The organism is Burkholderia sp. 3C, from assembly GCF_054589155.1.
The window spans coordinates 126,083-168,061 of record NZ_BAAILN010000138.1; the positions used below are offsets into that span (position 1 = coordinate 126,083).

General features: G+C 68.2%; 36 protein-coding genes. 25 read left to right on the forward strand and 11 right to left on the reverse strand.

What is annotated here, in order from left to right; translation table 11 throughout:
* On the reverse strand, positions 1-1,263 hold a 1,263-nt coding region (locus ACYP33_RS29605), incomplete at its 3' end, for a cytochrome c (protein WP_459624881.1).
* 19 nt (positions 1,264-1,282) lie between these two features.
* Positions 1,283-2,065: a c-type cytochrome gene (locus ACYP33_RS29610; protein WP_459624882.1), complete on the reverse strand. Its 783-nt coding sequence runs from the start codon at positions 2,063-2,065 to the stop codon at positions 1,283-1,285.
* Positions 2,066-2,581: 516 nt separating this feature from the next.
* Between ACYP33_RS29610 and ACYP33_RS29615 the strand changes: the two genes are divergently transcribed.
* Positions 2,582-3,520 (forward strand): CopD family protein, encoded by a 939-nt coding sequence (locus tag ACYP33_RS29615; RefSeq protein WP_459624954.1) that lies wholly within the window; start codon positions 2,582-2,584, stop codon positions 3,518-3,520.
* 140 nt (positions 3,521-3,660) lie between these two features.
* Here the strand turns inward: ACYP33_RS29615 and dgoD are convergent, their stop codons facing one another.
* Complete coding sequence (gene dgoD, locus ACYP33_RS29620; RefSeq protein ID WP_414443025.1) at positions 3,661-4,809, reverse strand: galactonate dehydratase; 1,149 nt, start codon at positions 4,807-4,809, stop codon at positions 3,661-3,663.
* 144 nt (positions 4,810-4,953) lie between these two features.
* Between dgoD and ACYP33_RS29625 the strand changes: the two genes are divergently transcribed.
* On the forward strand, positions 4,954-5,634 hold the full coding sequence (locus ACYP33_RS29625) for a FadR/GntR family transcriptional regulator (RefSeq protein ID WP_414443024.1): 681 nt from the start codon (positions 4,954-4,956) through the stop codon (positions 5,632-5,634).
* Positions 5,635-5,664: 30 nt separating this feature from the next.
* Here the strand turns inward: ACYP33_RS29625 and ACYP33_RS29630 are convergent, their stop codons facing one another.
* The 3 genes from ACYP33_RS29630 to ACYP33_RS29640 are packed head-to-tail and all read right to left on the reverse strand — an operon-like array spanning position 5,665 to position 9,971.
* Positions 5,665-7,242: an efflux transporter outer membrane subunit gene (locus ACYP33_RS29630; protein WP_459624883.1), complete on the reverse strand. Its 1,578-nt coding sequence runs from the start codon at positions 7,240-7,242 to the stop codon at positions 5,665-5,667.
* Positions 7,243-7,255: 13 nt separating this feature from the next.
* A complete protein-coding gene (locus tag ACYP33_RS29635) occupies positions 7,256-8,866 on the reverse strand; it encodes a DHA2 family efflux MFS transporter permease subunit (RefSeq protein ID WP_459624884.1) in 1,611 nt (536 codons plus the stop codon).
* Complete coding sequence (locus ACYP33_RS29640) at positions 8,859-9,971, reverse strand: HlyD family secretion protein (RefSeq protein ID WP_459624885.1); 1,113 nt, start codon at positions 9,969-9,971, stop codon at positions 8,859-8,861. The genes ACYP33_RS29635 and ACYP33_RS29640 overlap by 8 nt, the downstream gene beginning before the upstream one ends.
* A 91-nt stretch (positions 9,972-10,062) precedes the next feature.
* On the opposite strand from ACYP33_RS29640, the gene ACYP33_RS29645 reads away from it, so the two are divergent.
* Together ACYP33_RS29645 and ACYP33_RS29650 are read left to right on the forward strand one after the other, a co-directional pair.
* Positions 10,063-10,983, forward strand: coding sequence for a CerR family C-terminal domain-containing protein (locus tag ACYP33_RS29645; protein WP_459624886.1), 921 nt, complete (start codon positions 10,063-10,065; stop codon positions 10,981-10,983).
* A 269-nt stretch (positions 10,984-11,252) separates the two neighbouring features.
* Positions 11,253-12,932 (forward strand): purple acid phosphatase family protein, encoded by a 1,680-nt coding sequence (locus tag ACYP33_RS29650; protein WP_414443020.1) that lies wholly within the window; start codon positions 11,253-11,255, stop codon positions 12,930-12,932.
* 84 nt (positions 12,933-13,016) lie between these two features.
* On the opposite strand, the gene ACYP33_RS29655 is transcribed toward ACYP33_RS29650, so the two are convergent.
* The 3 genes from ACYP33_RS29655 to ACYP33_RS29665 all read right to left on the reverse strand — a co-directional run bounded on the left by ACYP33_RS29655 (position 13,017) and on the right by ACYP33_RS29665 (position 18,419).
* Positions 13,017-16,151 carry a transglycosylase domain-containing protein gene (locus ACYP33_RS29655; RefSeq protein ID WP_459624887.1) on the reverse strand — a complete coding sequence of 1,045 codons (3,135 nt, stop codon included), beginning with the start codon at positions 16,149-16,151 and terminating at the stop codon, positions 13,017-13,019.
* Between the two features lie 284 nt (positions 16,152-16,435).
* Positions 16,436-17,416, reverse strand: coding sequence for a hypothetical protein (locus tag ACYP33_RS29660; protein ID WP_414451037.1), 981 nt, complete (start codon positions 17,414-17,416; stop codon positions 16,436-16,438).
* Positions 17,417-17,543: 127 nt separating this feature from the next.
* Entirely contained in the window at positions 17,544-18,419 is an 876-nt protein-coding gene (locus ACYP33_RS29665; RefSeq protein WP_459624888.1) for a LysR family transcriptional regulator, read from the reverse strand.
* Between the two features lie 110 nt (positions 18,420-18,529).
* Here ACYP33_RS29665 and ACYP33_RS29670 point away from each other — a divergent pair, with 110 nt between their 5' ends.
* Positions 18,530-20,179: an MFS transporter gene (locus ACYP33_RS29670; protein ID WP_459624889.1), complete on the forward strand. Its 1,650-nt coding sequence runs from the start codon at positions 18,530-18,532 to the stop codon at positions 20,177-20,179.
* Position 20,180: 1 nt separating this feature from the next.
* Here the strand turns inward: ACYP33_RS29670 and ACYP33_RS29675 are convergent, their stop codons facing one another.
* Entirely contained in the window at positions 20,181-21,203 is a 1,023-nt protein-coding gene (locus tag ACYP33_RS29675; protein ID WP_459624890.1) for a fatty acid desaturase, read from the reverse strand.
* Positions 21,204-21,394: 191 nt separating this feature from the next.
* Here ACYP33_RS29675 and ACYP33_RS29680 point away from each other — a divergent pair, with 191 nt between their 5' ends.
* The 6 genes from ACYP33_RS29680 (at position 21,395) to ACYP33_RS29705 (ending at position 28,206) form a co-directional block, all read left to right on the forward strand.
* Entirely contained in the window at positions 21,395-22,219 is an 825-nt protein-coding gene (locus ACYP33_RS29680) for a phosphate/phosphite/phosphonate ABC transporter substrate-binding protein (protein ID WP_459624891.1), read from the forward strand.
* A gap of 451 nt (positions 22,220-22,670) precedes the next feature.
* Entirely contained in the window at positions 22,671-23,708 is a 1,038-nt protein-coding gene (locus ACYP33_RS29685; RefSeq protein WP_459624892.1) for an ABC transporter substrate-binding protein, read from the forward strand.
* Positions 23,709-23,763: 55 nt separating this feature from the next.
* On the forward strand, positions 23,764-24,753 hold the full coding sequence (locus ACYP33_RS29690) for a quinone oxidoreductase family protein (RefSeq protein ID WP_459624893.1): 990 nt from the start codon (positions 23,764-23,766) through the stop codon (positions 24,751-24,753).
* A 108-nt stretch (positions 24,754-24,861) separates the two neighbouring features.
* On the forward strand, positions 24,862-26,157 hold the full coding sequence (gene tcuC / locus ACYP33_RS29695) for an MFS transporter (RefSeq protein WP_414451044.1): 1,296 nt from the start codon (positions 24,862-24,864) through the stop codon (positions 26,155-26,157).
* Positions 26,158-26,177: 20 nt separating this feature from the next.
* The gene (locus tag ACYP33_RS29700) at positions 26,178-26,855 is read left to right on the forward strand and encodes a response regulator (protein ID WP_414443010.1); all 678 of its coding nucleotides are present in this window, start codon (positions 26,178-26,180) and stop codon (positions 26,853-26,855) included.
* Positions 26,848-28,206 (forward strand): sensor histidine kinase, encoded by a 1,359-nt coding sequence (locus tag ACYP33_RS29705; protein ID WP_414443009.1) that lies wholly within the window; start codon positions 26,848-26,850, stop codon positions 28,204-28,206. The genes ACYP33_RS29700 and ACYP33_RS29705 overlap by 8 nt, the downstream gene beginning before the upstream one ends.
* 90 nt (positions 28,207-28,296) lie before the next feature.
* Here ACYP33_RS29705 and ACYP33_RS29710 read toward each other — a convergent pair whose 3' ends face one another.
* Positions 28,297-29,022, reverse strand: a complete 726-nt coding sequence (locus ACYP33_RS29710) for an NAD-dependent epimerase/dehydratase family protein (protein ID WP_459624894.1) — start codon at positions 29,020-29,022, stop codon at positions 28,297-28,299.
* 227 nt (positions 29,023-29,249) lie between these two features.
* Here ACYP33_RS29710 and ACYP33_RS29715 point away from each other — a divergent pair, with 227 nt between their 5' ends.
* From ACYP33_RS29715 to ACYP33_RS29780, 14 genes are all read left to right on the forward strand, one after another.
* On the forward strand, positions 29,250-30,404 hold the full coding sequence (locus ACYP33_RS29715; RefSeq protein WP_459624895.1) for a methionine aminotransferase: 1,155 nt from the start codon (positions 29,250-29,252) through the stop codon (positions 30,402-30,404).
* A gap of 319 nt (positions 30,405-30,723) precedes the next feature.
* Entirely contained in the window at positions 30,724-31,776 is a 1,053-nt protein-coding gene (locus ACYP33_RS29720) for a methyl-accepting chemotaxis protein (protein ID WP_459624896.1), read from the forward strand.
* 280 nt (positions 31,777-32,056) lie between these two features.
* Positions 32,057-32,614, forward strand: a complete 558-nt coding sequence (locus ACYP33_RS29725; protein ID WP_459624897.1) for a PAAR domain-containing protein — start codon at positions 32,057-32,059, stop codon at positions 32,612-32,614.
* Position 32,615: 1 nt separating this feature from the next.
* On the forward strand, positions 32,616-33,386 hold the full coding sequence (locus ACYP33_RS29730; protein ID WP_459624898.1) for a peptidoglycan recognition protein family protein: 771 nt from the start codon (positions 32,616-32,618) through the stop codon (positions 33,384-33,386).
* A gap of 140 nt (positions 33,387-33,526) precedes the next feature.
* Complete coding sequence (locus ACYP33_RS29735; protein ID WP_459624899.1) at positions 33,527-33,700, forward strand: hypothetical protein; 174 nt, start codon at positions 33,527-33,529, stop codon at positions 33,698-33,700.
* A 197-nt stretch (positions 33,701-33,897) separates the two neighbouring features.
* A complete protein-coding gene (fliE, locus tag ACYP33_RS29740) occupies positions 33,898-34,227 on the forward strand; it encodes a flagellar hook-basal body complex protein FliE (RefSeq protein ID WP_459624900.1) in 330 nt (109 codons plus the stop codon).
* Positions 34,228-34,241: 14 nt separating this feature from the next.
* Positions 34,242-35,894 (forward strand): flagellar basal-body MS-ring/collar protein FliF, encoded by a 1,653-nt coding sequence (gene fliF, locus ACYP33_RS29745; RefSeq protein ID WP_459624901.1) that lies wholly within the window; start codon positions 34,242-34,244, stop codon positions 35,892-35,894.
* Positions 35,878-36,984, forward strand: coding sequence for a FliG C-terminal domain-containing protein (locus ACYP33_RS29750; protein WP_459624902.1), 1,107 nt, complete (start codon positions 35,878-35,880; stop codon positions 36,982-36,984). Before fliF ends, ACYP33_RS29750 begins: the two co-directional genes overlap by 17 nt.
* Complete coding sequence (locus tag ACYP33_RS29755; protein WP_459624903.1) at positions 36,984-37,946, forward strand: FliH/SctL family protein; 963 nt, start codon at positions 36,984-36,986, stop codon at positions 37,944-37,946. Before ACYP33_RS29750 ends, ACYP33_RS29755 begins: the two co-directional genes overlap by 1 nt.
* Complete coding sequence (locus ACYP33_RS29760) at positions 37,943-39,259, forward strand: FliI/YscN family ATPase (protein ID WP_459624904.1); 1,317 nt, start codon at positions 37,943-37,945, stop codon at positions 39,257-39,259. Before ACYP33_RS29755 ends, ACYP33_RS29760 begins: the two co-directional genes overlap by 4 nt.
* On the forward strand, positions 39,256-39,723 hold the full coding sequence (locus ACYP33_RS29765) for a hypothetical protein (RefSeq protein WP_459624905.1): 468 nt from the start codon (positions 39,256-39,258) through the stop codon (positions 39,721-39,723). Before ACYP33_RS29760 ends, ACYP33_RS29765 begins: the two co-directional genes overlap by 4 nt.
* 11 nt (positions 39,724-39,734) lie before the next feature.
* Entirely contained in the window at positions 39,735-41,096 is a 1,362-nt protein-coding gene (gene fliD / locus ACYP33_RS29770) for a flagellar filament capping protein FliD (protein WP_459624906.1), read from the forward strand.
* Positions 41,096-41,482, forward strand: coding sequence for a flagellar export chaperone FliS (fliS, locus tag ACYP33_RS29775; RefSeq protein WP_459624907.1), 387 nt, complete (start codon positions 41,096-41,098; stop codon positions 41,480-41,482). Before fliD ends, fliS begins: the two co-directional genes overlap by 1 nt.
* A 4-nt stretch (positions 41,483-41,486) precedes the next feature.
* Positions 41,487-41,816 (forward strand): hypothetical protein, encoded by a 330-nt coding sequence (locus ACYP33_RS29780; RefSeq protein WP_459624908.1) that lies wholly within the window; start codon positions 41,487-41,489, stop codon positions 41,814-41,816.
* Positions 41,817-41,979 lie beyond the last annotated feature (163 nt).

Sequence of the window (41,979 nt, forward strand, 5' to 3'; positions counted from 1 at the left end):
AATCGGCGAACCTTTGTTGCCCCAGGCCGATCGGATATACGACACGACGGCGGCAACCTCTTGATTCGAAAGGGCTTGTGCGAACGGAGGCATCCCGTAAGGACGCGGATTCCGGAACGTGCTGGGCGGGTATCCGCCGTTCAGCACCATCCGGATCGGGTTCACTGCAGACTCCATCATAATCGAATGGTTCTGCGCGAGCGGCGGATAGGCCGGCGGCTTGCCCTGTCCGACCGGTCCGTGGCACGTCGCGCAGTTGTCCGCGTAGATCTTTCGGCCCTGTTCGAGCAACTGATTGCCGAACTGCTGCGAGGGTTCGTATTGCAGGTTGGTCGGCGCGTCGCCCTTCTGCGGAATCGACTTCAGATACACCGACATCGCACGCGCATCGTCGTCGCTCAGGTATTGCAGGCTGTTGTGCACCACGTCCGCCATCGGCCCGAACACCGCGCCGCGATTCGATACGCCGGCCTGCAGCAGATCGGTCAGCTCCTGCACGTGCCAGTCGCCCAGGCCGAACTCGGTGTCGTTGGTCAGCGACGGCGCGTACCAGTTCTGCATCGGGATCAGGCCGCCGGCGAACGCCGACGAGCTGCGCGGCGCGCCCATCAGGTTGATCGAGGTGTGGCACATGCTGCAATGCCCGAGCCCTTCCACCAGGTAGGCGCCACGGTTCCATTCGACCGACTTGGCCGGATCGGGCTTGAAATCGCCTTCCTTGAAGAACAGCGTGCGCCAGCCGATCAGCAGGTTGCGGTTGTTGAACGGAAATTTCAGCTCGTGGGCGCGGCTTGCCGCGTGGATCGGTGGGACCGAGCGCAGGTAGGCGTAGATCGCGTCGGAATCGGCGCGCGTCACCTTGGTGTAGCTCGTGAACGGGAAGCCGGGGTAGAGCAGGCTGCCGTCCTTCGAGCGGCCGGCGTGCATCGCCCGATAGAAGTCGTCGGCGCTCCATGTGCCGATGCCGTATTGGTTGTCGGGCGTGATGTTCGGCGTGTAGAGCGTGCCGAACGGGGTCGGCATCGGCAGGCCGCCGCCGAACGGCTGGCCGCCACGCACCGTGTGGCAGGCCACGCAGTCGCCGATCCGGGAAAGATATTCGCCCTTCTTCACGAGCGCCGCGTTGCCGGCGGTGGCGGCCGGCGGCGCGGCGTGGGCGAGTTCGCTGGACCAGCGCGCGACGCCGGGCCAGAGGGCGGTGCCGAGCGTCGCGGCCGCGACCAGCAGGAGGGCGGAGCAGGCATACAGGGACTGGCGTTTCATGGCGTCTGTCTCCTGGTTCTTATTGCGGTTCGCTGCCGCAGGCGAGCGGCAGCTTCGACGATCCGGCCGGCGCGGGCACCGGGTTGGCCGGCGCCGGTTGCGCGGCGAGCCAGGCGGTCACGGCGGTCACGTCCTCGTCGGTCAGGTGCGCGGCGATCTCGCGCATGCAGTCGGGCGCCTTGGCGCGTCGGTTGCCGGAGCGCCACGCGCCGATCTGCGCGCTCAGGTAATCGCTGTGCAGGCCGACCAGGCCCGGAATGGCCGGCTGCATGCCGGTCAGTTGCGCGCCGTGGCAGGCGATGCAGGCGGGGATCTTGCGGGCCGGATCGCCGCGCGTGGCGAGCGCCTGCCCGCGCGCGACCACATCGGCGGACACGTTCGGCTGCGTGGGCGGCGGGTAAGGTGGATGCTCGTTCGAGAAGTGGGCGGCGATCTCGTGCAGATAGTCGTCGCCGAGATACGTGAGCAGGTAATTCATCGGCGGATACTTGCGCCGCCCGTCACGGAAATTCATCAACTGGTTGTACAGATACTCGGCGGGCTTGCCGGCCAGGCGCGGGAAGTAGTCGTTGACGGTGCCCTGGCCGTGCACGCCGTGGCAGGCGGTGCAGCCGCGCACGCGTTCGGCCATCGTGTCGGGCGCCTTGAGCGGCGCGGGCGAGGCGTTCGATGCGGCCCCGGAGGCGGGGGCGGGCGTTGCGGGAGCCTGGGCCTGCGAGGCCACCGGCAAGCATGCGGCGCCGATCGCCAGCGCGGCGAGCAGGGGGCGGAATACACGTATTGAAGACACGCGAGGCTCCAATTTTTTATTCGTCGGGGACCTGGCCGGCTCATGTCGGCTCGGGCTTTGACTACACGTGTTTCGGCAGCCCTGGTTGTCTCCTGGCGGCTGCGCTGCGAAGTTTGGCATCGGCGCCTGGCCGCCATGCACCGCGAGACAGGCCTCGATACCGCGCATTCAATGCGCATCGGCCGCCGCGAAACCACGGCGACCCATGCGGGAATCCTACGCTTTTTGATGAACCCGCGTGCCTCTATTGCGTCGAAGGCCGTACACTCGCTGCTCGCGCATGGCCGAGGCGCCCTATCGGCGTTTTATGTCGTTTTGAGCCGTACTGCAAGATCGTTTCCACTCCGAAATACCGACGAAACCCCCACCTCACTTGCCGATGTCCTCGATCTCCTCGATGTCCCCGCTGCTCCCGTTGCCTCCGTTGCGTTTTGCGTCAGACGATTGCCGTCTCGCGGCGTCGGTATTTTCCCTCGCAGCCGGCCCGTTGCCGCAGCGCGCCATGACGGCGCGAGGCGGCGCGCGATGATGCCGAAAATCGACAGCCTCTGGCTCGGCCAGGTCGCGATGGCCTCGCTCGCGCAGATCGCGTTCGCGGTGGCGGTCGGCTCGCTGCTGTTCGGCGCATGGCTCGCCGCGGAAGGCGCGAGCGTCAAGCTGTCGCCCGCGCATCTGGCCTGGCGGCGCGCGCGCGGTTCGTTGACGGCCGCCGCGCTGGTGTTCGTGCTGGCGGAGGCGGGCTGGATCGTCTACGAGGCGGCGTCGATGAGCGGCGCCGGGCTGGGCGGCGCGTTCGGTGCGCTCGGCACGGTGTTGCAGATGACGCACGTCGGCCACGCCTGGGGCCTGCTGTTCGGCGGCGCGCTGGCGCTGCTGGTGCTGGCCTTGCTGCGGCCCGGCGGCGCGGCGGGCGATGCGCTGCCGTGGCTCGCAATCCTGGTGGTGGAGGCCGGCAATGCCTCGATCGGCCATGCGGCGGACGCGGGCGCGTTCTCGCCGGCGGTCGGCGTGCAGATGCTGCATCTGCTTGCCACGGCGGTGTGGGGCGGCATCGTGCTGGCGGGCGGCCTGGTGGTGGTGCCGGCGCTCGGCGCATCGATCGCGCGCGGCGTGCTGATTCGCGTGGCGCAGCGCGTGTCGCGGCTGTCGATGGTGTCGGTGGTGCTGGTGCTGGCGACCGGCGCGTTCAACGGCTATCGCGGCACGGGCGGCGACCTGAACGTGCTGGACGCGAGCACCTGGGGCCACGTGCTGCTGCTGAAGCTGGCGCTGGTGGCGCTCGCGCTGGTGCTGGGCGGCCTGAACCGCTTCTCGGCGTTGCCGCGCCTGCGCCGCACGGCGGCCACCGAGGATGCGCGCACGTTCGCCAACGTGCTGAATCTGGAGTCGATCGCGATGATCGGGGTGTTCGTGGCGGCGGCCGTGCTCGCATTCAGCGTGCCCGGCGCGGCGGCGATCGTTCAGTAAGGACTGCAAAACCGGCGCAGGCGCGCGCCGGTTTCAGCGGGCCGATGCGCGCCGGTTTGCGGCGGCGCATCGGTACCGGATCGGCGGCGCGAACCGGCGCCGATCCGTGGGGGCGTAGACAACCCCGGCAATTCAGCCGATCACCACTCCGCCACGCTGCCGTCCGCGTGACGCCACACCGGATTGCGCCAGCGGTGGCCGACCTTCGCCATCTCGCGCACCTTCTCCTCGTTGACTTCGATGCCCAGGCCCGGCCCTTGCGGGATCGACACGAAGCCGTCCTCGTAGCGAAACACTTCAGGATTGCGAATGTAATCGAGCAGGTCGTTGCCCTGGTTGTAGTGAATGCCGAGGCTCTGTTCCTGGATGAACGCGTTGTAGCTGACCGCGTCGATCTGCAGGCAGGCGGCCAGCGCGATCGGGCCGAGCGGGCAATGCAGCGCCAGCGCCACGTCGTAGGCCTCGGCCAGCGACGCGATCTTGCGGCATTCGGTGATGCCGCCCGCGTGCGACGCATCGGGCTGGATGATGTCCACGTAGCCGCCCGCGATCACATGCTTGAAATCCCAGCGCGAATAGAGCCGCTCGCCCAGCGCGATCGGCGTGTCCGTCTGGTTGACGATGTCGCGCAGCGCCTCGGCGTTTTCCGACAGCACCGGCTCCTCGATGAACATCAGGCGGTAAGGATCGAGTTCCTTGGCGAGCACCTTGGCCATCGGCTTGTGCACGCGGCCATGGAAATCCACGCCGATCCCCACGTGCGGCCCCACCGCCTCGCGCACGGCCGCCACGTTGGCGATCACCTTCTCGACCTTGTCGTAGGTGTCGACGATCTGCAATTCTTCCGAGCCGTTCATCTTGACGGCCTTGAAGCCGCGATCGACTACTGCCTTGGCGTTGCTGGCCACGTCGCTCGGGCGGTCGCCGCCGATCCACGAATAGACCTTGATGCGGTCGCGCACCTGGCCGCCGAGCAGCGCGTGCACGGGAGCGTTGTGGTACTTGCCCTTGATGTCCCAGAGCGCCTGGTCGACGCCCGCGATCGCGCTCATCGTGACGGGGCCGCCGCGATAGAATCCGGCGCGATACATGACCTGCCAGTGATCCTCGATCAGCAGCGGATCGCGGCCGACCAGGTAATCGGACAGCTCCTGCACCGCCGCCTCGACCGTGTGTGCGCGCCCCTCGACGATCGGCTCGCCCCAGCCGACGATGCCCTCGTCGGTCTCGATCTTTAGGAACAGCCAGCGCGGCGGGACGACGAACGTTTCGAGGCGGGTGATCTTCATGGGGTGTCTCCGTGAGATGGACGCGTCAGGGCAGCGTCGATGGCGATGATCCTACATGATGTCGCCAAAAAGTAGTATTAATAGCACTATTGCGCACATAGTGATGCGGCCCCGCTATTCGGGGCCGCGCCGACCGGGAGAAACGTGATTCAACGCGATCTGCATGGAAAAACCGCCTTCACGCTGGCCACGGCGATCCTGCGCGGCGACTACGCGCCGGATTCGATCCTGCCGCGCGAGGCGGAGCTGATGCTGGCGTTCGGCGTGAGTCGCACGGTGCTGCGCGAGGCGTTGCGCACGCTGACCTCGAAGGGCCTGATCGAATCGCGGCCGAAGGTCGGCACGCGCGTACGGCCGCGCGAGGCGTGGAACCTGCTCGACGCGGAATTGCTCGACTGGTATTCGCAGGTCGCGCCGCCGCTGGCGTTCGCGATGAAGCTGCAGGAAATGCGCGAGATGGTGGAGCCGTACGCGGCGGGGCTGGCCGCGCACGCGCAGACGCCCGCTACGTTCGCGGCGATCGAGCACGCGCACGCGGCGATGTGCGCGGCGCGTCACGTGGACGAATGGGTGCGCGCCGATCTGCGCTTTCACCTCGGCGTGCTGGCCGCCGGCGGCAACGAACTGCTGATGCCGCTCGGCGCGCTGATCGCGCGTACGCTCGAGGCGCAACTGCATCTGAACGCGAAGCGCGCCGACGTGTACAACGCTTCGCTGGCCGAACATACGCGCGTGGTGGAGGCGATCCGCGCGCGCGATGCGCGAGCCGCGCGCGACGCGATGGCCGCGCTGCTCGGCACCACGCGCGAGCGGATCGAGCGCTGACTGGGCGCTAACTGAGCGCGGCGGGCCGGATCAGCTTGCCGGTTTCGCGTCGGCGGGCTTGGCCGTGCTGGTTGCGCTCGTTGCATTCGTCGCGCTGGCCGGCCGCGTGCCGGCGTCGGCCGCCGCCTCGGTCTGCCAACCCAATCCCAGGCTCTTCTGCAGCGACACGTAATCCTTGATCAGCTCGGCTTGCCCGGCGATCACGTTCTGCTGCGCCGACAGCGATTCGCGCTGCGTGTCGAGCAGATCGATCATCGACGAAACCCCGGCGCGGTAGCGCTGATCCATCAACGTGGCCGAATGCGTGGCCGAGGTTTCCACCTTGGCCAGCGTGACGACGTGATCGCGCTGGTGCCCGTAGCGCGACAGTGCCGTGTTCGCATCCTGCAACGCACCGAGCACCGACTTCGTGTAGTTCGCCTCGGCTTCGTCGCGCGAGGCCTCGGCGGCCCGCACCGCGCCGCGCGTGCGGCCGAAATCGAAGATGTTCCATTGCAGGTACGGCGCGCCGACCCACGAGTAGTTCTGCTTGCGGAACAGGTGGCCCGGGTCGCCTGCGCTGAAACCGATGTCGCCGAGCAGCGTGACCTTCGGGAAGTAATCGGCGATGTGCTCGCCGATCTGCGCGTTGCTCGAGGCGAGCCGGCGCTCGGCCGCGCGCACGTCGGGCCGCTGCTTGAGCAGCGCGGCCGGATCGCCGATCGGCACCGAGGCGGGCAGCGTCGGCAGCGCGGCCGTTTCGCCGGCCAGTTGCGCGTCGAGCGCGCCCGGCGCGCGGCCGGTCAGGGTCGCGAGCCGGTCGAGCGATTCGGTCACCTGAGCATCGAGCGGGATCAGCGTGGCGCGGGTGTTTTCCACTTGGGTGGTCAGGCGTTCCACATCGGCATCGGCCGCCACGCCGCGCGCGCGGCGTTGCAGCGTCAGATCGAGCTGGTTCTGTTGCAGATCGGCCGTGCGGTGCGACAGCGCGAGGCGCTGCTGCTGGTCGCGCAGGTCGATGTAGGCGTTGGCGACTTCGGCCGCGATCGACACCTGCGTGTCGGCCAGGTCGGCCGTGACCGCTTCGGCCTGCGCCGAGGCGGCTTCGATCGCGCGCCGCGTGCCGCCGAACAGGTCGATTTCCCAGGTCGCGTCGAAGCTGGCCGAATAGAGCTGGATCGGCCCGCTGCCGGCCGTCGAGCTGCCGGAACTGCCCGAGCCGTTGCTCGAATTGTTCGAGCCGGTCAGCGCCGACAGCGCGTTCATGTCGGGCGAGCGGGTGCGGATCGCGGCCAGGTCGGCGGTGGTTTTCGGCAGCGCGTTGGCGCGCTGCTGGCTCAACTGGGCGCGGGCTTCGCGCAGGCGCGCCTGCGCCGCGTGCAGATCGGGATTGTGGGCCAGCGCGGCGGCGATCAGTTCGTTGAGCTGAGGATCGCCGAGCGCTTCCCACCAGGCGCTCGGGGTGGGCGCGTTGGCGTCCACACCGGCTTGCGGCGCGCGCACGAAGGTGGCGGCGCTCGGCGCGGCCGGCGCGCCGTGGTAGTTCGGGCCGACCGTGCAGCCGGCGAGCAGGCTCGCGGCGGCGATCAGCGTCAGGGCAGGGCGGCGGGGCAAGGAGAAGGACGTCATCGAATCAATCGGTTCAGTGGCCGGACGAGTTGGGCGGCGGGGCGCCTCGGCGCGGCGGCGTGCGCAACAGCAGCGCGAGCGGCACGCAGGCGATCAGCGCCAGTCCGAGCAGGTAGAAGGTTTCCGAATAGGTCATCACGGTGGCCTGCACGCTGATCTGCTGCGCCAGTTGCCCGAGCGCGCGCATCTTCGCGTAGGCCATGTCGCCCGTGTACGAGAACCAGTTCGACGCGTATTGCGAAATGCGATCCTGGCCGATCAGCGAGTTGTTGCTGACCGATTCGCGGATCACGGCCGTGTGATAGGTGGTGCGGCGGTCGATGATGGTGCCGATGATCGCCAGGCCGATCGAGCCGCCGAGGTTGCGGGCCATGTTGTAGAGCCCGGCCGCATCGCCCGATTCCTCGCGCGAGACGGCGGCCATCGAGGCCTGGTTCAGCGGCATCATCGCCAACATTTGCGCGACGCCGCGAATCAGTTGCGACCACACGAAATCGTGGCCGACGCTTTGCGCCGTCAGCGAGATGTCGAGCATGCAACTGAGGAAGAACAGCAGCAGCCCGGTGATCACGAGGATGCGGAAATCCACCTTGCCGAGCAGCCTGGGCAGGATCGGCATCATCAGGAACGCGGGCAGGCCCGACAGCAGCATGATCTCGCCGGCCTGCTCGGCGTTGTAGCCCGAGACGATCGCGAGGAACTGCGGCAGCAGGTACGAAATGCCGTACAGGCCCGCACCCACCGCGGCCACGATCACGATCACGCTGGCATAGCGCGGGTTGCGCATCAGCGAGAGCCGCAGCATCGGCCGCTTCGCCGTGAACTGCGAGATCGCGATCAGCACGAAGCCCGCGAACGTCACCCAACTGAGCGCGACGATCATGCTCGATTCGAACCAGCGCTCGCGCTGGCCTTCTTCCAGCACCACCGTCAGCGACGACAGGCCGACCGACAGCCCGGCGATGCCCACCCAGTCGGCGCTGAAGAACTGCGGCCATTGCGGCTTGTCGGACGGCAGGCCCAGCACCAGCAGCGCGATCAGGATCAGGCAGACGGGCAGGTTGATGAAGAAGCACCAGCTCCAGCTGACGTTCTCGGCCAGCCAGCCGCCGAGCACCGGCCCGAACAGCGGCCCGAGCAGCACGATCAGGCCGAACAGCGTCATGCCGACCGGCAACTGCGAGGTGGGCAGCCGGGTGCGGATGATGGTCTGCGCGGTGGGAATCATCGCGCCGCCGGTGAAGCCCTGGCCGATCCGGCCGACGATCATCAGCGCGAGCGTGTTCGACCAGCCGCACATCATCGAGAACGCGATGAACAGCACCGCCGACACCAGCAGGAAATTTCGCAGTCCGAACACGCGCGTGAGCCACGCGGCGAGCGGGATCATGACGATTTCCGACATCAGGTAGCCGGTGGAGATCCAGGTGCCTTCGGTGCCGGTGGCGCCGATTTCACCCTGGATTTGCGGCAGCGCCGAGTTGGTGATCGAGATGTCGAGCGTGGCCATCAGCGCGCCGAGCGAGCCGGCCGCAACCGCGATCCAATCGGTGGCGCTGGCGCGTTCCTCGGCGTGTGGCGCGGGCGCCGGCGCGCCGGCGGGCGGCGTGACGGCTTCAGCCATGGTGCTGCCCGTCGTCGCGCGTATCGACGTTCACGTCCACCGACAGGCCCGGCAGCAGCACGCGGCGCGTTTCGTCGTTGGCCTGCACGTGGATGCGCACCGGCACGCGTTGCACGATCTTCGTGAAGTTGCCGGTGGCGTTGTCGGCCGGCAGCAGCGCGAACTGCGAGCCGGTGCCCGGCGAGAAGCTTTCCACCGTGCCGTGCAACTCCTGGCCCGACAGTGCGTCGACGCTGAGCGTGACCGGCTGGCCCACGCGCATGCGGCCGACCTGGGTTTCCTTGAAGTTCGCGACCAGGTAGATGTCCTGCACCGGCACCACCGTCAAGAGGCGCGTGCCGGGCTGCACGTATTGGCCGACGCGCACCGTGCGATCGCCGACGCGGCCGTCGAGCGTGCTGCGCACCACGGTGTTGTCGAGATCGAGCTGCGACTGCGCGGCGCTGGCCTGCGCGGCTTCGAGCTGGGCCTGCGCCTGCTGCAACTGCGCCGTGCTCGAGGCGATTTGCGTGCGGGCCGCCGCGATCGACGCGTTGTTCGCCGCGAGCGTGGCCTGCGCCTGATCGCGGGTGTTCTTCAGGTCGGCGATGCGTTCGTGCGTTTCCGCGCCGGTGGCCGCCAGCGGCGCGTAGCGCGCGTATTCCTCGCTCGCGTGGCGCAGGTTGATGCTCGATACCTGGGCCTGGGCTTGCGCCTGTTCGAGGTTGGCGCGCTGCTGGCCGATGTCGGCCTGGGCGCGCGCGATGTCGGCGCGACGCGAATCGACGGTGGCCTGCGAGTTCTGCAGCGACACCTGGTACTGGCGCGTGTCGAGCTTCACGAGCGGATCGCCGGCCTTGACCGTCTGATTGTCACGAACGTAAACATCGGTGATGTAGCCGGACACCTTTGGCGCGGCCGTCATGCTGTCTGCCTGCAGATAGGCATCGTTGGTGTTTTCGATGAAGCGGCCGACGGTCCACCAATGGACGAGCCAGATAGCCCCGCCGATCAGCGCGACCACGGCGATTGCGATCAGGACGATCCGACGCGATGGGCGCTTCGCGGCGGGTTCTAAGGGTTCCTGACGATTGCCTTTCGGCGGTTCTTGAAGGGTCGACGACATTCGGGTATCCAAATTATTCCGAGCGGAAGAATTATTCCACTTGGAAAAATTGTGTCAAGTAGAATGTCGCAAGTACGAATGTGAGGGGTCTATGACGGACGCGAAGAAACTGCGTCGCACGTCGGCATGTGGTTATGCGCGGGGCGACGAAACACGCGGGCGGATCATCGAAGCCGCCATCGAATTGTTCGGCGAGCGCGGCTTCGCCGGCGCATCGACGCGGGACATCGCCGCGCGCGCGGGCGTGAATGCGCCTGCTTTGCAGTACTACTTCGAGAACAAGGAAGGCGTGTTGCGCGCCTGCGTCGAGGCGATCGGCGATCACGCGAGCGAATCGTTCGGCCCGGCCGTCGAGCACGCGCGCGCGATGCTCGCCCAGGATGCCGACCTCGACACGCTGATCGACGCGTTCGTGGGCGTCATGCAGGTGATCGCGTCGAAGATGTTCGACACGCCGAAAACCGTGCACCAGCGCATGTTCTTCGCGCGCGAGCAGGCGGGCTCGGAGCCGGCCTTCGCCAGCGAGATGCTGATGGAGCGTGTGCGCCGCCCGGTGAATGCGATCTGCGCGGAGCTGGTCGGGCGCATCTCGGGCACCGATCCGAAGCAGCCGCTCACGCAACTGCGCGCGTTCAGCCTGCTCGGGCAACTGACCGTGTTCCATATGGCGCCGCGCTCGGCGCTGGCGTTGCTGGGCTGGGACGCGTTTACCGGCGAGAACGGCGAGCTGCTGAAATCGACCGTCTATTCGCAGACGCGGCAACTGCTGCAGATGTGGCATGCGGAGCGCACGCCGGCGGCCAAGCCGGCTTTGAAGTCCGCCGCGAAGCCGGGCTCGAAGCTCACGGCGAAGCCGACCTCCAAACCGACCTCCAAACCGGCCTCCAAGCCCGCGTCGAAGCGGGTGGCGAAGCCCGCCGCGCCGTCCACGCAAGCGGCCCAACCCGCTGCCGCTCGCCCCGTTGCAGCGAAGCGCAGTCGCGCCGCCGCCGGCAAAGCCTCCTCGCACTGAGCGGCGAGTACGTTCCACACCGCGCCGGCTCCCGCCGGCGCGTCTGTCCGCCTCCCCACCGAAGCACGCCGGAATTACCGGTGAAATCCTCGGTAATCCTGATCATCGCCGGCCCCTTACCGTGCCGTCTCTCGGAAAGGTTTCGCTCGCGGCCGATGACATGCGGGTGTCACGATTGCCGGTCTATCGTCGCGATCCGAGACGGTGATTGCGCGTTGCGCGCGTCGCCGCGTGCCCCCCGTCGCGAACCATAAGATCGGAGCGAACCGATGTCGAAACCGAATCATCCCGAAACGCCCGAGGCCGGCCAGCATGCGCCGGTCTCGCGCCGCGGCTTCCTGAAGCTGGCCGGCGTGTCCGGCCTGGCGACCGCGAGCGGCCTGGCCGCCACGCGCGCGTCGGCGGCGTCCACGCCTGACGGCACGCCCGAACAGATCCACCTGACCTGGGGCGACGATCCGTCGTCCGAAGTGACCGTGTCGTGGGCGTCGCTTGCGCCGGCCGCGAACCCGCGCGTGCGCGTGTCGAGCGACTACGGCCGGCCGTTCTCGGTGCACGCGGTGCAGCGCACCTACACCGACGGCCTGAACGGCGCCGTGGTGTTCACCTATCACGCACGCCTGCACGGGCTGCGCCCCGGCGCGACCTTCCGCTACGAGGTGACGGCCGACAACGACGCGAACGCCGCCCACCCGTTCTCGGCCAGCTTCCAGACCGCGCCGCGCGGCCGCACGCCGTTTCGCTGGACCAGCTACGGCGATCTCGCCACGCCGAACACGGGCTGGGTGCTGTCGTCGCCGCAAAGCCGCTTCGCGGTGCAGGCGGTGGAGCGCTTCCAGCCGCTGTTCCACCTGCTCAACGGCGACCTCTGCTACGCGAACCTGAACCCGGCGCATCAGCCGGACGTGTGGCGCGACTTCGGCAACAACAACCAGACCTCGGCCGCGAACCGCCCGTGGATGCCATGCCCCGGCAATCACGAGATCGAGTTCAACAACGGCCCGCAGGGCTACGATTCGTATCTCGCGCGCTACGTGCTGCCCGAGAACGGCACGCGCTTTCCGGGCCGTTGGTACAGCTTCCGGGTGGGGGCGGTGCTGTTCGTCTCGCTTGACGCCGACGACGTGGTGTACCAGGACGCCGCCGCGTTCGTGGCCGGCCCCGCGCCGCTGGTGCCGGCGCCGAGCACCGGCAACCAGCCGATCCAGCCGGGCACCTCGTTCTACGTGCGCGGCTACAGCCGTGGAGAGCAGACGCGCTGGCTCGAAGCGGTGTTGCGCCATGCTTCGCATGACGAAGCCGTGGATTGGATCGTGGTGCAGATGCACCAGGACGCGCTCAGTTCGTCGAAGTCGGGCAACGGCTCGGACAAGGGCATTCGCGAGGCGTGGCTGCCGTTGTTCGACCGCTACGGCGTGGATCTGGTGCTGTGCGGCCACGATCACGATTACGAGCGCAGCTTCCCGGTGCGCGGCTGCCGCCATCATGCGGGCGTGGATGCGTCCACCGGCTCGGTGGTCGATACGTTGCAGCCGCAACCGGTGGTGACGTCCGACCCGGAAGACCGCACGTTCGACACGCGCCACGGCACGATCCACCTGATCCTCGGCGGCGGCGGCACCAGCGCGCCCACCGATACCTATGGCGACGACACGGCCACCGGCTTGCCGCAGGCGATGGTTTTCACCAAGCCCAACCGCCCGGTGCCGGGCACGACGACCGGCGTGTTCGCGCGGCCCGGCCCCGATGCGCGCGAGGATGCGATCTGGTCGGCGCGGCGCGATGCCGGCAATGCCTACGGGATCGCGGTGTTCGACTACGACCCGGGCGAGGCGGGCAAGCACACGTCGATCACCGTCAACTACTACCACGCCACCGGCGGCGATACGCCGAGCAGCGAGTACGTGCTGTTCGAGACGATCGTGCTGAGCAAGCCGCATCGCGGCTGATCCGGCAAGCCGAAGCACAGCGCGGGGCGGCGGTCCTTGACGGGCCGCCGCCCCGCGTGCGTTTCGGTTCCGGATTCGTTCGATTCAGCCGTGCTTCGCCGTGGCCACCGTGGCGGTTTCGGCCGCCGCGGCCGGCGAAGCCTGCGGCTTGCCGGCCTGCGTCGGCTTCGCTCCCGCCTCGCGCGTTCCGGCCGGCGTATCGACCAGCGGTTGCAGCGCCGGCGCCAGCGACTTCAGCAACTGCACCGCCAGCGCGCTGGTGTATTCGTAGCGCGCCGCATACGGCTCGTGCGCATTGGCCGTCAGGACCCCGAAGAACCGGTCGCCGATGCCGAACACGAACGTCGCGCTGCGGTTCACCTTGCGCGATTCGATCAAGCGCGCGCCGGGCGCGTACACGTTGAAGCGCTGGTCGCCGGTGCCGGTCTTGCCGTAGACGTCGAGCGTCTTGCCGTCGGGGAAGCTCAGGCCTTGCGCGAGCCGCTTGGCCGTGCCGTTCGCCACCACGTCGCGCAGCATCGGCTGCACGGCGGCGGCGATCTCGGGTGACACCAGTTGATGCGGCGGCGTGCCCGTGTGCACGAAGCGCGTTTCGTACGGCGTGTCCTTGGCGAAGTCGAGCCGCACGATGCTCTCGGTCGGCATCTGCGCGCCGTGGTTGCCGATCAGGCCGATCAGGCGTGCCAACGAATCGGGCTGGTCGCCCGACGCGCCGATCGCCGCCGCGTACGACGGCGTGAGCGCGGCGAACGGATAGCCGAGCGCCTGCCACGACTTGCCGATCGCATCGTAGGCGCGCAGCTCGACCATGCGGCGAATCCGGCGATCCTGGGTGGCGTGGTATTTCGTCTTGTAGAGCCAGGCGTAGGACGCGATGCGCACGTCGTGGCTGGCCGTCTGTACCGTGTCGAGCGGCGCGTCGGGATGCGCGCGCAGGTAGGCCAGCGTCCAGAGCGCCAGCGGATGCACGCTCGCGATATAGCCGCGGTCGTTGAGGCTGAAGCGGTCGGCGCCGTATTTCGCGTAGAGCGTGGCCAGGTCGTCGTCGGACAGCCCGGCGGCCGGCGTGCCCTTCAGCGTCGTGCGCATGGTGGCGTCGAACCACGGGCGCGGCGCGTCGGGCGCCACGCTGCGCAGCACGGTGGCCACCTTGGGCGGCGACTTGCGTACCGTCTTCAGCATCAGCGCGAGCGCGTCGTCGGGCGGCTTGCCGGCGTATTTCGTATAGAAGCGCTTCACGTACACGCGGCTTTCCTGGTCGACGAATTGCCCGAGGTAGTGCGCGCGCAGTTCGGGATCGTTGAGCCATTGCGCGGAAACGCCAGTCGTCCTGACCATTTCGTAGCGGACGATGTCGCGCATCAGGCGCACGAACACCAGGTTCACCGAGTTGCGGAACGCGAGGCGCAGCGTCAGGATCTGGCCGTTTTCGCTCTTGTCGAAATTGGTGAAGGTTTGCGCGCCGCCGCCGGTGTAGAACGTCTCGCCGGCCGAGGCCGAATACTTGCGCTCCAGCGCGGCGTCGAGCATGGCCGGCAGCGAGCGGTCGCGCGCGGCAATCAGATAGTCGAGCGCCCAGCGCGACAGCGCGTCCTGCGGGTCGGGCTGCACGCGCTTGAGCGCCTCGGTGGGCTGGTCGGCGTAATCGCGATGCAGTTGCGACACGATCTGCAGGTAGGTCACCACCGTGCGCAGCTTGGCCGTGGAGCCGAGGTTCAGGCGCGCGCCGCGATTGACGTCGAACGGCTGATCGACGCTGTCGGTCTGCACGCGCAGCAGGTTCGCGCCGCCCTGGCGTTCGTAGAGCGTGAAGCTGTAGGCGATCTTCGACGGATCGTCGCCGGGCCGCAGCATCTGGAAGCCGATCAGGCCGGCCTCGCGCGCGCCGTCGCGGGTGGTGATGGCGGCGAGCTTGTCGGCCACCGCCTGCTGCACTGCGTTGTCGAGCGTGACGGTGGCGTCGAGGTCGAGCCGGTCGAGCTGATAGACGCTCGACAGCCCGAGCGCGCCGATCAGCCGCGAGCGCGTGGAGGTGATCGCCTTGCGCGTGACGTAGGACGTTTCGGCCGGCAGCGCGGGCGGCGGATGCTTGTCGATCTGCGCGGCCAGCGCGGCGTCGCGCAGCGCCGGCGTGATCGCGCCTTCGGTGGCGAGCAGGCGCAGGTAGCTGTCGGTCAGTTTTTGCAGGTCGGCGTAGCCGCGGTTCAGGAAGAACGACGGCGCGCGCTGCGCGATCAGCAGCGACAGCACCTCGCGATAGGCTTCGGCCTGCTCGGGCAGGTTCGCGGCCGTGCTCGGCGCGGAGAGGATCCGGTTCACGTCGGTGAAATCGCGGCCGTACCAGGCGGCGAGGCCGTCGCCGATGCCGGTCACCTCGCCCATGTGGGCGCGCGCCGCGAGCGGCACCGAGTTCAGATAGCGCACCACGATCTGGCGGCGTGCGGGCAGGGTTTGCGGGCCGTCGAGATAGGCGCGCACCGAGGCCGAGGCGATCTGCCGGAGCTTCTCGGCGGGCTTGGCGGTGCGGCCGTCGGGCGAGTGGCGGAACTTTTCGATCTGCGTGGCGAGCGTGCTGCCGCCGGGCGCTGCCTGATGCGGATTGACGAAGCGCAGCGCCTGATCGGACAGCGCGCGGCCGAAGCGGCGCCAGTCGATCGCGGGGTTGCGGTTCGGTGCGTCGGGGTCGAGCAGGTAGCGATCCTCGATGAACAGCAGCGAGCGCACGATCAGCGGCGGGATCGCATCGAAATCGTGGTAGACGCGGTGCGGGAAGGTGGCGTCGAAGATCGGCGCGCCGGTGGCGTCGCGCAGCGTGAGGCCGGCCTGGTCTTTTTCGTCGTACGGCGGGAACAGGCCCTGGTCGGCCAGCGCGAGCAGGCGCTCGGAGCCGCGCGCCTGGGCCTCGATGGCGTAGCCGCGCGCCGCGAGCCGTTGCTCGATGGACGGCAGCAACGCGTAGCCGAGGCGGGTGTCGTAGGGGCCGTTCAGCGGATAGCGGATGCTGTCGCTCGGGCCGTCGCCGACCGTGTAGCCGACGTCGCTCGCCACCGAGGAAAGGTAGCGGGCCTGCCAGCGCGAGGTCGCGAATTCGATCTGGAAAAGCCGTACCACCACGACCAGTGCGATCAGCACGGCCGCGATGAGCAACCATTTGACGCGTTTCCACACCGGTACGGGTGCGGAGTCGCGCAGCGAGATCCGGATCACGGGCCGATTCATGGCATCTCCCCGCGGCGCAAATCGTCCGACCCCCGAGCGCCGCACTGGATGCAGTGTAGTCCTGAATGATGCGCGTCGTGGCACAGAAAATCGGCGACTGTGACGCCGATGCAACCGGCCGATCGTTACGAAGAACTTGACGTGCGAACGCGCGTCTGGCGGGTAGCCCGAGCGGGCAATTGGGGGCGGATTTAGCGTGCCGCGAGGCGTTTCGTCGGATCAGTGCGGCGCTTCGGTGGCGGCGTGCCGATAGGCAGACACGCCGTGCCCGCGCCCGCCGATCCTCAGCAGTCCGAGAAGGTCGAGCAGACGATCCGCACGTCGAACAATTGCGCGATGTGGGTCAGCGCCTGAAGCAGTGCGAACGAATGGCGATCCGCATAGGGCAGCGACGGCTGGAACGCGCTGCCGTGGCGCTGCCATTCCGAATCGGCCTCGGTGTCGCGATGCGGGCGGTCGAAGATCGCCTCGATTTCATAGCCGCCCGGCCCGCGCGCCGGGATGCCGACGTTCAGCGCGAAGCCGGCCAGCCGGTCGAGCGGAAAGCGGAAGCTGTCGCGGCCGAGCCGGAAGCCGGCCCATTCGGCGTCGCGGCTGCGAAACGCGACGAACAGCGTGTCGTCGGCGCGATGCCGCGCGTTGAAGTGTTCGGGCAGGTCGTCGAGCGGCGCGATCTCGGGCGAGGCTTCGGCGACGTTCGATTCGACCTCGATGTGCTGCTCGCACACGCCGCGCAGGCCGTCGTACAACTGGCGGAACACGACGGCGGCCGAAGTGGCGCGCGCGTCGGTGTCGATGAAGATGCGCTGATAGCAGGCGTAGGCGCCGAGATAGCCGGGCAGCCATTGGCCGTCGTCGAGTTGCGGCCAGGCCGAGCGGGCGCCGAGCGGGGCGGGCAGCAGGTCGATCGGGCGCGTGCGATCGCCGAAGCGGCGTGCGCGGAACGCGGTGAGCTGGTTGGGTGGCGGGGCGTCGGTCGGGTAGGCGGCGTTCGCTTCGGCGGCGTGGGCGTGCGGGGCGGGGTTGGTCGCGTTGTCGGCGGACGCCGCCGAGGCCTCCGGCAACGGGCCGTTTTCGGCCTCGCGCAGCGCGGCAGCGGCCTGCCGTTTCGTCTCGCGCCGTTTCGCGACCACGCCGGCGATGAACAACAGCAGCAATTCGAGGACGGTCGCGGCCGCCCCGGCGGCCAGACCCGACAACACGCCGTCCCGGGCGCCGGCAATCAGGCCGGCAAGGAGCGGTATCAGCAACAGGAGCGCGAGCATCGATGGTCGAATATGGGTGTGGCGGCGCGCCTGAGCGGCGCGGCGGGTTTCGCACGATGATAAGCGCGCGGCGGCCCGCCGAACAAGTGGAGAACGCAGGCGTGGCGTGCGTCCGACGCCGGCGCGTTCAGGCCTCGCCGCGCGCGTGGCGCAGGAACGCGCGCACCGCCTGCGAGCGCTCGTGGCGGCGGAACAGCAGCGCGATCTCGGAGGCCACCGGCTTGCCGGCCAGCGGGCGGCAGACCACGCCCGGCAGGCGCACGCAGTCGAACACGGCGCGCGGCACGATGCCGACCGTGTCGCCGAGCGAGACGCGCGCGATCACCTCCACCAGCCGCCCCGGCCGCGATTCGATCTGCGGCGCGAAGCGCCCGCGCCGCGCGACTTCCAGCGTACCGCCTTCCTGCTCGGGCACGGTGAAGCGCGCGTCGCGCAACTGGCGCGGCGCGATCCGCTCGAACGCGGCCAGCGGCGAATGCTCGGGCAGCGCCACCACGAACTCGTCGGCGTGCACGCGCACCGCCTGCAGGCCGTCGGGGCAGCCCACCGGCGGGCGCACGTAGGCGAGGTCGAGCCGGCCGTCGTCGAGCATGGCGGGGATCGTGTCGAGCGGCTGTTCGGTCACCTGAACGTCGAGCAGCGGATGCAGCGCGCGAAAGCCGATCACGGCCTGCTGCATGACGCCCGTGAACGCCGCCGAACCGACGTAGCCGATCCGAATCCGGCCGATTTCGCCGCGCTCGGCCCGCTGGCCCAGCTCGTGGGCGCGCGCCAGCGCGGCCAGCGCACGGGCCGCTTCGGGCAGATAGGCGCTGCCGGCCGCCGTCAGCGCCACCGAGCGGCGCGTGCGGTGGAACAGCCGGAACTGCAACATGCTTTCGGCTTCCTGAACCAGCTTGGTCAGCGAGGGCGGCGCGATGCCGAGCGACTCGGCCGCGCGCGCGAAGTGCAGATGCTCGGCGACGGCCAGCACGCTGCGGATATGACGGAGTTCGAGCTTCACGGCGGCTGTTAACAAATTCGTGAATGAAGTTGCGATTTTATGGCATCGACTGGAAATACGGGCGTCGCTAGCATTTCGACCGTCAGTAACCCGAATCAAGGAGCGATGCGATGGGCAGGCAGCAGGCAGCGGACAGTTCGACTCAGCCCGGAGGCGCGGCGGCGGCCGGCGCTCGTGTATCGGAGCCGCCGCCGCGTCGCGTGTCGCCCGGCTTCCTGCTGGCCACCGCCTCGGCCACCTGCGCGCTGATCACGCTCGACACCAATATCGTCGCGGTGTCGCTGCCGTCGATCGCGCGCGCGTTCCATGCCGGTTTCGCCGACGCCGAATGGGTGGTCAGCGCCTACATGGTGTCGTTCGCCTCGTGCCTGCTGCCGATGGGCGCGCTGGCCGACCGCTACGGCCGCAAGCGCATGATGCTGCTCGGCCTGCTGGCGTTCGCGGTGGCTTCGCTGGCGTGCGGGCTGGCGCCTACCGTGCTGTTCCTGAACCTGGCGCGGGCCGCCAAGGGCGTCGGCGCGGCGATGCTGCTCACGGCGGCGCTGGCCGTGATCGCCAACGCGTTCCCGCAGCCGAAGGAGCGCGCGCGGGCCTGGGCGATCTGGGGCATGACGATGGGCATCGCGGCCACCGTCGCGCCCCTGGTGGGCGGCGTGATCTCGCAGTGGATCGGCTGGCGCTGGATCTTCCTGCTGAACCTGCCGGTGTGCGCGGTGCTGTTGATGTGCGCGTGGCGCGCGGTGGGCGAATCGCGCCATGCGCAGGCCAAGCGCGTGGATGCGCTCGGCAGCGCGCTGTTCGGCGGCGGCCTGGCGAGCGGGATCTGGGCGCTGATCGGCACCCAGGACGACGGCTGGGCCAGCACGGCCACGCTGCTGCGCGCCGCGATCTGCGTGCTGCTGCTGGTGGTGTTCATGCGGGTCGAGCGCCGCCGCGATCACGCGATGATCGATCTCGCGCTGTTCGCGCAGCCGCGCTTCGTGGCCGCCGTGCTCGGCATGGCCGGCTATGCGGCCTGCGCGCAGGTGATGATGACGTTCCTGCCGCTCTACCTGCAGAACGCGTTCGGCTGGCCGGCGGTGCGGGCCGGCGTCGGCATGCTGCCGTTCGCGGTGGCGATGGTGGCCGGGCCGTACCTCGGCGCGTGGCTCGCGCGGCGTCGTGCCGGCTCGCCGATGCTGGCGGCGGGGCTGGTGCTGGTCGGCGCGGGCAATCTGCTGACGGCGGCGGTGGCCCCGGCGGCCGGCTATGGCTGGGTGGCGCTCGGCATGATCGTCACCGGCCTCGGCGCGGGCGTGCTGAACGGCGACACGCAGAAGGCGATCATGGCCTGCGTGCCGGCCGAACGCACCGGCATGGCCTCGGGCATCAGCACCACCACGCGCTTCGCGGCGATCGTCACGTCGATCGGCGTGCTCGGCGCGGTGCTGGCCGCGCGCACCCATACGGCGCTGGCCGGCGCGCTCGCCGCGCATCCGGCCGCGCTGCCGCATCTCGACGCCGGTTTCATGTCCGACCTGCTGGCCGGCGATCCGGCCCATGCGATCGCCGGTTTGCCGGCCGGGTTGCGCGACGCGGTGGCGGCCGCCGCGCCGGGCGGTTTCGCGAGCGGGTTCGCGGCGGCGCTGGCCGTGGCGGGGGGGCTGGCGATCGCGGTGGCGGCGGCGGTGGGGTGGCTGGACGCGCGTGCGCCGGTTCATGCCGCCGGGGCGGGGCTGGCTGTTTCGGCCTCGGCTTCCGGGCAGCGCGAGCGCGTCTAGCCTAGCTGCTGACCTGCAGGCAGCCGTCGATCACGGCGATGCGCGCGCCGCTGTTCGACAGCGCGGCGCTCGCGTGCCGGAACGGATGCTCGGGCGCGTCGGTCGGCCGCCAGGCGTAGCGGCGCAGCAGTTCGAGGTAACCGCCGCGAATCACGAAGCCGCCGCACTTCTCGGCGTAGGCCGCCTGGCGCATCCGGTAGGCGCGCGGCAGGTCGAACCACGGCAGGCCCGGCAGGTCGTGATGGACGAGGTGGTAGTTGTTGTTGAGGAACAGCAGGCGCATCGCGAAGCCGGCCTCGTTGATCACGATGCGCGCCTTCGGATGCACGGCCGCGCGGTGCTCGTACAGCGAGCGCACCATCGCCAGCGACAGCGCCGGCCAGCTCACGGCCAGCAGATACGCCCACCACGCGATGCCGGTGGCCCACTGCACGGCGGCCAGCAGCGCCGCCACCGCCACGCCGTGCGCAAGCCACATGCGCAGCGTGGCGCGGTCGCCGCGGCGGATCTTGCGGAACGCGTCGAGTGCCATCGCCGCCACGCTCATCGGCGGCCCGATCACGAGCCGGCCGAGGAACGTCTTGCGCAGCACCCACAGCGCCTTGAGCCAGCGCGGCAGCGCCGCCCACTGGCCGCGCGGGATGTAGTTGCCTTCCGGGTCCACGCCGGGCACGGTCAGATCCTCGTCGCGGTGATGGGCCAGATGCGTATCGCGATAGAGCGGATACGGATACCAGATCGCCAGCGGCGGGCTGGCGAGCAGCCGGTTCAGCCAGTCGATGCGGGTGGGGTGGCCGTGCATCAGTTCATGTTGCAGCGACATCTGCCAGGTGGCGATCAGCACCAGCAGCGGCACGGCCGCCGCGAACGGCAGCGTGCCGATGCGCACCCCCTCCAGCACCGCGAGCCAGCCGCCGTAGATCGTCGCGATCAGCAGCCAGGTCGGCCACTCGGTGCGCGCGGTCAGACGCGTTCCGAGCGCGCGGATCGCGTTGGCGTGGTCTACGTCGAAATATTCGGCCATGGTGCGGGGGGCGGCGATGCCTGTTCAAGCAAAAACTCTAACGAAGCAGAGGCCGCGCGCCAATCAATGGATTCGCATTTGCTTATCAGGCGGTGCGTGGCTTGCTTCGCTGATCAGGCCTCCTTATAGTCGGTGCGGCGGGCGCTCTCGGCCCGCGTTGTCGTCATTGACCCTATGGGGAGCTGCATCGCATGGACCGTCGCGTCGCCGGATTGCCGATGTACAACGTCACGCCTCGCCTTGGCGCGCTCTGGCGCGGGTTGCTGGCCGATGCGCTCGACGCGTTCGCGCGCGCGGGCGGCACGCGCGAGGTGACGCTGCTCGACGAACCGTTCGGCGAGTTGATGCCGCTGTGGCGGCGCGATGATCTGCTGCTGTCGCAAACCTGCGGCTACCCGTTTCGCATGCTCGGACTGAATGCCGTGACGCAGGCGATCGCCACGCCGGTGTTCGACGTCGAAGGCTGTACCGGCGCGCAGTATTCGAGCGTGCTGATCGTGTCGGCCGCCGCGCATGCGGCCGGCGCGACGACGCTGGCCGATTGCCGTGGCCTGCGTGCGGCCTACAACGGCGACGATTCGCACAGCGGCATGAACGCGCTGCGGCACGCCGTGGCGCCGTTCGCGCGCGACGGCCGCTTCTTCGCGTCGGCCACGCCGTTCGGCGCGCACCGCCTCGCGCTGGCCGCCGTGGCCGACGGGCGCGCCGATTGCGCGGCGATCGATTGCGTGACGTTTTCGTATCTGCGCGACGCGCAGCCCGAACAGGTCGCGACCGTGCGCGTGATCGGCGCGACGGCCAGTGCGCCGGGCTTGCCGCTGATCGCGTCGAATACGCTCGACGCGCGCCAGGCCGGGTGGCTGCGCGATGCGCTCGATTGGGCGCTGGCGGCTGACTCGGCGCGGGCGCGGGCGTTGCGGCTGCGGCGCTTCGAAACGCTGCCGGTCGGTGCTTACGACGCGATCGCGCGGTTTGCCGACGAGGCTGTGGCGCTTGGGTATCCGAAACTGGCCTGAGGCGCGCTAAAAGGGAAGCCGTCCGGACCTGTCCGCATCGCGGCCCCGGCGCTGCGGTTATCCACACAGGCCCGGCTTGCCGATTCGATTTCGCCCTGTCTGGTGTGCGAGCCATCGCGGCTTGTCCACAGCCGTTGGTCGCTCGCGCCCTGTGCTCCGCCCCGCGCCAACCATCCGTCCACCGTCCACCAGCCCACCAGCCCACCAGCCGCGTCCGCACCCGCACCGCCCCCCACCACCTACGTCACAATCCCACCGTCCACCCGCACCGCCGTCCGATCTCGCTCCGCGCCGAGGGTAAATACCGAGAAAACTCCGGAATCGCAGAAGGGAATCAGAAGGCGTCGGATTTCTATACTTGGCAACGTTGACGCGGCACCTGCCCGCCACGGCCCGGCACGACACTGCCTGGCCGCCCGGCAAGGATGCCGCGAGAAGGAGACAGATCCCGATGCATTCCCTGGTCCGCCCGCTCAGTCGTCCGCTTGGACGCCTGCTGCTGCTCGCCGCGCTCGCCGGCGTGGCCGCGCCCGCCAGCGCCGAGCCGATCGAATTGATGGTCGGCGGGATGTCCAAGATCGTCTACATGCCCGCCATGCTCGCCTCGCAGCTCGGCTATTTCCGTGACGAGGGGCTCGACGTGCGCGTGCTGTCGGTGCCGGCCGGCATCGATACCTCGACCGAACTGATCGCCGGCGCGGTGCAGGGCGCAGTGGGTTTCTACGATCACACGATCGATCTGCAGAGCCGCGGGCAGGACGTGCTGTCGGTGATCACGTTCGTGCGCGCCGCCGGCCTGGCCGAGCTGGCCACCACACGCCCCAAAACGGGCGAGCCGATGCGCTCGATCGACGACGCACGTGGCCGCCGCTTCGGCGTGACCGGCTTCGGCGCGTCGACCTGGGCGCTGACGCGCTACCTCACGACGCGCGCCGGCATCGCGCCGGGCGAATACACCGTGGTGCCGCTGGCCGCCGATACGCGCTTCGTCGACGAGATCACGCACGGCACGATCGACGCCGGCATGGTCGAGGAGCCGACCGCCACGCGCCTGCTGTCGAGCGGCGCGGCGCGCGTGCTGGTCGATCTGCGCAGCGTGGAAGGCACGCGCGCGCAACTGGGCGGCACCTACGTCGGCGCGTGTCTGTACATGCGCCGCAGTTGGGTGCTGGCGCATCGCGACGAAACCGAGCGGATGGTGCGGGCGCTGGCGCGCACGCTGCGCTTCATCGCCGGCCACGACGCGCAGCAGATCGCCGATGCGTTGCCCGACAGCGCGGTGGGCGCCGATCGCGCGGCCTACGTGAAGGCGCTGACGCTGGCGAAGCCGTCGTTTTCGCCGGACGGGCGCATGCCCGACGACGCGCCGGCGACGGTGCTCAAGGTTCTGGTGTCGAACGGGAGCGGGCTGATGGCCCGGCACGTCGACTTGTCGCGTACCTACACGAATGCGTTCGTCGACGGCACGCAGCGCGACACGTTCCACTGACCGCTCAAACAGCGGCAGCCGGCGCGGCGCGGATGATTGAGGAGTGAAGGCGGGCATGAGAGCGATTCGAATCGAACGACACGGCGGACCGGAAGTGCTGCAGCGCGTGGAGCTGGCGGTGCCGGAACCGGGCGCCGGCGAGGTGCTGGTGAAGGTCGCCTATGCCGGCATCAATTTCATGGATGTTCACACGCGCCAGGGCAAGTATCGCGATTCGCGCACGTACCCGGTGCGGATTCCGTGCACGCTCGGCATGGAAGGCTCGGGCGAGGTCGTGAAGGCCGGCGCGGGCGTGACCGGCTTCGCGCCGGGCCAGCGCGTGGCCTGGTGCATCGCCTGGGGCGCCTACGCCGAATACGCGGTGGTGCCGGCCGCGCGGCTTGCGAAGCTGCCTGATGCGATCGCACTCGACGTGGCCGCCGCCGCGATCTTCCAGGGCTCGACCGCGCATTACCTGCTCGACGACGTGGCCGATATCGGCGCGGGCAGCACCTGCCTGGTACACGCGGCCTCGGGCGGCATCGGCCAGTTGCTGGTGCAGCTTGCCAAACGGCGCGGTGCGACGGTGTTCGCCACCACCAGCACCGACGAGAAAGCCGCCGTGGCCAGGGCGCACGGCGCCGATCACGTGATGCTCTACGAAGACGGCCGCTTCGCCGACCGGGTACGCGAACTGACCCACGGGCGTGGCGTGGACGTGGTGTTCGACGCCGTGGGCCGCCCGACGCTGCGCGACAGCTTCCGCGCCACCCGCGTGCGCGGGCTGGTGGTGAATTACGGCGCGGTGGCCGGCTCGCTGAACGATCTCGATCCGTACGAGTTGGGCGAGGCCGGTTCGCTGTTCCTGACGCGCCCGCGCCTGGCCGATCACCTGGCCGACGGCGACACCGTGCAGCGCCGCGCCGACGAGATCTTCGCGGCGCTGGCCGAAGGCGCGCTGACCATCGAGATCAACGGGCGCTACACGCTCGACGATGTCGAACTGGCGCATGCCTCGCTCGAAGAGCGCCGCCAGCTCGGCAAATCGGTGATGCGGATTCATTGAAGACGGGCCGTGCGCGGCCCGTCCGAGTTCAGATAGATACAACGCCGCAATGGTGGCCCGCCGGGCCGCCGCGGCACGATGCGACGCAGTCGCGAGGATGTTCCCACCATGTCAGCCACTCCTGTCGTCGAACGCCGCGATTCGCGGGCGCGTTCGGTGTTTCGCGCCGTCAGCGGCAACTTCCTGGAAATGTACGACTTCACCGTGTACGGCTATTACGCCGCCGCGATCGGGGCGACGTTCTTTCCGGCCGGCAACGAGTTCGTCTCGCTGATGCTGGCGTTCTCGGTGTTCGGCGCGGGCTTCCTGATGCGTCCGATCGGCGCGATCGTGCTTGGCGCCTACATGGACCGTCACGGCCGCCGCAAGGGCCTGATCCTGTCGCTGTCGCTGATGGCGGTCGGCACCATGTGCGTGGCCTTCGTGCCGAGCTATCACGCGATCGGCCTGATCGCGCCGGCCATCGTGCTGTTCGGGCGGCTGCTGCAGGGCTTCTCGGCCGGCGCGGAACTGGGCGGCGTGTCGGTCTATCTGGCCGAGATCGCCACCAAGGGCAATCGCGGCTTCTTCTGCTCGTGGCAATCGGCCAGCCAGCAGGTGGCGGTGGTGTTCGCCGCCTCGCTCGGCGTGCTGCTCAACGCGTTCGTGCCCGCGCAGGAGATGACCAGCTGGGGCTGGCGCGTGCCGTTCGTGATCGGCTGCCTGATCGTGCCGTTCCTGTTCTACATCCGCCGCACCCTGCAGGAGTCCGATGAATTCGTCGCCCGCAAGCATCACCCGGGCATCGGCGAGATCACGCGCGCGATCCTGGCCAACTTCGGCCTGATCGTGGCCGGCATGGGCCTGGTGATCATGACCACCACCTCGTTCTACCTGATCACCGCGTACACGCCCACCTTCGGCAAGGTCGTGCTGAAGATGTCGTCGTTCGACGCGCTGCTGGTGACGGCCTGCGTCGGCATCTCGAACTTCATCTGGCTGCCGATCTCGGGCGCCGTGTCGGACCGCTTCGGCCGCCGCCCGGTGATGCTCGCGTTCACGCTGCTGACCGTGTTCACCGCGTATCCCGCGATGCAATGGCTGGTCGGCTCGCCGTCGTTCGGCAAGCTGCTGGCCGTCGAGCTGTGGCTCTCGCTGCTCTACGCGTGGTACAACGGCGCGATGGTCGTCGCGCTGACGGAACTGATGCCGGTGAACGTTCGCACCACCGGCTTCTCGATGGCCTATAGTCTCGCCACGATGGTCGGCGGCTTCACGCCGGCCATTTCGACCTGGCTGATCCACGCGACGGGCGACAAGGCCGCGCCGGGTGCGTGGATGGGTGTCGCCGCCGTGTGCGGCCTGATTGCGACGCTGCTGCTGTACCGGACGAAGACCGCACGGGAACAGTACAAGCTCGCGTAGTGGCAAGTTCGGAGGGATGCGTGAGGCTGTTGCTCGTCGAGGACAATGAGGAGCTGGCGCACTGGCTGGCGAAGACGCTGACGGACGACGGCTTCGCGCTCGATCGCGTCGGCGGCGGCGAAACGGCCGAGGATGCGCTGCGCGCGTCGACCTACGACGTGGTGCTGCTCGACCTGAACCTGCCCGGCATCTCCGGCAAGACCGTGCTGCGCCGCATGCGCGAGCGCGGCGACGCCACCCCGGTGCTGATCCTCACGGCCACCGGCGCGGTCGACGAGAAGGTGATCTGCCTGGGCGCCGGCGCCGACGACTACATCGTCAAGCCGTTCGATGCGCGCGAGCTGGTGGCGCGCATCAAGGTGCTGGCGCGGCGCCAGGCGCCGTCGCGCTCGAACCGGCTGCGCTGCGGCAATCTCGTCTACGACATGGATCGCCTGCAGTTCGCGATCGACGACCTGCCGCTGGTGCTCACGCCGCGCGAACACGCGGTGCTCGAAGCGCTGATCCTGCGCGCCAAGAAAACCGTCTCCAAGACCACCCTGGCCGAATCGGTCAGCGCCGCCGACGCGCCCACCAGCGAGGACGCGATCGAGATCTACGTGTCGCGCCTGCGCAAGAAGCTCGAGGGCAGCACCGCCACCATCATCACGCTGCGCGGCCTCGGCTATCTGCTCGAGGACGGCGCGTCCGATGAATAGCCTGCGCGTCAGGCTGCTGCTGTGGCTCGCGTTGCCGATGACGGTGTTCATCGTCGCGGCCGGGCTGATCACGCGCAGCAACGCGTGGCATACCGCGAATCTTCTGCAGGACGAAGTATTGCTGTCGGCCGCGCGCGTGATGGCCGGCAACGTGGGCTGGGACGGCAAGGACCTGAGCGCGTCGATTTCGCCGAGCGCGATCGAGATTCTCGGCACGCCGCGCGCCGATCAGGTGTTCTTTCGCGTGCAGGAGATCGACGGCCCGATGATCGCCGGCACCTCCGATTTTCCGCAGAGCGTGCCCAAGGTGTCGCCGACCTGGTACGACGCCGTGGTGAACGGCGAGCCGGTGCGCGCCGTGTCGGTGATCCGGCCGATGTACGACGCGGGCGTGACGCGCCGCGTGGTGATCTCGGTCGGGCGCACGCTCCGGCAGCGCGACGCGCTGGTGCTCGCGCTGTGGCGCCCGCAGATGTTCTATTTCTCCGCCATCCTGACGATCGCCGTGGTGCTGGTGTGCCTCGGGCTGACGCTCGAACTGCGGCCGCTGGCACGGCTCGCGCGGCGCATGCCCGAGCGCGTGCAGACCTCGTCGGTACGCCTGAGCGTCGAGCCGCTGCGCAGCGAGCTGCGTCCGATCGTGCGCGCGTTCAACCAATGCCTCGAAATCATCGAGAAGCAGACGGCGATGCAGCGGCGCTTCATCGCCGACGCCGCGCACCAGTTGCGCACGCCGCTCACCCTGCTCGGCACGCAGTTGCAGTACGCACGCCGGCAGAACGATCCCGAGCAGGTGCACGACACGCTCAAGGCGATGGATCGCAGCAACCGCCTGCTGGTCGCGTTGACCAACCAGTTGCTCACGCTCGCGCAGGCCGAGGCGGCCGATTACGCGCAGTACGCGGGCGTGCGCGTGGACCTGCGGGAAATCGCCACCGGCACCATCGAGCAACTGGCCTTGCTGGCGCAGCGCCGCCGCGTCGAGCTGGTCGCGACGCTGGCCGATGCCGACGCGGTGTCCGTGTCGGGCAACGAGCAGTTGCTGTCGGTGCTGGTGTTCAATCTGGTCGACAACGCGATCCGCTATTCGCCCGAAGGCGGCACCGTGACCGTTGCGATCGAGGCCGGCGAGACGATTCGGCTGCGCGTCAGCGACGAGGGCGAGGGCATCGAGGCCGCGCTGCGCGAGAAGGTGTTCGAGCCGTTCTTCCGCGCCTCGCCGCAGCCGGGCAGCGGGCTCGGGCTGGCGATCGTGCGCGAGATCGCGCGGGCGCATCGCGCCACGCTGCGGCTCGACGACGGGGCGAACGGGCGCGGCTTGACGGTGACCGCGGAGTTTCCGCGCGCTTGAGATCGGGGCGGTTTTTCTCCGCGTTTTATTGCCCTGTTTTTCGTCGCGGTCTTCCCGCCGCGTATCGACCTCCGCCGTTCCCTCTGTTTTTCAGCCGTGCGCGCCGGGCGTCCAGTCCAGCACCTGCCGTGCTTTCCGGTTGGTCACCTCGCCGTTGTCGTCGACGATGTTGAACGCGCCCGCTGCCTCGGTGCGCAGCGCGAGCAGGGCGGCGCGCGCCGCATCGTCGACATGCACTGCCGGCGCGGCCGGCGGCGTGTCGGCGCCGGTGTCGGGGCCGTACAGCCGGCCGTAGCGCAGCACCGCGCCGCGCAGCGGCGGCGTGTTCAGCACCGCCTGTTCGAGCGCGGCCACACCGCCCACCGAAATGCGCCGGCCGCCCTCGGCATTCAGATCGAGCGGATGATCCTCGTCGTACGGCTGCGCGCCGGGCGCATAGGCCCAGGCGATGCTCTGCGCGACCATGCGCCGGCAGCCCGCCGCCAGCGCGGCCTGCACCAGGCTCAGCGTGCCTTCGCTGCGCAAGCGGGCGTTATTGGCGATCGCCTGCGCCATCTGCGCCGGATCGAGGCCCGCGGGCAGGTCGGTCAATTGATGGATCACGGCGTCGGGCGCGATGCGTTCCAGTTCGCGCGTCAACCTTGCCTGATCGAACACGTCGACAATCACCGGCTGCGCGCCGAGCTGCGCGATCTGCCCGGCTCGCTCTGCCCGGCGCGTCGCGCCATGCACGGCGTAGCCTGCCTCCACCAGCAACGGCACCAGCACGCGGCCGATCACGCCGCTTGCGCCGGCCACGAATACGGTCTGACTCATGAGAAACACTCCCGATGGCGTTCGTTGAGGCCGTGGCGGTGCGCCACGGCACAGGGATGACGCCAGCGTAGCGGTGTCGATGTCCCGTGCGATAGAGCCAAATTTTCGTCAATCGGCTGGGACATCGGGCGCGCCGCTTCGTTGCCTGCCGCCAGCCCTTGTGCGAAGCTTGGCGCCCCGGGCGCGGCGGCTTCGCGCGCGCCGTCATCGAGCCAGGAGTTCACCGAATGCGCCATTCATGCCGAATCGCGACCAAGCTGCCGCAAAGCGGCATTTCCGTGTTTTCGAGCATCGCCGAGCTGGCCGCTCGACACGAGGCCGTGAATCTCTGGCAGGGCGCGCCGTCGTTTCCGACCGACCCGGCGTTGATCGCTCACGCCGGGCAGACCATGCAGGCCGGCCTCAACCAGTACGCACCGATGGCCGGCTACGGGCCACTGAAGGCCGCGATTGCCGAGAAAACCGAGCAGTTGCACGGCGCACGCTACCACCCTGACAGCGAGATCACCGTGACCGCCGGGGCGAGCGAGGCGATCTATTCGGCCATCGCCGCGCTCGTGCATGCCGGCGACGAGGTGATCTTCTTCGAGCCCGCGTTCGAGGTGTACGAGCCGTCGATCCGCCTGCAGGGCGCCACGCCCGTGGCGATCGGCATCCGGCTCGACACGTTGCGGATCGACTGGGACGAAGTCGCCGCCGCCGTCACGCCGCGCACCCGGATGATCATCGTCAACACGCCGCACAACCCCACCGGCATGTCGTTCGACGCCGACGACATCGCACGCCTGGCCGCCATCACGCGCGGCACCGACATCGTGATTTTGTCGGACGAGGTGTACGAGCACATGGTGTACGACGGGCGCGAGCACCTGAGCCTCGCGCGCTACCCCGAACTGGCCGAGCGCAGCGTGATCGCACTGTCGCTCGGCAAGACGTATCACGCCACCGGCTGGCGCGTCGGCTATTGCCTCGCGCCGGCCGAACTGAGCACCGAGATCCGCAAGGTGCATCAGTACGTGGTGTTCTCCGCGCCGGCGCCGCTGCAGGCCGCGCTCGCGCAAATGCTCGCCGCGCCGCGCAGCTATCTCGACCTGGCCGCGTTCTATCAGGCCAAGCGCGACCTGCTGATCGAATCGATGGCCGGCACGCGGCTGTCGCTGCTGCCGTGCGGCGGCAGCTTCTTCATGCTCGCGCGCTTCGACGGCCTCTCCACCCTCGACGACAACGCGTTCGTGTTCGACCTGCTGAAAACGCATGGCGTCGGCGCGATTCCGCTGGCGAGCTTCTACCAGGACCGCCGCAATACCGGCATCGTCCGGCTTGCATTCTGCAAGGATGACGCGACGCTGCGCGAAGGCGGGCGGCGGTTGGCGCGGGTGTAGGCGCGGGCGATGGCACGGTGTGCCGGTCGTGCCGGAAGCGGCGTGGCGGCACTTGCGTGGTGCGCCGTGCGCACCATTCGCGGGCCTGCGAGCCGCCGGCCTGAGGCGCGCAACGCGCCTGGCGCGATGCGGCGGTGGCCCCGCTGTTCTTTCGGCGCGCCATCGATTCCAACATTTCCTATGTAAATACAATCCTGTAGCGACGCCGCGCGCGTTTCACCCGTGGTCATGCGAGATCGAATTGTGCAAATTGGTCTGTTGTTTGCTTAAAACCGACAGCAGCACACGCAAGGCAACACAAAACATACGGGTGACACACATGGCCAATCCACGCGCAATCGTCGACCTGACGCATGAAGTCCGCAGGCTTGCCACCGGCAAGATCGGGGACATCAACGACATCAACCGCGAGACCACCTTTCTCGCCCTCAACGCGCTGATCGAGGCCGCGCGCGCCGGCGAGGCGGGCAAGGGCTTCGCCGTCGTGGCCAATCAGGTCAAGCATGTGTCCAAGCGCATCGGCGAGATCACCGACATTCTCAACAAGGAGCTGGCCGGCTCGCTGACGCGGCTGACCGAGCTCGGCGACACCATGATCGACCGCATGCACGCGCACGACGGCCAGCGTTGCGCCGATCTCGCGCTGAACATGATCGACATCGTCGACCGCAACCTCTACGAGCGATCCTGCGACGTGCGCTGGTGGGCCACCGATTCGGCGCTGGTCGATTGCGTGACCTACGACAGCGACGAGTTGAGCCGGCATGCGAGCGAGCGGCTGTCGGTGATTCTCGACAGCTACACCGTCTACAAGGATTTGTGGGTGGTGGACGCCGAGGGCACCGTGGTGGCCAACGGCCGTGCCTCGACCTACCCGGTGGCCGGGCAGAAGGTGAACGGCGCGCGCTGGTTCCAGGCCGCGATGGGCACCGCGAGCGGCGCCGATTACGTGGCGTTCGACGTCGAGACGATGCCGCAATTGCAGAACGCGCAGGTCGCGTCGTACGCCACCGCGATCCGCGAGGGCGGGCAGGCCGACGGGCGCGTGCTCGGTGCGCTGGTGATCTTCTTCGACTGGGCGCCGCAGGCGCTGGCGGTGGTGAAGGGCGTGCGGTTCAGCGACGAGGAGTGGTCGCGCACGCGCTGCATGATCGTGGACGCGTCGTTTCGGGTGATCGCCAGCTCGGACGGGCAGGGCGTGCTGCAGGAGACGTTCCGGCTGCGCACCAACGGCGCGGCGGCGGGGTTTTACCAGGAGAGCGACCGTACGACGGTGTCGTTCGCGGCCACGCCGGGGTATGAGACTTATAAGGGGTTGGGGTGGTATGGGGTGATTTGTCAGAAGCCGGCGGGGAGTGGCGGGGCGCGGTGATATGAATGTGATGTGGGTCAGGGCGGGGTGATTTTGAGCTGTGGCTTGCGAGGGTATCGACGCTAGTATTTTTGCGTCGCTACTTTCGTACTAAAAATGACCAGAAATTTCGTGTTCGAGGGGCCTTCCCGATTCGTTGTTCTTATTCACCGTCGATGCCGATCTTGTTAGGTCGGCAGTTTTTCGACGTGTGAAATGCTTGCTTGACAGGTGGAACGCCTGCCGAGGGCAACGCCTCTGCAGTATCTAAAATATTCGAACAATATCTGAGAGAAAATTCGTGAGACGAAATTATCTGAGGGTGGGCGATAAATCGTCGGCCGGTGGAAGTGCTGCCGAGGGGATTCGTAATTGCACGCATCACGGTGTTGAATTGACATTTATCGGTGGAGAAGTGATTTGCCCAACATGTCGGTCGATAGGCCAAATCGCACCAAAAGGCCAGAGACGGCCGGGCGTAATGATGGGAAAAGATCCAGCGTTGGAAGGCGATATTTGTCTTTGTCAATGCGATCCGCCACCAGTGATGATTGCGTCGCAAAGCAGCATGTTCCAGAGTTTTGAATATTCTAAATCTGCAGGAGTGGGGTTCAGTTCAAGAGTTGCGTCCAATTCGATATCTGAAAAGTATATCCGGCACGTTTTGGTGCGGGATGCTTCAACGGGTCTTCCGTTGCCGCACCAACGTTATGTTGTCGATGTGGATGAGAAAAGGCAGTTTGGGGAAACAAATGGTGCGGGTTACGCCGTTATCAGAACGAACGGTGAGAAGGAGTTTCGCTTGCACGTTATTTTTTCTACCCCGAGACGAGAGCTCGAACCGGTTTGGATATCTTGAAATGAGTGACTATAAAGTCGAGCATTGGTCGCGCGGGAAAACATGTTCTGCGGAAAATTCCATGGCTCCCATGGTGGTACCTGTTAACAATCGCGCAGCGACGCGGCAAGCAATTATTGATGCACTTGCTCGGCAGGGGTATGCACTGATTGAACGCTCGAGTTGGCATGCTCAACCAACTCATGGAGGTATGCGAGAGAGTAATTGGGATTATAAAGACATCGTTATTCACCATGCGGGAAGGAGTTATTCTTGTGGCGCGCCATCAATGGCGCAGATTCAGCGCGCGCAGGCCGATGACATGAATCGCAGCGTCGCTTTTTCTGATGTTGGGTATCATTATGCAATATCATGTCAAGGCGAAATATATGAGGCTCGTGATATTCGATTTATCGGGGAGCACGTCGGTGGTGGAAATACGGGGAAGATTGGTGTTGTTTTCTTGGCTGACTTTGTTCAAGCGGGGGAGGCGTACTATCAGGAGTACAGGGGTTTGTCGATATTGGAAAAGGTTCGCAATATTCGAGAAATCGTGACAGATCAAGTGATCGTTCGTCACGATAAGCCGACGGAGTCGCAGCTTGAGGCGGCTTTGGTGCTGTCAAGAGTTTTGGCCGACTATTTCGGTATTTGTCGTCTGGGTGGGCATCGAGAATATCAAATGTTGGTAAATAAAAAAGGGCGTGCGTGTCCGGGAAATTGGGGGATGAGCATTGTAAAATCGATTCGGGCGCAGCTTGGATTGTCTGAGCCAGGGAGCGATGGGTCGTGAGAAATAAAAGGAAGGTGGTGGTTTTTTTTGTTGTGTCGTTGATTTTCTTGATGTGCAATTTGTATATCGGTTATTTTTATTCGTCCATCGATCACGAATACACCGCAGTATATTTCCTGAAAAAATTCCCGACGTTCAGAATGGAATTTGTCAACCCGTTCGCCAACGAAGGCGATGTCCTGCCCGTCGATCAACTGTCGAGCAGGATTCGTGGTGAGCTATCGGAATACTGCAAATACAGATTTGGCATCGTTGATGCCGATACCGAATCGCTAACGCGGTGTCAAATCAATATTGAAAAAGAGCTGCTGTGATAACCGTGCTCGTCGAAGCCATGGTTTGTTCGAGTCGCGGGTAGTGACCTGGCAAGACCCGCACTGGCCTTTGCCTCACCATCCAGGCGCCGCTACCCGCCCCATCCCCCTTTAGCTTCTATTGAGATTTCTCGCGGCGCCGCCTGCCGCTCGACACAATCGCCCCCCTGACGACCACATCCCCAGGGGGACCCTGCATGAACGCCGACCTGACGAGCCCGATGCTCGACGCGATCCGCGCGCCCCGAGCCCTCGCGCCCGAGCCGCTCGACATTGCCGCGAACGGCGCATCCGCCGACGGCGCGGGGGCCGGCTTCGCGTCCGCCATCAAGGATGCAGTCACGCACGTCGACGGCCAGCAGCAGGCGGCCGATGAACGGCTCGCCGCCGTCGATGCCGGCGACAGCGACGATCTGGTCGGCGCGATGCTGACCAGCCAGCAGGCCAGCCTGTCGTTCTCGATGATGATCCAGGTCCGCAACAAGATGATGAATGCGTTCGACGACATCATCAAAATGCCGGTCTGACGGCGGACCGGCCCGTGCTAGATACCCTCAAGTCCCTCCTGTCGCGCGTGCTGCCGGTCGGCCGCGTGCGCTGGCCGTCGGTCGCCTCGCTGACGAAGCTGACGCCGCTCGTGATCCTCGCGATCTGCCTCAGCGCGCTCGCGATGATGGTGATGCAGCACCGCGACGCGCGCTTCCGGCCGCTGTTCGGCGCGCAGGAATCGATCCCCGTGGCCGACATGATCGCGGCGCTCGACACCGACGCGATCCGCTACCGCATTCACCCGACCACGGGCCAGGTCATGGTGGAAGAGGATCAGCTCGGCGCGGCGCGCATGCTGCTTGCCGCCAAAGGCGTCGTCGCGCGTTCGCCGGCCGGCCTCGAACAGGTCGACCGCAACGATCCGCTCGGCGTCAGCCAGTTCGTGCAGGACGTCCGCTTTCGCCGCGGTCTGGAGGGCGAACTCACGCAGAGCATCACGACGCTCGATCCGGTGGCCGCCGCCCGTGTGCACCTGTCGATCGCGAAATCGTCGTCGTTCATTCTGGGTGACGGCGACAAGAGCACCGCGTCGGTGATGCTGACGCTCAAGCCCGGCCGCACGCTCACGAAGGAACAGATTTCGGCGATCGTCGCACTGGTCGCCGGCAGCGTCGCGAATCTCGATCCCGCGCACGTCGCGGTGGTCGATCAGCGCGGCGATTACCTGTCGGCGCGGATCGATCCGTCGCTCGGCGGCACGGCGCTCGACAACGAGGTCGGCAACCGGGTGCGCGACGACACGCTGCGCAGCATCCGCGAACTCCTGCTGCCGACGCTCGGCGAGAACAACTTCCGCGCGAGCGTCACGCCCGAGGTGGACAACGACCGCGTGGAGGAAACCCGCGAGCAGTACGGCGAGGCGCCGAAGGTCACGCAGGAGGCGGTGCGCGAGGAAAGCGACACCGGCCGCAGCGCGCTCGGCGTGCCGGGGTCGCTGTCGAATCGTCCGGCGCCGCCGTCGGCCGCAAGCGCCGCGCAGGACGCGCCGCGTTCCGCGAGAAACGCGAAGACGCGTCAGTACGCCTACGACCGCAATGTCGTGCAGATCCGCCGCAGCCCGAGCCGGCTGAAGAAGCTCAACGTCGCCGTGGTGCTGAACAACGCGGCCGCGCCGGGTGGCGCGAAAACATGGAGCCCCGAACAGATCGCGAACATCGAACGCCTGCTGCGTAACGGCCTCGGCATCGATGCGCAGCGCTCGGACAGCCTCGTGGTGTCCGCGCTCGATTTCCGCGCCGTGCCGCGGGCGCCCGAGGTGCCGTGGTGGAAGGAGCCGGACACCCTCGTCTCGGCCGGCACCTGGGCCGCGTATGCGCTCGGCGCGCTGCTGGCGTTCCTCTTCGTGTTCCGCCCGCTGCTGAAGCTGGCCCGCCAGTGGGCCGACAACGGCCGTCGCGACGATCGCCCGGGCGATGGTGACGGCACTGCGAATCCGCCGGCTGCCCCCGGCCTGCTCGACCGTGGCCGGCCGGCGATGGCAGGCGGCGCGCCGATGCCGCTGCTCGCCGCGCATCCCGACCTGCCGCCCGCTGGCTCCGACGTCGACGTACTGATCGACCATCTGCGCCTGCTGTCGGGCCAGGACCCGGAGCGCGTCGCCGAAGTGATCAAACCGTGGATCAGGAACCATGACCAAGCGGAATAAAGCGCCGGCTGCCGGCACGAACCTGGTGGACACCTCCCGCGGCGCGGCAGCGACCGATGCCGCCGGTGCGCTTGCCGTGCCCGCCGTGTCGGCGGCCAGCCCGACCCCGCTGTCGCCGGTCGAGCGCGCGGCGGTGATCCTCCTCAGCATGGGTGAGGAAGCGGCCGCCGGCGTGCTGCGTTGCCTGTCGCGCGAGGAACTGCTCGGCGTGACGCTCGTGATGTCGCGCATGAACGGCGTAAAGGTCGAGGCCGTGCAGCAGACGATCCACCGCTTCTTCGACGCGTTTCGCGCGCAGAGCAGCGTGCGCGGCGCGTCGCGCTCGTTCCTGCAACGCTCGCTCGACATGGCGCTCGGCGAAGTGGTGTCGAGCAGCGTGCTGAACCGCATCTACGGGGACGTGATCGGCCCGAAGATCGCGCGGCTCCAGTGGGCGCAGCCGCAATGGCTCGCCGATCGTCTCGGCCGCGAGCACGAGCGGATGCAGGCGATGTTTCTCGCGTTCCTGCCGCCCGAGCAGGCGAGCCAGGTGATTCATGCGCTGCCCGCCGACGCGCGCGAAACCGTGCTGCTGCATATCGGCCGGCTCAAGGAGATCGATTTCGAGGTGCTGCGCGATCTGGAATCGGTCGTCGATGCGTGCATCGCGAATCTGGATACGCAAAGCACCGCCGTTGAAGGCACGCGGCAGGCGGCCGAGATCATCAACCGCTTGCCGGGCGATCGCGCGCAACTGATCGAACTGCTGCGCGCACACGATCCGGCGCTGGTGGCCGAGGTCGAGGCGCGGATCTACGACTTCTCGATCCTCGCGCGCCAGAGCGACGCGACCATCGCCGCGATCCTCGAGGCAATCGGGCTCGAACCGTGGGGCGTCGCGTTGCGCGGCGCCGAGCAGAGTTTGCTCGATGCGCTGCTGCACTCGATGCCGCGCCGTTCGGTGCAGGCCTTCGAGGAGATGCTCAAGCGCACCGGCCCGGTGCCGGCCAGCCGCGTCGCGCAGGCACGTCGCGACATCATGGCTCGCGTGAAGGAACTCTCGGACGACGGCGATATCGAGTTGCAACTCGTCGCCGAGGATGCAGCGTGATGCAGCGTTATCGCCGTCATGTGTTTCCGTCGCTTGCGCGCCGGGCCGAGCCGTCGAGCGGCCTGAGCGATACCGGGAGCGCGCCGCTCGGCGGCAGGCCGGGGCGCGCGTGCGAGGCCGGTGAACCGGCCGCGCGGGTTGCCGCCGAGGCGCTCGATGCCGCGCGCCGCGCGGGGTTTGCCGAAGGTCGCGAGGCCGGCTACGCCGAAGGCGAGCAGGCCGGCGCGGCTGCCGCGCGGCGGGCGGCACGCGACGCGCTGGATGCGCTCGCGCAGCCGCTCGCGTCACTCGTGGCGGGCTTCACGGAGGCGCAGCATGCGTCGCGGGCGGCGGTGCGCGAGCAGATCGCGCAACTGGTCGAACAGGCGGCGCGGCAGGTGATTCGCGGTGAACTGGAGGCGCGCCCCGAGCGTCTGCTCGCCTGCGTCGACGAGGCGCTGACGTTGCTGCCGCAGGTGCCGGAAGCGGTCGCCGTGCGGCTGAATCCGGACGAATACCGCCGCATCGTCGCGGTGTTGCCCGAGCACGCGGCACGCTGGACGTTGACGCCCGATCCGTCGCTCGATGGGGGCGAGTGCCGCGTCAGCGCGGGCGGCCAGGAACTCGACGCGGGCTGCGCGCAGCGCCTCGCGGCCTGTATCGAGCGGATCGGTGCGCATCTGGCCGCGCCGGAGATGGCGATGGCGACGAAGGTGGAGATGCCGGTGGCTGACGCATTCACGACGGCGCCCCCGTCCGTGGCCGCCACATCGGCGACGCCGTCGAGCACGCCGGTGCCGGAGCCGACCCCGGAGCCGACAGCCGCCCCAACGCCGGAATCGAATCTCGCGCGGAGCCCCGAGCCAACGTCGAAGCCGCCAGCGCAACCCGGCGCCCAAGGGGCACATGCAACCGTGCACGCAGCCGATCGCGCGGCGCCCGGCCCCCACCCCGCCATCGCCCCCGATCCGGATCGCCCATGACCCGCACGCCCTCTGCGCCCTTCGCCCCGTTCACGCTCGGCGACATTCCGGTCGCCCGGCCGGTCGGCCGCCTGAGCGCCGTGTCCGGGATGATGCTCGAAGCTACCGGCTACGCGTTCGAGACCGGCCGGCGCGCGCGGATCGAAACCACCGGCGGCGGCTGGCTCGACGCGCGGGTGGTCGGCTTTCGCGAGAACACGTCGTACCTGATGCCGTTTCGCCGCGCGAGCGGCCTCGTTGCCGGCGCCCGGGTGATCGCGGACGCCGAGGAACGCACGCTGGCGATCGGCCCCGCATGGTGCGGCCGGGTGATCGACGGCGTGGGCGAGCCGCTCGACGGCCTCGGCCCGCTGACCGGCGACGCCATGCTGCCGCCCAGCGCGCCGCGTGTGAACCCGATGCGCAAGCGCCCGGTGGCTGGCGTCCTGGATGTCGGCGTGCGCGCGATCGATGCGCTGCTGACGCTCGGGCGCGGCCAGCGCGTCGGGCTGTTCGCGGGCAGCGGCGTCGGCAAGAGCGTGCTGCTCGGCATGATCACCCGGCACACCGCGGCGGATGTCGTGGTGGTCGGCCTGATCGGCGAGCGGGGCCGCGAGGTGCGCGAGTTCGTCGAGCACGCGCTCGGCCCCGACGGCCTGAAGAAGGCAATCGTGGTGGTCGCGCCCGCCGACGAATCGGCGGCGATGCGGATGGCCGCGACCGAGCTGTGCCATGCGATCGCCGCGCATTTCCGCGACGCGGGGCAGCACGTGCTGCTGCTGGTCGATTCGCTCACCCGCTATGCGATGGCCCAGCGCGAGATGGCGCTGGCGCTCGGCGAGCCGCCGGCCACGCGCGGCTATCCGCCGTCGGTGTTCGGCCTGCTGCCGCAACTGGTCGAGACGGCCGGCAACGGCGAGGGCGCCGGCACGATGAGCGCGATCTACACGGTGCTCGCGGAAGGCGACGACGAGCAGGACCCGGTCGTCGATACCGCGCGCGCGATTCTCGACGGCCACATCATGCTGTCGCGCGATCTCGCGACCGACGGGCATTTTCCGGCGATCGACGTCACGCGTTCGGTCAGCCGCTGCATGTCGCTGGTCGCCTCCGACGCGCAGCGCGACGCCGCGCGCGACGTGAGCGCGATGCTCTCGCGCTACGCGCAGATCCGCGACCTGATCCCGCTCGGCGGCTACGTCGCGGGTGCCGATCCGCTGACCGACCGCGCGGTCGAGCGTTATCCGCCGATCGCCGATTTCCTGCGGCAGCGTCCCGACGAGCGCGGCACCCATGCCGACACGCTGGCGCGGCTCGCGGCGCTCGTCGCATGAGCACCGGACGCACCGTCGCCAGCCTCGCGCGGCTCGTCGCGCTGCGCGATCGCGAGGTCGAGCGCCTGCGCCGCGAGCTGGCCGACCAGGAAGCGCTGCGCGAGCGGTACCGGCGCAACCTGGCGAGCATGGAGCACCTGCTCGCCGACGCCGCGGCGAGCGGGCACGCCGGCCTCGGCGCGGCGCACGCGGCGCTCGCGCTCAACGGCGCGAACTACCGGATGCAACTGATCACGATGGTCCACGCCCATGCCGACGACCTCATGCGTCACGAAGCCACGCTCGACGCGCACCGCGCCGCGCTGACCGGTGCGCTGCTGAAACACCGTCGGCTGACGCACGTGCTGGCGGCCAAGCGCGCGGCGCTGCGCGACGACGCGCAGCGCAAGCAACAGAAGCAGCAGGACCAGCTCGCCACGCAGGCGGCACTGCGCCGGCACGTCACATCCACTCCTTTTTCCTGACAGGAAGCCTCATGCTCGATCTCGGAAATCCCATCGATACGGCCAAGAGTCTCGCCGACATCACGATGTCGCATGCGACGAGCCGTCTGAAGAACCAGCAGGCGCGCAACGCGGCCACCCGCGCCGCGCTGACCAAGCTGCAGACGGCCCTGACGACGTTCCAGAGTGCGATTAAGGGCCTGGCCGGCACCGCCGGGATGCAGAAGCACGCGGCGGCGCTGTCGGATTCGGCGGCCGGCAGCGTGTCGGTCGCGGCCGGCGCGCGGCCGGGGTCGCACGCGTTCTTCGTCGAGCAACTGGCGTCGGCACATCAGGTGGCGTTCGCCGGCATGCAGCCGGTCGCGGCGGCGGGTGCCGGCACGCTCGGCGTGTCGCTCGCCGACGGCACGACGTTCGATGTGGATCTGTCCGCCGCGAAGGCCGACGCGTCCGGCAACCTCAGCCCCGCCGAGATCGCCCGCGCGATCAATACCGCGGCCGGCAACGACGGCCGGGTCAGCGCGTCGATTCTCACCCTGAACGGCACGCAGCAGCTGGTGCTGAATGCCGGCCGGACTGGTGACGGGGGGCGCATCACGCTCGATACGTCGGGGCTCGGCGACGCCGGGCTCGCGGCGTCGCTGAACGCGCCGTCCGAACTCGCCGCCGCGCGCGACGCGATCATCTGGTACGGCGGCAAGGCCAGCGGCACGCGCGTGCAGCAGGCATCGAACACCTTCACCGGCATCGAGGGCGTGAGCGTCACGTTCACCCGTGCGATGCGCGACGGCGAAGCACCGCTCGGGCTCGAGATCAAGGCCGATGCCGATGGCACCGCCGAGAACGTGCAGGCGTTCGTCGACGCCTATAACGCGCTGATGAGCGAGATCTCGGCGCTGTCGAAGAACGGCGGTGAGACGGGCGAGGCAGGGCCGTTCGCGGGCGATGCCGGCGTGCGCGCGTTGCAGCAGCGGATGAATGCGCTGCTGCGCGGCGACGTCGATGGTGTGCGCCTGCTCGACTACGGCATCTCGGCGGATCGCAACGGCACGCTGTCGCTCGATCGCAAGCAGCTCGATGCGATGCTCGCGAAGCAGCCGCAGGGGCTCGATGCGCTGTTCTCGGACGATACCGACGGCCTCGCGCGGCGCATGGACGATTACCTGAAGACCTGGACCTCGGCCACCGATGGCCATATCCACAGCCGCCAGACGTCGATGCAGGAGATTGAGAAATCGTTGAGCAAGAAGGCGTCGTCGCTCGAGGATCAATACATTCGTGTCTACAACCGCTATCTCGCGCAGTTCACGCGCGTCGAAACGTTGCAGACCAACATGAAGAACACGCTGGCGATCCTCGAAAGCCTGCCGTCGTTCGGCGGGGGCAAATCGTGATGAGCGCGATCGGCTACGGTGGTTATCACACGGCGGATCTGGACGCGCGCACGGCGAGCGCTTCGCCGGTGCAACTCGTGATCGTGCTGATGGACGGCCTGCTCGACGAAATGGCGCGCGTGCGCGGCCATATCGAAGGGCGCCGCTTCGAGGCGAAGGGCGCCGGCATCGGCAAATGCATCGGCATGCTCAACGGCCTGACGAGCGCGCTCGATTTCGACTCCGGCAGCGACGTCGTGCGCGATCTCGCGCGGCTCTATGAATTCTGCTCGTGGCGGCTGAACGAAGCCGGCCTGACGCTGAACACGGCGCTCGTCGACGAAGTCAGCGTGCTCGTCACCACCTTGCGCGACGCGTGGGCCGGCGTCGACCGACATTATGGATAACACCGTGGACGACACCCGAAATCTGCTGGAACTCGCCGCGCGCGTGCGCGCCGCGACCGAGCGTTGTGACATTGCCGCGCTGACGATACTCGATCGGCAGGCGCGCGATGTCGCGAGCGGCATGGCTTCGCGCTCGCGCGTGAACGTGACCGAACACCGCGCGGTTGCGCTGTTGCGCATCGCGCACCGCGACGCGATCGACATGCTCGACATCGAATCGGCGCGGCTCGCGCACGACCTCGCCGCGCTCGGCATGCGGCGCGCCGGGTGGCACGCGTATGCACACGGCGGCGGCGTCGGCAACGACAGCGGCGAGCGGGTGGCGCGGTCATGATCGCGCTGAATGCGATGCCGGGTGCGATGCGCGGCGATGGCGTGGCGGGGTGCGGCACGTCGGCGTCGAAGCCGGGTTCGCGCGTGGCGCAGGCGTCGTCGCCGACGCCGACGCCGGCACGCACCGGCGATGGTGCGGCGCTCGCGAGCGCTCGCGTGGCGTT

Coding starts and splice junctions, on each gene's coding strand:
- ACYP33_RS29630 (WP_459624883.1), bottom strand. CDS start 7,242: ATGACGTCCTTCTCCTTGCCCCGCCGCCCTGCCCTGACGCTGATCGCC.
- tcuC (WP_414451044.1), top strand. CDS start 24,862: ATGTCAGCCACTCCTGTCGTCGAACGCCGCGATTCGCGGGCGCGTTCG.
- ACYP33_RS29710 (WP_459624894.1), bottom strand. CDS start 29,022: ATGAGTCAGACCGTATTCGTGGCCGGCGCAAGCGGCGTGATCGGCCGC.
- fliE (WP_459624900.1), top strand. CDS start 33,898: ATGAACGCCGACCTGACGAGCCCGATGCTCGACGCGATCCGCGCGCCC.
- ACYP33_RS29675 (WP_459624890.1), bottom strand. CDS start 21,203: ATGGCCGAATATTTCGACGTAGACCACGCCAACGCGATCCGCGCGCTC.
- ACYP33_RS29650 (WP_414443020.1), top strand. CDS start 11,253: ATGTCGAAACCGAATCATCCCGAAACGCCCGAGGCCGGCCAGCATGCG.
- ACYP33_RS29705 (WP_414443009.1), top strand. CDS start 26,848: ATGAATAGCCTGCGCGTCAGGCTGCTGCTGTGGCTCGCGTTGCCGATG.
- ACYP33_RS29685 (WP_459624892.1), top strand. CDS start 22,671: ATGCATTCCCTGGTCCGCCCGCTCAGTCGTCCGCTTGGACGCCTGCTG.
- fliS (WP_459624907.1), top strand. CDS start 41,096: ATGAGCGCGATCGGCTACGGTGGTTATCACACGGCGGATCTGGACGCG.
- ACYP33_RS29690 (WP_459624893.1), top strand. CDS start 23,764: ATGAGAGCGATTCGAATCGAACGACACGGCGGACCGGAAGTGCTGCAG.
- ACYP33_RS29750 (WP_459624902.1), top strand. CDS start 35,878: ATGACCAAGCGGAATAAAGCGCCGGCTGCCGGCACGAACCTGGTGGAC.
- ACYP33_RS29640 (WP_459624885.1), bottom strand. CDS start 9,971: ATGTCGTCGACCCTTCAAGAACCGCCGAAAGGCAATCGTCAGGAACCC.
- ACYP33_RS29660 (WP_414451037.1), bottom strand. CDS start 17,416: ATGCTCGCGCTCCTGTTGCTGATACCGCTCCTTGCCGGCCTGATTGCC.
- dgoD (WP_414443025.1), bottom strand. CDS start 4,809: ATGAAGATCACCCGCCTCGAAACGTTCGTCGTCCCGCCGCGCTGGCTG.
- ACYP33_RS29760 (WP_459624904.1), top strand. CDS start 37,943: ATGACCCGCACGCCCTCTGCGCCCTTCGCCCCGTTCACGCTCGGCGAC.
- ACYP33_RS29645 (WP_459624886.1), top strand. CDS start 10,063: ATGACGGACGCGAAGAAACTGCGTCGCACGTCGGCATGTGGTTATGCG.
- ACYP33_RS29615 (WP_459624954.1), top strand. CDS start 2,582: ATGCCGAAAATCGACAGCCTCTGGCTCGGCCAGGTCGCGATGGCCTCG.
- ACYP33_RS29720 (WP_459624896.1), top strand. CDS start 30,724: ATGGCCAATCCACGCGCAATCGTCGACCTGACGCATGAAGTCCGCAGG.
- ACYP33_RS29715 (WP_459624895.1), top strand. CDS start 29,250: ATGCGCCATTCATGCCGAATCGCGACCAAGCTGCCGCAAAGCGGCATT.
- ACYP33_RS29735 (WP_459624899.1), top strand. CDS start 33,527: ATGGAATTTGTCAACCCGTTCGCCAACGAAGGCGATGTCCTGCCCGTC.
- ACYP33_RS29655 (WP_459624887.1), bottom strand. CDS start 16,151: ATGAATCGGCCCGTGATCCGGATCTCGCTGCGCGACTCCGCACCCGTA.
- ACYP33_RS29755 (WP_459624903.1), top strand. CDS start 36,984: ATGCAGCGTTATCGCCGTCATGTGTTTCCGTCGCTTGCGCGCCGGGCC.
- ACYP33_RS29635 (WP_459624884.1), bottom strand. CDS start 8,866: ATGGCTGAAGCCGTCACGCCGCCCGCCGGCGCGCCGGCGCCCGCGCCA.
- ACYP33_RS29765 (WP_459624905.1), top strand. CDS start 39,256: ATGAGCACCGGACGCACCGTCGCCAGCCTCGCGCGGCTCGTCGCGCTG.
- ACYP33_RS29730 (WP_459624898.1), top strand. CDS start 32,616: ATGAGTGACTATAAAGTCGAGCATTGGTCGCGCGGGAAAACATGTTCT.
- fliD (WP_459624906.1), top strand. CDS start 39,735: ATGCTCGATCTCGGAAATCCCATCGATACGGCCAAGAGTCTCGCCGAC.
- ACYP33_RS29680 (WP_459624891.1), top strand. CDS start 21,395: ATGGACCGTCGCGTCGCCGGATTGCCGATGTACAACGTCACGCCTCGC.
- ACYP33_RS29670 (WP_459624889.1), top strand. CDS start 18,530: ATGGGCAGGCAGCAGGCAGCGGACAGTTCGACTCAGCCCGGAGGCGCG.